We start from the raw sequence: 56,750 nt of genomic DNA, 5'->3' as shown, positions 1-56,750 counted from the left end.
GAAGTTTACCCACAAGCTGTTGCCTAAACGCATACGGTCCATGACCCGTTCGCCGAGCAGTTTATTCATTTCATCCATGGTCAGGTTGGTCAGCATACCGGTTGGCCGTTTTGAGGACGATCGACGATCGACGATCTGATTGATGATCACCTTTTCATAGCGGGATTCGGTCTGCACGCCGATTTCGTCGATCACCAGCAAATCGACATTGCTGAGATCGTTCAGCAGTTGTTCTTCGCTGGTTTCACGGTTGCTGAAGGTATCTTTCATGGCTGACATGATGTCCGCAACGGTGATAATCAGCACCGATTTACCGCGCAGCAGCAGTTCGTTGCAGATCGCCGCGGCGAGATGGTTTTTCCCTGTCCCCGGCTTGCCCGAGAAGATAAAGCTGGCAATGTTGCCATCAAACTCTTCAACGTATTGACGCGCTTTGCTGAGGGCGTTCATTTGCCCCTCGCCTTCAACGCGGTAGTTGTCGAACGAGCAGTTCTGATGCAACGGACGAATGCCGGAACGGTTAAACGTGCGCTGCATCTTCATGGCCCGGTTTTCGCGGGCCAGCGCAGCCGCCCGGACTTTCCCTTGCTCTTTCTGCCAGGCTAACAACTCTTCGCCTGTTTTAAATGCGGGCTCAATGTGCGCAGGCATCATTTTTTGCAGACGTTTCATCAGTTCGCCAACGTTTTTCATCGTTAACCTCGAAAACCCGGTGGAATATGATTGTCAGGTTCGCTGACCGTGTTCACGTCACGCTTAGGCAAACCGCCGTTGCCGGCCCGGCTGATTTGTACACTTCGCGCCAGCTTTTGCTGCCATTGAACGTGGTGAAAGACTTTGCCTTCCGCCTGCCAGTAAGCCACGAATGAGGCTAACTCTTCAGCGGTGATCGGTTCTCTTAACGCTACGCCCCATAGCGCGGCCTGACGCTGAAAATCGGCATCCGGTTGCCAGTCGGCATACATGGCGAATTTCCCCATCGGCACGACCACTGGCACGGACTGCGGTTCCTCATACAGTTGCGCATCCAGCGTCACGTCGCTACCCGGTCTTGCCAGCTTCTCTTCAAGCGCCAGCAGTTGCGCCAGGCGAGCAGGCGTCACGGCATAAAAAGCCGGTACGTTGTTGGCAAACACCGCAACCGCGCCAGTTGCCGATTTGGCCAGCACCGCGTGGTGATCGTGTAGTAAGGCGTCAATACCTATGACGTCCGGGGTTAAGATTCTGGAAGACATAACGTTACTCAATACGGCTACAATCGAGAAGGGACACTGCTTTTATAGTAACACACAGACGGAAGAGAGCGGCAGGGATAAGCCTGCCGTATCACTCAAACGCGCGGACGTTTGCGGTATAGCCAAAGCCCCGGCACGGAAAGTCCGATAGAGAGTGCGGCGACAATTGACGACGCTTTGAGGAAATTGGTCAGCAGGGTGATCATCAGCGGTTCGCTGTAGCCGAAATGGCTGATTTTTACCGCGGAGATCATGGCCGTATAGGCTGAGATGCCAGGGAACATGGGGATCACCGCGGCGACGGTAAAGACTTTTGGATGCGCCAGATACCAGCGTGACCATTGAATGCCGATACTGCCGACCAGCAGCGAAGCCATAAACGTTGACCATTCGATGTTAAATCCGGCGGTCATCATGATCGTGCGCGAACCGTGCCCCAATGCCCCCAGCAGTGCGCACCAGGGAAGCGCCCGGTGCGGAACGTTAAACACCATTGCAAATCCCATTGCGGGGATCGCGGACAGAATCATGTCCTGCATTAGCGCGAGAATAAACTCGATTACACCCATCCGCGAAGCCCCCAAAGCGTTAATGCCACGACGACCCCAACACAGGTTGCCAGCGTCAGTAAGCTGGCAATGGCCCAGCGTGCCAGGCCGGTATTGATATGACCTTTGAACATATCCGCGACGGAGTTGATGAGCGGAAAGCCGGGGACCAGCATCAGAACGCTCGCCGCCATCGCCACGGTTGGCGTCTGGCTGAAGCCAGGGAGGCGGAGCAACAGACCGGAGATGGTTGTGGCGACGAATGCCGTAATGCAAAAGTTAATCTGTGGATGAAGATGGCGGTAGGCCAGGAGCTGGCGGATATACATGGCAGCTACACTGGCGAAGAAGGTGATGCCTGCACCATCCCATCCGCCGTTGTTCAGCTTGCAGAAACAGGCGCAGGAGAGGCCAACCATCAGCGCGACCAGCCAGCGCGGATAGCGCAATGGACGAAGCTGGCTAAAGCGTTTTTCTACACCTTTGTAATCCAGCAGCCGGTGTTCCGCCAGAATGACAATATGCTGTACTTCCGTAACCATATGCATATTAATGCCGCGATCCTGATTTTTTCGCGTTGAGGTGAGACATTGCCCGTCTTTAATCGTGGTAAGAACGATCGCATTAGAGGAGATCGCGCTTTCTACGCTGTCCATGCCCAATGCCAGACCCAGACGGGTGGAGAGTTCATCAACCAGCGCGCTTTCCGCTCCGTGTTGTAATAAAAAAAGCCCGCACTGAATACATAATCGTGTCACTGTTCTTTGTAACGACTGCTCTTCTTGCATGATTCGCCCTGACTGAAAAGACGTATTGCGTGCTATCTGATGACGAAAGACTCCTTTGTATCATGAAGCACCGCCAATCTGGCTCTGGCTAAGATCAATTTTGTGATGAAAAAAACACCACAGGGCCAGGTTTCAGAATTTGAACTGCGCCACATTTTTGCCAAATCGGTGAAAAGTGCAAATTTTAGACGGATTCATCCCTTCTTTTTCCTCCCCGGCTTATCAAAAATGCAATCTGAAACTTTCATTAAACATTATTTAAACAAATAATTAACTTAAGGCGGTGAGGTAATGAAAACTCAGGTAGCGATTATTGGGGCGGGCCCGTGCGGATTGTTGTTGGGACAGTTGCTGCACAAATCGGGGATTCAGACGCTGATTATTGAGCGTCAGGCACCTGACTATGTGCTCGGCCGGATCCGCGCGGGGATCCTCGAAAGTGGAACGGTTGACCTGCTGCGTGAGGCGGGGGTGGCACAACGGCTGGATCGCGAGGGATTAATTCATCATGGGATTGAGTTTATTTTCGATGGGAAGCGCATTCCTGTGCCACTGAGTGAGTTAACCGGCGGTAAAAGCGTGGTGGTATACGGACAAACGGAAGTGACGCGGGATCTCATGCAGGCGCGCAGTGACTGCGGTGCGCCGACGATTTATGGCGTAAGTGACGTTGAAATCCACGATGCAAAAAGCGACCACCCCAGTATCACGTTTAAAAAAGAGGGGGAATCGTGCCGTATTGAGTGTGACTTTATTGCCGGATGTGATGGTTTTCATGGCGTATCCAGACAGAGCATTCCGCGGGAAGTCATACGTGAATATACGAACATCTGGCCATTTGGCTGGCTGGGATTACTTTCCGATACGCCCCCGATCAACTCTGAACTGATTTACGCGCATCATGAGCGTGGATTTGTGTTGTGTAGTCAGCGCTCACTAACAAGAAGCCGCTATTACTTACAGGTACCGTTAAGCGAGCAGGTGGATAAATGGAGCGATGAGCGCTTCTGGAATGAGCTAAAACAGCGTTTGCCTGTCGAGCTTTCAGCGAAGTTAGTGACGGGTCACTCACTTGAGAAGAGTATTGCCCCATTACGTAGCTATGTTGTGGAGCCGATGCAGTACGGCAAACTTTTTCTGCTGGGGGATGCTGCGCATATTGTGCCGCCGACCGGCGCTAAAGGGCTCAATCTTGCCGCCTCTGATGTGAATTATCTGTGGCGTATCCTGACACAATACTATCAGCACGGGCGCGCCGATCTACTGGCTGTTTATTCACAGCTGGCGCTGAATCGCGTCTGGAAAGGAGAACGCTTCAGCTGGTTTATGACGCATTTATTGCATGATTTTCAGGAGAAAAGCGATTTTGACAGAAAAATGCAGGAAGCCGACCGTCACTATTATCTGGAGTCGACGGCTGGACTGATGACCATTGCGGAAAACTATGTAGGCCTGGCGTATGAAAAGGTAGACTGAGGCGTGTTATGCAGTCAGAGAAAATGATCCCCGTTTTTAAATTGTATGGCGAACAGGAAGGGTGGCCGACGCCCGATCTGCTGCACTGTGAATCTATTCATCAGCGCAGCAGTCTGTACGAGTGGCATATTCGGGTTCATCAGCACGCAGAACTGGTGCAACTTCTCTATCTGCATCGTGGGCAAGCTTCTATTGAGATTGAGGGGCAGACGACGGTTATGCGTGAGCCCTGTATCCAAATTGTCCCTGCGTTATCGGTACACGGTTTTCGTTTTTCACCGGGGACGCAAGGCTATGTGTTATCGCTGGCGTTGCCGCTGATTGACCGCCTGGAATCACAGTTTTTTCAACCGCTTTCTGTATTAACTACGCCGCAGTGTGTACCGGTTGCGCAGTCGCGTAGCCAAATCAGTTTGTTATTTTCCGCCCTGCAGCGAGAATACGATACTGATAATGAGGCGCGCGAAATGATGCTGTTCTCATTACTGGGCACTCTACTGGTTTGGCTGCGCAGACAAGATCTTACGAATGTGGTGCAAAAAGATAAGACAGAGCGTAAGCGTAGCGTGATGCGTCTTTTCGCTCGCCAGGTGGAAAGCCACTACCGCGAGCATATTTCACTGGTTGAATATGCTCGCAGAGTGGGGATATCGGTGAATGTACTTAATCAGTTATGCCGTGAATTTCATAATTGTAGTGCATTGGTTGTGCTACATCAGCGGCTCATGCTGGAGGCGAAACGAAGCCTGCAATATACCGGGATGACAATAAGCCAGGTCTCTGATTATTTGGGGTTTAGTGATGTTACCTACTTCTCACGTTTTTTTAAAAGACATGCGGATATGTCGCCTAAAACATATCGTGAAATTATTAAACGAAGCTAAACTTTGTGCGTCGCTTTTATATGATCATTTAGTTAATTTAGATTAATATTTATATGTGATTTTTTTTGATACGGTTATCTTGCTTTATCCTGTGCAGCGCTGTAATGTAATTATAGCTATACTGATAAAGAAATTAAAGGGTAAATAATTCGTGCCGTCTATTGTTTTTCCTATTTCATTTCGTCAGGTATATATATTTATTAGTATAGGAATAAGGTAAACGGGAAGGATGGCCCGTGAATATGGAGGAAATATGTTGCCTGGATGCTGCAAAAATGGAATTGTTATTAGTAAAATACCTGTCATGCAGGCAGGACTAAAAGGTGTAATGCAGAGTCATTTCTCTGATTATGAATTAACATCTTTTTCTTCTGTAGAAGAACTCACTTTATTGCAACTTCGTCGTTCTGAATTAGTCATCGCTGATCTCACTGGGGATTGCCATCAGCCTCATCTCGTCTGTGAACAGTTCTATCGGTTAATTTCACAGTATCGCGACATTCATTGGGTGTTCCTTGTTTCTCGCGCCTACTATGCGCAGGCCGTGGAGCTACTGATGGGGCCTGCCAGCACGTTGTTGTCTGATATTGAGCCTATAGAGAGCCTGATTAGCACTATTCGCTTTGGTCACACCCGCTCGGAACGAATTAGTAAGGCGCTGTTGTCTCCGGTTCTACTCGATGAGCCTCAGGATCCTGGTATCCGTTCGATTATTTTGACGATCTCTGAGCGTAAGGTTTTGCGTTTATTGGGAAAAGGATGGGGGATTAACCAGATTGCGGCATTACTCAAGAAGAGTAATAAGACAATCAGCGCCCAAAAGAATAGCGCTATGCGTCGCCTGTCGATACATAGCAATGCTGAGATGTATGCCTGGATAAACAGTTCTCAAGGAGCAAGAGAGTTGAATTTACCTTCAGCCTATGGAGATGCCACGGAATGGAAAACAGAAACAGTAAGAGAAATGTCGCACTCTTAGAAAAATGTGTAATGAGCAGCGTGGGTATTCAGAGTTTATTTCATACCATGCCCAATAGCCCTTATCAGCTGCATATTTTTTCTACGCAAACGGCCTTTAAAAAAGCGATGCTGACAACATCATTTTCAACGGTTATTTTTTCACTCTCCACCATAAGAAAAGAGCGCAGAGTAGGACTGGCCTTTCTGACGGAAATGGCAACTGACTGGCCGCGTATGCGGCGACTGGTCATTGCAGATGATGATGTAGAAGCACGTTTAATTAACTCGCTATCGCCTTCACATCTTGATGGCGTGCTCAGTAAGACCACGCCGTTGGAAGCGCTGCAGGAAGAGTTATTTTCAGCATTAAGCAATACCCGTCGTGTAACAGAAAGCTCGGATAATCTGTGGTTTCTTAATCTGAATCGCATATTAAGCCCCACAGAGCGTGAAATACTGCGTTTTATGTCTAATGGGTATTCTATGCCCCAGATAGCCGTTCAACTGGAACGCAACATCAAGACAATTCGGGCACATAAGTTTAATGTGATGTCTAAACTGGGTGTCAGTAATGACGCCGGACTGCTGGATGCCGCAGATATCTTGCTTTACATGCGTGGCGGGGAACCCCTTCCTGCATTACATTCCGTATAGCGAGTGGGTCATACCAGCATAAAGGTTTGTCTACTGACAAACATCGACCCATTCCGCTGACGTCAATTTTGCCATTCGCTCTGGCGCTATTCGTATAGCACTATATGTAGCGCCAGCGGCGGGCAATACTTCAACATAGTTCTTCAGGGAAACATCGCAATAGACCGGAAGTGGTGTTTCTAAACCAAACGGACAGACGCCGCCAACGGGATGGCCTGTGGCGTTGACAACTTCATCACTGCTGAGCATGCGAGCTTTGGCTCCGAAGACCTCTTTGAGCTTCTTATTATCCAGACGAGCATCGCCTCTGGCGACAATCAGAATAACGTTACCCTTTACCTTAAGCGAAAGCGTCTTCGCAATTTGTCCTGGCGCCACGTTGTGTGCCTTTGCCGCCAACTCTACCGTGGCCGTACTTTGATTTAACTCGATGATTTCAATATCGGGGGCATGTTCGGCCAGAAATTGCCGTACGGATTGCAGACTCATTCATTTCTCCTGACATCATACCGTTCTTCGGAAAATTGCGTGCGTAATTTGTCATACGTCTGATGTTCCTGTAAATATTTTAATATAACAAACCCGCAACACGGAGGATTTTTCGATCCTCTTCACAATCACAGAAACCGGTTACGGTAACCGGTTGCAGTTACGGAGCAGAGGGATTAATACTGAGTTTGTCATCTCCTCTGTATCACATAAAAAGAGTCACTTATGAAATCTACTAACCATGCAGTCTTTAATGTGATTTTCCGGTTTGTTGAAAACTACGTCAGTCCGGTTGCCGGGAGAATCTCGTCCCAGCGCCATGTCATGGCTATCCGTGATGGTTTTATTTCGGCAATGCCATTTATGATCGTTGGATCGTTTCTGCTGGTTTTTGCCTATCCGCCGTTTTCGCCCGATACAACCTGGGGGTTCGCCCGCGCCTGGCTGGATTTAGCAAAACAGTTTGAAGGTCAGATCCTCACCCCTTTTGATATGACGATGGGGATCATGTCTGTCTATATCTGCGCGGCTATCGCTTATAACCTGGGTAAACATTACGTTAAGTCGTATCAGTTGGATCCGTTTATGTGTGCGATGCTTTCCATTATGGCTTTCTTACTGGTTGCCGCGCCCAAAACTAAAGGGACAATGCCGGTTGATAGCCTGGGAGGTACCGGGATTTTTACCGCGATTCTGGTGGCAATTTACTGCGTTGAGATGATGCGCTTTCTGAAGGCCCATAACATCGGTATTCGTCTGCCCGATCAGGTGCCGCCAATGATCAAAAACTCTTTTGATCTGCTGATCCCGGTCCTGGTGGTGGTGTTAACGCTGTATCCACTAAGCCTGGTGATCCAGTCGCAGTTCGACATGCTGATACCGCAGGCGATTATGGCCATCTTTAAGCCGCTGGTTTCTGCTGCCGATTCGCTTCCGGCTATCCTGCTGGCGGTGTTAATTGGGCATCTGCTCTGGTTTGCAGGGATCCACGGCGCGGCAATTGTCTCCGGAATGCTGCAAATGTTCTGGCTGACTAACCTTGGCATGAACCAGAGCGCGCTGGCGCAGGGGGCGCCATTGCCGCATATTTTTATGGAAGCTTTCTGGACTTTCTTCATCGTTGTTGGCGGCTCCGGGGCGACGATGGGGCTGGTTATTTGCTACCTGCGCAGTCGTTCCGTTCATCTGCGATCTATTGGCCGTCTGAGCGTTGTACCCAGCATCTTCAATATTAATGAACCGGTGATTTTCGGGACACCCATTGTCATGAATCCGGTGTTCTTTATTCCGTTTTTACTGGCGCCAATGGTTAACGCTGTGCTGGCATGGGCGGCGATGAAGCTGGATTTGATTGGTCGCGTGATATCCGTTGTTCCCTGGACCGCACCGGCACCGGTTGGGGCGGCGTGGGCGCTGGGTTGGGATTATCGTGCGGCAATTCTGGTGGTGCTGTTGGCGTTGGTTTCCGCGATTATCTATTTCCCGTTCTTCAAGGTCTATGAGAAGCAACTCCTGGCGCAGGAGGCTGAAGAGACCCGGCATGAAGAAGACGAAAGCGAACAGATTGCGTTATAAGATGGACCAGGGCGCTGCGGCTCCCTGGTTATTTCAGCGTGCAGTCACCGCACTGTTGCACATCCGGCAGGCGGTAGCGCTGGCAGCAGGTTCGACGTACCAGCAGGCCTTCACGCGGCACAACGGTGCGCCAGAGCGGATTATCCGCACCGTTTGAGAGTTGTTTTTCAAAGAAACAGCCGTGGCGTAAGGTGTTCAATAACTCCTCACCCAGCAGTGGCTTCATTTCCGTCAGATACCAGTGGATCAGATATCCGGTATTGCTCCAGATGAGCCTGGCGTTAATTTCTCCGGTGGCTTCCAGTGCTTCAACCACCGGAACTAACGCCTGGGTGACCAGCGTTTCCATACGTGCCTGAGGTGATTGCGCAGTCGCCAGGCTATCCTCGTGGACGTCAATCCAGAAGCAGGCGGCACGACCCGTTTCATGAAACTCCACATGGATGTGCTCTGGTGAGACATCAATTGCCGTTTCCTGTGTAAGCAGGGCGAGCATCAGCGGCGGCACCATCAGTCCGATATACCATTGCGCCCAGAGGGAGAGCAGCGGTTTATTTTCGCGCGGCAGCGTGGGCTGGTTACGATAAATATGGTCTGACCAGACCGCCAACAGAGAGGTTCGCGTTGCGGGGCTGGACCACTGCGCGAGTGTCATTGCATCATGAGGGGCTGGTTCATCCAGACGGATGAAATCAAGTAGATGTTCGCGGGTTTGGGCTATCGTTGCACGCACGGCTTCGGCCAGCCCAGGGACCTTCGGCTGGAGATGTGAACGCCAGATGACATTTTCAATGATCGATGCGGAACGGTATGGCATAACCTGGATAGAAATCTAAATGATAATGATTTCCAATCCTAGCGATAGCCATAATCGATAGCAAGATCTTTGTTGTCAGCTTATGCAGCGTCCCGCGATTGAACCGTCAGACGACACAAGGGTCGCCGCTGACCAGAATGTGGTTGCGTCCCAGATTTTTGGCTTCATACAGCGCTTTATCTGCTTTCCTTATCGCTTCTTCCACGTTGCAATCTCTCAATGGTGCAATGCCGATACTGATCGTCACGTTAGTTGCAACGCTTTCATTGAACCTGTGCGGAATTTTCAGATCGTAGACGTTTTGACGAATATGTTCAGCCGCGGTACGTGCTTGTTGTGGATCGCTGGCGGTTAACAACACCATGAATTCTTCGCCACCGAAGCGGACGACAACGTCGCGGGAACGGACGGCGTCGCGAATGGCGGCTGAGACGCGGATCAGCGCCTGGTCGCCCATCGTATGCCCGTAGTGATCGTTATAGGCCTTGAAGTGATCGATATCCAGCAGCAGCACATAGTGTTCCTGATTATCCAGCGCCTGTAGCGTATCCAGCTTATTTTGCAGCCCACGGCGATTGTACAAGCCTGTTAAAGGATCGAGCATACTCAGACCATTCAGCGTTTCTTTTTCGGCAAGCAGTTTAAACATCAGCTGTTGAGCGAAATCATCATAGCGTTTCTGGATAAGATGCTGGATGGCGATCCCCGTCATAGGCAGCGCCATTAAGTAGATGACGCGCAGCCCGTGCTCGCTGCCGTTAAGCCACAGGCACACCAGTACCGAGGGTAACGAATGGAGCGTGAACGCGATGATATTATTAGCAAAAGCGATTGAGCCAATAAACAGTACGCTGAGTAATGCAATCAGTAAAAAGGAATAATCATCATGATTAATTGCGTTATATTTCAGCGCAATATGTCCGGCCCATAAAAGTCCAAATATCGTGGATGTCAGTGGAATATTGATTCTTTTATTCGCATATTTTCCGTGCCATGCCAGCAGTAATGCGCTAATGGCGAAGATCGCGATGCCCGGTGGGGAAACGGCTTTGACCTGATAAACAGGAAACGCCAGCGCAAACAGCGCCGAAACGGCGTTGAGAAACAAAAACAGGCGTAAAGAAAGCTGATATTTCTTTGTGCGTAATGTGTGCCAGGTTTGTACTGTCATATCGGAATATCGTTATTTATCTATCTATTACACTGTACAGGCTGCCAAAATGAAAAATAACGGGCGAGAAGAAAGCTCGCTTAACGAGTGGGTTTGTCATGTTTGTGAATTAAACGCTGAACAATTTATCACCTTGTAGAATTCATGTCATCAATTGTTAATTAAAACTCATGTAAGTGACATCGATGCTTTGCTGACAAATGAGAAAATATATCATATGATATTGGTTATCATTATCGGTTTAAGAGGTGAAACCATGTTGCAGCGGGCGCTGGGTAGTGGTTGGGGAGTGTTACTGCCGGGGATTCTGATTGCCGGACTGGCATTTGCCGATCTGTCTCTTGAAGCATGGAAAGCGATGATTATATCAGGATTATTACTGACTCCGCTGATGCTTTATCACAAGCATCTCAGACACTTCGTTCTGCTGCCATCGTGCCTGGCGCTGATTAGCGGAATTGTTTTGATGATGATGAACTGGAATCAGAGCTGAAAATAAGAGAAGAGAATCAAGAAGTTAGCAAGATAATTGGTGCGAGGGGGGGGACTTGAACCCCCACGTCCGTAAGGACACTAACACCTGAAGCTAGCGCGTCTACCAATTCCGCCACCTTCGCACAGTCATCTTACTTTTTTGATATTGCCTCGTTGGTGCGAGGGGGGGGACTTGAACCCCCACGTCCGTAAGAACACTAACACCTGAAGCTAGCGCGTCTACCAATTCCGCCACCTTCGCCCAGTGCGAGCAATATCAACGTGGTTTTGGTGCGAGGGGGGGGACTTGAACCCCCACGTCCGTAAGGACACTAACACCTGAAGCTAGCGCGTCTACCAATTCCGCCACCTTCGCATACCATCGACTCTAAAAAGAATCACTACCACGGAGGCGCATTCTAGTTGTTTTCAGCTTTTCGTCAATAGTTAATTGCGTGGGCGGGTTCAATTGCTGGAAAAATGGACGTCATCCGGCAATGTGCAAAACCTTACCGGATGGCGGTGGAGAGACTTGCTCTGGCCTGTGAGTCTTATTTTTTCGCCTGGCGCGTCATGACCGTGCGATAAACTTTAAAACGTCCCGTCTGGGCGATAACGTCGTGAAAACCAAACGTTTCATCCAGCACTTTCGGGTAGGGTAAAAAGGCGTTGGCTACAATACGCAGTTCACCACCGCTATTGAGATGACGCACGGCACCGCGAATCAGCGCTTGCGCGGCATCAAGGCTGGTCTGAACGCCATCGTGGAACGGCGGGTTTGATATAATCATATCGAAACGCCCCTTCACCTCAGAGAAAACGTTGCTGGCAAAGACTTCACCTTCAATACCGTTTGCTGCAAGCGTGGCGCGGCTGGCTTCAACGGCTGCCGCACTGACATCACACAGCGTCAGGCGGACCTTAGGTGAGTGGCCGGCAAGCGCGACGGAAAGCACGCCAGCGCCGCAGCCGACGTCCAGTACCTTGCCTTTCGTGTGCGGCGTCAGGGTGGAAAGCAGCAGTTGACTACCCACATCCAGACCATCGCGGCTGAATACGCCCGGAAGGGTTTTCACGGTCAGGCCATCCGCGTGGTATTCACCCCAGAATTTTTCGGCGTCAAAAATCGGTTGTTTTTCAAGGCGACCATGATACAGCCCGCAGCGACGTGCGCTGTCGATTTTGTTCAGCGGCGCATATTCCGCCAGCATCTGCTCAGCGCTACGCACGCCGCTACGGTTTTCGCCGACGACAAAAATATCGGTGCCCACTGGCAGCAGCGAGAGAATGTTCATCAGCTGAAACTGTGCTTCCGGCTTATTTTTGGGCCAGTAGTAGATCAGCGTGTCACTGTCGGCCACATCTTCGGCCTGGGCTATCAGGCTAAAGCGCGCGTTATCCCCCATCTGACTGCTCAAAACCTGCCAGTGGTGGAGTTGTTGTGTATGTACGCGGCTGGCGGCGCTCTCTAAGCGCGCGGGCAGGTTATCCTGCAAATCTCCGGCAAACAGAATACGGCTTTGTTCGAAATCATCACTGTGGCGCAGCAAGACTTCACTTGCCGGGGTAAAAGCAGACATGGAATGCTCCTCAAATTATGCAAGGGGCGATTATATACACAAAATCATTCAAGCTGAATCAAGGCGGCAAGCGGGCGCGTCCTGGCAGCAGAGATAACGATGTGATCAGGGGCGGGAACGTGGGCAACGCCGGGTCAGCCTGGAGGATGATGTGTATCGTTGTTTGATGGCGCAGATTCGACAAATTTGCTATATTTGCGCCCCTGACCGACAGGAGCGATTCGCTATGACAACCCGACGAGACTGGCAGTTACAACAGCTGGGCATTACCCAGTGGTCGCTGCGTCGCCCCGGCGCGTTACAGGGGGAGATCGCGATTTCCATTCCTGCGCACGTTCGTCTGGTGATGGTTGCTCAGGAATTACCGGCCCTGACCGAGCCGCTGGTCAACGATATTTTACGCGCATTAACCATCAGCCCTGACCAGGTTCTACAGGTGACGCCAGATCGCGTCGCGATGTTGCCAGAGGGGAGCCGCTGTAACAGCTGGCGGCTGGGAACGGACGAGACGCTGCAACTGAAAGGCGCACAGGTTTCGACACCTGCGTATAACGAATTACTGACAAGCCCTGTGGCACGTGCCGCACTATGGCAACAAATCTGCGCATATGAACACGATTTCTTCCCTCAGCCCGACTGATTTACCTGCCGCATTTCAGATTGAAAAGCGCGCCCATGCGTTTCCATGGAGTGAACAAACATTTTCCAGCAATCAGGGCGAACGTTACCTCAACTATCAGCTGACGGTAGGCGGGAAAATGGCCGCATTCGCCATTACGCAGGTCGTACTGGATGAAGCTACGCTGTTCAATATTGCCGTCGATCCCGATTTTCAGCGCCGCGGGTTGGGAAGGGCGCTGCTGGAGCATGTGATCGATGAACTGGAAAAACGCGGCGTCCTGACGCTGTGGCTGGAAGTACGCGCCTCTAACGTTGCCGCCATCGCACTGTACGAAAGCTTAGGCTTTAACGAGGCAACGGTTCGCCGCAATTATTATCCGACCGCCGACGGTCGCGAAGACGCCATCATAATGGCATTGCCAATCAGTATGTAAGACAAGGTGGAATGATGAAGTGGGACTGGATTTTCTTTGATGCCGACGAAACGCTGTTTACATTTGACTCGTTTACCGGCTTACAGCGGATGTTTCTCGACTACAGCATTACCTTTACCGCTGAAGATTTTCAGGACTACCAGGCCGTGAATAAACCGCTATGGGTGGATTATCAGAACGGCGCCATTACTTCGTTACAGCTGCAACATGCCCGTTTTCAGAGCTGGGCCGAACGCCTGGACGTTGCGCCAGGCCAGCTCAACGATGCCTTTATTAATGCTATGGCGGAGATCTGCTCCCCGTTACCTGGGGCGGTTTCGTTGCTTAACGCTATTCGCGGTAAGAGCAAAATCGGCATCATTACTAACGGCTTTACCGCGTTACAGCAAATCCGCCTGGAGCGTACCGGTCTGCGTGACTATTTTGACCTGCTGGTGATTTCCGAGCAGGTTGGCGTCGCGAAGCCGGATCCGCAAATCTTTGATTATGCCTTGGCGCAGGCGGGTAACCCTGACCGTTCGCGGGTATTAATGGTGGGGGATACCGCCGAATCGGATATTAAGGGGGGGATTAACGCCGGACTCTCCACCTGCTGGCTGAATGTCCATCATCGGGCACAACCTGAAGGCATTGAACCCACCTGGACCGTAACGTCATTAAGCGAACTGGAGCAGCTCCTGTGTAAACACTGATTGCCTCCCCCCCGTTGATGGGTAAAATAGCCGCAATTTTTCGTATTCAACATGCGCGGTGTCATGCCGTGCCTTATCAAGAAGATTGAATTATGACGTTGTCTCCTTATTTGCAGGAGGTGGCCAAGCGCCGCACTTTTGCCATTATTTCTCACCCGGATGCCGGTAAAACGACGATTACTGAGAAAGTTCTGCTGTTCGGACAGGCGATTCAGACTGCCGGAACGGTAAAAGGCCGTGGCTCCAGCCAGCATGCGAAATCTGACTGGATGGAGATGGAAAAGCAGCGTGGTATCTCTATCACTACCTCGGTAATGCAGTTTCCGTATCACAACTGCCTGGTTAACCTGCTGGATACCCCAGGGCACGAAGACTTCTCGGAAGATACCTATCGTACCCTGACGGCGGTGGACTGCTGCCTGATGGTTATCGACGCCGCGAAGGGGGTAGAGGACCGGACCCGTAAGCTGATGGAAGTAACCCGTCTGCGCGACACGCCGATCCTGACCTTTATGAACAAACTTGACCGCGATATCCGCGATCCCATGGAACTGCTGGATGAGGTTGAGAACGAGCTGAAAATCGGCTGTGCGCCGATCACCTGGCCGATTGGCTGCGGCAAGCTCTTCAAGGGCGTCTATCACCTTTATAAAGATGAGACCTACCTGTATCAGACTGGTCTTGGTCATAAGATTCAGGAAGTACGCATTGTTAAAGGTCTGAATAACCCGGATCTCGACGCTGCGGTGGGCGAAGACCTGGCGCAGCAGCTGCGTGATGAACTGGAGCTGGTGCAGGGCGCATCGAACGAATTTGATAAAGAGCTGTTCCTGGCGGGGGAAATCACACCGGTCTTCTTTGGTACCGCGCTCGGTAACTTTGGCGTTGACCATATGCTCGACGGTCTGGTTGAGTGGGCGCCAGCGCCGATGCCGCGCAAAACCGATACCCGTACCGTGGAAGCGGCAGAAGAGAAGTTCACTGGTTTCGTCTTTAAGATTCAGGCGAACATGGATCCGAAACACCGCGACCGCGTGGCCTTTATGCGTGTCGTTTCTGGTAAGTACGAAAAAGGCATGAAAATGCGCCAGGTGCGTATTGGCAAAGATGTGGTGATCTCCGATGCGCTGACCTTTATGGCCGGAGACCGCTCGCACGTGGAAGAAGCGTATCCGGGCGATATTCTGGGTCTGCACAACCACGGCACCATTCAGATCGGCGATACCTTTACCCAGGGCGAAATGATGAAGTTCACTGGTATTCCGAACTTCGCGCCGGAGCTGTTCCGCCGCATTCGTCTGAAAGATCCGCTAAAGCAGAAACAGCTGCTGAAAGGGTTGGTCCAGCTCTCTGAGGAAGGCGCAGTCCAGGTGTTCCGTCCGATTGCCAACAACGATTTGATTGTTGGTGCGGTGGGTGTCCTGCAGTTCGACGTGGTGGTTGCTCGTCTGAAGAGTGAATACAACGTCGAAGCGATTTATGAATCCGTCAACGTGGCCACTGCCCGCTGGGTGGAATGCGCTGACGTGAAGAAATTCGAAGAGTTTAAGCGTAAGAATGAAGTTCAACTGGCGCTTGATGGCGGTGACAACCTCACTTATATCGCGCCAACCATGGTTAACCTCAACCTGACGCAAGAACGTTATCCTGACGTGCAGTTCCGCAAAACTCGCGAACACTAATCGTCCCTCCAGGGCGCAGCAACCGCTGCGCCCTGTCACTTTCCCTGCCTTTTTAGCCGCTTACGGAATGTTCTTAAATCCCTCATTTTTTCTTATGACCGCCTGTTTTTTGTTCGATTCGGCGAGCGATTTCAAAATTGTGATCTATATTTAACAAAGTGATGACATAAACACCGGCTTTAAATGCTGTTCAATGCGTGAATTTAAGCGGTTGTGGCTGGTGTTTATTGTTATCGCAATATTAATAACTGACTCAGGACGCTTTATGGCAATGTTTCTTCATAACCATTACTGAATGTGATGACTGCCATTGACTTCTGAGCTGGGAGATATTTTTCCCTATTCAGCAATGCAACCAGCGTGTTGCCTGAGCTCAAATTATGAGCAAATTATACAGGAACAAATCGATGACTATGACAAGACTGAAGATTTCTAAAACTCTGCTCGCCGTGATGTTGACCTCTGCTGTGGCTACTGGTTCTGCATTTGCAGAAAACACCACAACGGATAAAGCGCACTCCGGTGCTGAAACCGCAGGGCAGAAAGTCGATAGCTCTATGAATAAAGTCGGTAACTTCATGGATGACAGCACCATCACGGCGAAAGTAAAGGCCGCGCTGGTGGATAACGAAAATATTAAGAGCACCGATATCTCTGTTAAAACCGATCAAAAAGTTGTGACGCTGAGTGGTTTTGTCGAAAGCCAGGCTCAGGCCGAAGAAGCAGTGAAAGTAGCGAAAGGTATTGAGGGCGTCACCTCGGTAAGCGACAAACTCCATGTTCGCGACAATAAAGAAAGTTCTGTGAAAGGGTATGCCGGTGATACGGCGACAACCAGTGAAATCAAAGCGAAATTGCTGGCAGATGACATTGTCCCATCTCGTAAAGTGAAAGTTGAAACGACCGATGGCGTCGTTCAGCTCTCCGGTACCGTCGATTCTCAGGCGCAAATTGAACGCGCTGAAAGCATCGCCAAAGCTGTTGATGGCGTGAAAAGCGTCAAAAACGATCTGAAAGCTAAGTAATTCGTTGTAATTCGTCCTCCTGACATTTGTCGGGAGGCGGAATGTGCACCACACTAAAAATATCGCTAATGAGTTGCCTGAGCACTCATAGCAAGCGGTCGACATTAACTATGGTAAAGGAGAGGCTTATGTTTCGTTGGGGCATTATATTTCTGGTTATCGCGTTAATTGCCGCTGCTCTGGGATTTGGTGGACTGGCAGGTACCGCTGCATGGGCAGCAAAAATTGTCTTCGTTGTAGGGATTATCCTGTTCCTGGTAAGCCTGTTTACCGGTCGTAAACGACCCTGATACGTCATCTGTAAAGTAAAGTTGCAACTAAGCCAGTCCAGTGGACTGGCTTTTACTGTTTTAGCCGTCAGTAAATTGCGTTACTTTGTCCTCTAAAAAAATGAAAACAGGAAGGCAGAGGTGGGCCAACGAATACCCGTCACACTCGGTAATATTGCGCCGTTATCGCTGAGCAAATTCAAACCCGGTCGTATGGCGCTGGTGTGTGAGGGCGGAGGACAACGCGGGATCTTCACCGCCGGTGTGCTTGATGAATTTATGCGCGCGCAGTTCAACCCGTTTGAACTCTACTATGGCACCTCCGCAGGGGCGCAGAATCTTTCTGCCTACCTGTGCAACCAGCCAGGCTACGGCCGCAAAGTCATTATGCGCTATACCACCAGGCGTGAGTTTTTCGATCCGGTACGATTTGTGCGCGGCGGTAATCTTATCGATCTCGATTGGTTGACAGAATCGACAGCCGGGCAGATGCCGCTGGCAATGGACACCGCTGAGCGCCTGTTTCAGACGGGAAAATCTTTCTACATGTGCGCCTGCCGGGGGGATGATTATACGCCGGGCTATTTCTCACCCACGAAGCAAAACTGGCTCGATGTCATTCGCGCTTCCAGCGCAATTCCTGGGTTTTATCGTTCCGGCGTAGCGCTGGATGGCGTCAATTATCTGGATGGCGGCATCAGCGATGCTATTCCGGTTCGCGAGGCGGCAAGGCAGGGAGCGAAAACGTTGGTAGTGATCCGTACCGTTCCGTCACAAATGTACTACACCCCGCAATGGTTCAAGCGTATGGAACGCTGGCTGGGTGAAAGCAGCCTGCAACCGCTGGTTAATCTGGTGCAGCATCATGAAGCCAGCTATAGCGAAATTCAGCGGTTTATCGAAAAGCCGCCGGGCAAGCTGCGGATCTTTGAAATTTATCCGCCGAAGCCGTTGGTGAGCATGGCATTGGGCAGCCGCATTCCGGCGCTGCGTGAGGATTACAAAACCGGGCGTTTATGCGGTCGGTATTTCCTGGCGACCGTCGGCAAACTGTTGGCAGAAAAACCGCCACTTTCTCGCCATTTGCCGCAAATCGTGACCCCTGCACCGGTGGTGATCCCTCCGGCACCGGTGGCCAACGATGCGCATGTAACAACAGTGAATGACGCGCCCCAGGCGAACGACACCACTTTTGATAGTGAGGATTTGGCGTGAGCATTCGCTTTATCGACACACACTGTCATTTTGATTTTCCGCCGTTTACCGGGGACGAGGCTGACAGTCTCAGACGTGCGGCTGAGGCGGGCGTCGAAAAAATCATTATACCGGCGACAGAGGCGGCACATTTTGGGCGCGTGCTGGCACTGGCCGAACAATTTCCGCCTCTGTTTGCCGCGCTGGGGCTGCATCCAATAGTGATTGAACGCCATCAACGCGACAGTCTGGAGCGGCTGCAACAGGCATTGGAAAAGGGGGCGGGCAAAGTCGTGGCGGTCGGTGAGATAGGTCTCGATCTGTATCGGGATGATCCACAGTTTGAACGGCAGGAGTCGTTATTCGCGTTGCAGCTTAACCTGGCAAAACGCTACGATCTGCCGGTGATCCTCCACTCGCGGCGTACTCACGATAAGCTGGCGATGCATCTTAAGCGTCAGGATCTGCCGCGAACGGGGGTGGTGCATGGCTTCTCCGGTAGCTTGCAGCAAGCGGAGAGGTTTGTGCAGTTGGGGTATAAAATTGGTGTGGGCGGCACGATTACTTATCCGCGCGCCAGTAAAACGCGTGACGTGATGGCGCAACTGCCTCTGGAGGCGCTGCTGCTGGAAACCGACGCGCCGGATATGCCGCTGAATGGTTTTCAGGGGCAGCCGAACCGTCCGGAGCAGGCAGCCAGGGTGTTTTCGGTGTTATGTGAGCTGCGTCCGGAACCGGCTGACGTGATAGCCGAAGCGCTGTACCGCAATACGATGGCATTGTTCAATCTGCACACCTCATCCTTCACGTTGCCGCGTTGTTAGCGGTCCTGATACATCTGGAATTATTTTGTGTATTCAGCCGCTAAAGATACAGCGCCGGGAAGATCAGTTTATCCACGCCACGTTCCCGTAATGCTTCTGCCAGCTGCTCCACATCCTTCGGCGTGGCGCTCGGCCATTCACGGGCTTCACCGTAAACACCATGAGCATGGAAGGCATTTAGGCGTACCGGTACGTCGTCAAGTTGCCTGATAAATGCCGCCAGCGGAGCGATATGCTGCAAATAATCAACCTGACCGGGGATCACCAGCAGACGTAGTTCCGCCAGTTTTCCCTGTTCTGCCAGTAGAGTAATGCTGCGCTTGATCGGCGCATTATCCCGCCCGGTGAGCCGCCTGTGACACGCGCTGTCCCAGGCTTTGAGATCCAGCATCACGCCGTCGCAAAGCGGCAGCAGTTTTTCCCAGCCGGTTTCGCTGAGCAGACCGTTGCTGTCCACCAGGCAGCTTAACGATTGCAGCTGTGGGTTGGCCTTAATGGCAGTGAACAGCGCGACAATAAACGGCAACTGTGTTGTCGCCTCGCCGCCGCTGACGGTAATACCTTCAATAAATAGCGATGCTTTGCGGATATGACACAGCACATCGTCGACGCTCATGGTTTGCGCCATCGGCGTTGCATGATGCGGACACATCTGCAGGCAGGTGTCGCACTGCTCGCAGATATCTGCCCGCCACACAACGTTGCCCGCACTGAGGCTCAGCGCCTGATGCGGGCACTGTGGAACACACTCCCCGCAATCGTTGCAACGTCCCATTGTCCAGGGGTTGTGGCAATTTTTACAGCGAAGGTTGCATCCCTGCAAAAACAGAGCCAGGCGACTGCCTGGCCCGTCCACGCAGGAGAAGGGAATAATTTTACTTACCGAAGCGCATCTGCTGTTCATGGCTAATCACGCGGGCCTGCCGTTCCAGAATATGGGTATTACGCGCGGCTTCTTCCCCAAGCCAGGTGGTATTAGTGCGGGATCCTTCAGCGCGATACTTTTCCAGATCGGACAGGCGCACCATATAACCCGTGACGCGCACCAGATCGTTGCCACTGACGTTGGCGGTGAACTCGCGCATTCCCGCCCTGAAGGCACCGAGGCAGAGCTGTACCAACGCCTGTGGGTTACGTTTGATCGTCTCATCCAGCGTCAGAATATCGCTGATCCCGGAATGGTAATACGCATGGTGCGGCGCGACGGTTTGCAGATGGGTGATCGGATCCGGTTCATCGCCGTACGGTAAACGTGCGCCAGGCGTGATACCGATATCAGAGCTGATGCCGGACTGAGCATGCAGCATCGCGCGCTGTTTCCAGCCATATTTTACCGGTGTATTTTCGACAAATTCGGCAAGCCGGGCGCTGATGCGATAACCCAGATCGTTGGCCGTTTCCTCTTTCCCGTAACGGGCATTCATCCCCGTCTTTTCGCACAGCAGGTTTACCGCTTCCGCCAGGCCGTACATACCAAACATCGGCACAAAACGTTGCGGATCGATCAACCCTTCCTGTACCAGGAAGCTATTCTCAAAGAATTGTGATTTTTCATAGAGGAATTCACATCGCGCATTGATGATGGCGATCTGCTGCTGGCAATAGTGCGGCAGGGTCCGGCTAAAGAAGTCATCGACAGACTCGCTGCGCTCTGCGATGGCTTTCAGATTAAGCCGTACCAGCGTACTGCCGCCGCCGGCAAGCGGCAGAGAGTTGTAACAACTGACGACGCCATAGTGACCTTTTGTGAAAATTTTATCATTAACCGGGCCATTGGAAATGTGCGGTTTGCTGCATTCACAGATATTTTTAGCAACCTCCAGCAGCAGATCGTCCGGTGTGATATCGGGATCATAGATAAACGTCAGGTTAGGTGCTACCTGCTTTAGCTCAGCATCGGCGCGCAAAATGGCGCGGGTAATGGGGGTGTCCGCTGGGCCAATATTGGCATGCATAAAAGCATCTGGCAGCGTTCTGTCAAGATAACGCCAGAAACGTTTTATTCGGATATCGATCGCTTCTTGTGTTAGAATTCTAACATATGGTTGCAGCAGCGTATCAAGCTGGCCGAGATAAACCGGCATCGAGGTAACGGACGGAACATGGTGGTACAGGATGGTCAGTAAGGACAAGGCATCATCAAGATCCTGTGCGCCTTCCAGCTCCAGCCAGGCCGAACCGTTTGCCAGGAAACACGCGTAATCAGGGAGAACGTAGCGCGGTTTGAACGGCGCGTGACCTTCGAACATATCGCAGATAACACCGTCATCCAGCGCGCGGCGGGCTTCGGCAGGCAGCTGCGGATAAGGCAGGTTGTTCTCGGCCTCCAGTGCCAGAAAATGGCGTTTCTGCTCAGGGCTGAGTACCGGGCTGGTCACAATTTGCTGGCAACGTTGTTGCAGCGCTGTTTCGCTTGAAGTAGGCATCTGCGTTTCCTTTTTATGCCGAAGATGAGGCGTCATTGTAGAAAGTTGCCGCAGTGGCACCTTTGATCCTGATCCGCTTGCGAACAGAAGAATAGCGGGGCGAAGGTTAATTGTTTGAAGTTGATCTCATTACAGTAATGCAAATTTGTACGAAGTTTTCATTAACTGTGATGTATATCGAAGTGTAATGGCGAGCGAATGTTAGAATACTAACAGACTCGCAAGGTGAAATTTTATACGGCAACGCCGTTGGAGATTGAAATGACTGATTTAAAAGCAAGCAGCCTGCGTGCACTGAAACTGATGGATCTGACGACTCTGAACGACGACGACACCAATGAAAAAGTGATCGCGTTGTGCCATCAGGCGAAAACCCCGGTTGGTAACACCGCCGCAATCTGCATTTATCCGCGTTTTATCCCGATTGCGCGTAAGACTCTGCAAGCGCAGGGAACCCCGGATATCCGCATTGCAACCGTGACTAACTTCCCGCACGGTAATGATGACATCGATATCGCGCTGGCGGAAACCCGCGCGGCGATTGCTTACGGAGCGGACGAAGTTGACGTGGTATTCCCGTACCGCGCGCTGATTGCCGGTAACGAACAGGTTGGTTTTGATTTAGTGAAAGCCTGTAAAGACGCATGCGCCGCGGCAAACGTCCTGCTTAAAGTGATCATCGAAACCGGTGAGCTGAAAGAAGAAGCGCTTATTCGTAAAGCCTCTGAAATTTCCATTAAAGCCGGTGCGGATTTCATTAAAACCTCTACCGGCAAAGTTCCGGTGAACGCGACCCCGGAAAGCGCCCGTATCATGATGGAAGTGATCCGCGATATGGGTGTGGAAAAGACCGTCGGTTTTAAACCGGCTGGTGGCGTACGTACCGCAGAAGATGCACAGCAGTTCCTCGCCATTGCGGATGGGCTGTTTGGCGCTGACTGGGCGGACTCCCGTCATTATCGCTTTGGCGCATCCAGCCTGCTGGCAAGCCTGTTGAAGGCTCTGGGCCACGGCGACGGTAAGAGCGCAAGCAGCTACTAATTACTCGTCATACTTCAAGCTGCAGGTGCGCTGGCGGCACTCTCACCCCAGTCACTTACTTGTGTAAGCTCCTGGGGGCGTTCCCTTGCCGCCTTCCTGCAACTCGAATTATCTGGAGTAATATTTTTCGCGGCGGGTTAACCGCCGCATTTAACCTTGATCTCAGGGGGTTACCGTGTTTCTCGCACAAGAAATTATTCGTAAAAAACGTGATGGTCATGCGTTGAGCGACGAAGAGATTCGTTTCTTTATCAATGGTATTCGTGATAACACGATCTCCGAAGGGCAGATTGCCGCCCTGGCGATGACCATTTTCTTCCACGATATGACGATGCCGGAACGCGTTTCGTTGACCATGGCGATGCGGGATTCAGGTACCGTTCTGGACTGGAAGAGTCTGAATCTGAACGGCCCGATTGTGGATAAGCACTCCACCGGCGGGGTGGGCGACGTTACGTCGCTGATGCTTGGCCCCATGGTGGCAGCATGCGGCGGCTACGTGCCGATGATCTCCGGTCGCGGCCTCGGTCATACCGGCGGTACGCTCGACAAACTGGAAGCGATTCCGGGGTTTGACATCTTCCCGGACGACAACCGCTTCCGCGAAATTATTAAAGACGTGGGTGTGGCGATTATTGGGCAGACCAGCTCGCTCGCACCGGCGGACAAACGTTTTTACGCGACCCGCGACATTACCGCGACTGTGGACTCCATTCCGCTGATTACCGGCTCTATTCTGGCGAAAAAACTGGCGGAAGGGCTGGATGCGCTGGTGATGGACGTGAAGGTAGGCAGTGGCGCCTTTATGCCCACCTATGAGCTATCTGAAGCCCTGGCCGAAGCGATTGTCGGCGTGGCAAACGGCGCAGGCGTTCGCACGACCGCCCTGCTGACCGACATGAACCAGGTGCTGGCTTCCAGTGCGGGCAACGCCGTAGAAGTGCGCGAAGCCGTGCAGTTCCTGACTGGCGAGTACCGCAATCCACGTCTGTTTGACGTCACCATGGCACTGTGCGTTGAGATGCTGATCTCCGGTCAGCTTGCTAAAGATGATGCTGAGGCGCGCGCGAAACTGCAAGCGGTGCTGGATAACGGTAAAGCAGCGGAAATCTTTGGTCGCATGGTTGCAGCGCAGAAAGGGCCGACCGATTTCGTGGAAAATTACGCGAACTATCTGCCGACGGCGATGCTCAGCAAGGCCGTATATGCCGATACCGAAGGGTTCGTCAGCGCGATGGACACCCGTGCGCTGGGCATGGCGGTGGTCTCGATGGGGGGCGGTCGTCGCCAGGCATCGGACACCATTGATTACAGCGTCGGCTTTACCGATATGGCGCGTCTGGGCGACAGCGTTGACGGGCAGCGTCCGCTGGCAGTGATCCACGCCAAAGACGAGGCCAGCTGGCAGGAAGCGGCGAAAGCCGTCAAAGCGGCAATGATCCTTGACGATAAGGCGCCAGAAAGCACACCAACGGTCTATCGTCGTATTACCGAATAGTTATATACTGATCTGATCGATTTTTTATGAAGCACTAAGTACGGAGAAGATATGAAACGTGCATTTATTATGGTGCTGGACTCATTCGGCATCGGCGCGACTGAAGACGCGGATCGTTTTGGCGATGTAGGCTCTGACACCATGGGCCATATCGCAGAAGCCTGTGCGAAAGGTGAAGCGGACAATGGTCGTAAAGGCCCTCTGAATTTGCCGAACCTGACCCGACTGGGCCTTGTGAAAGCGCATGAAGGTTCTACCGGTAAAATTGCGGCGGGTATGGATGGCAATGCGGAAGTGATTGGTGCGTATGCGTGGGCACACGAACTCTCTTCCGGTAAAGATACGCCGTCAGGTCACTGGGAAATCGCGGGTGTTCCGGTTCTGTTTGACTGGGGCTACTTCAGCGACCATGAAAACAGCTTCCCGCAGGAGCTGCTGGATAAGCTGGTGAAACGCGCCAACCTGCCGGGTTACCTCGGTAACTGCCACTCTTCCGGTACCGTCATTCTGGATCAGCTTGGCGAAGAGCATATGAAAACCGGCAAACCGATTTTCTATACCTCCGCTGACTCTGTGTTCCAGATTGCCTGCCATGAAGAGACTTTTGGCCTCGATAAGCTTTACGAGCTGTGTGAAATTGCCCGTGAAGAGCTGACCGAAGGCGGCTATAACATTGGTCGTGTTATCGCGCGTCCGTTTATCGGCGATAAAGCCGGTAACTTCCAGCGTACCGGTAACCGTCATGACCTCGCCGTTGAACCACCGGCCCCGACCGTTCTGCAAAAGCTGGTGGACGAGAAACATGGCCAGGTGGTTTCCGTTGGTAAGATTGCGGATATCTACGCCAACTGCGGCATCACCAAAAAAGTGAAAGCTACCGGTCTGGATGCGCTGTTCGATGCCACCATTAAAGAGATGCAAGAAGCGGGTGATGAGACGATTGTCTTCACCAACTTCGTGGACTTCGACTCCTCCTGGGGCCACCGTCGCGATATCGCCGGTTATGCTGCGGGTCTGGAACTGTTCGACCGACGTCTACCGGAGCTGATGGAACGGGTGGGTGAAGATGACATCCTGATCCTCACTGCTGACCACGGCTGCGATCCAAGCTGGACCGGTACCGACCACACCCGCGAACACATTCCGGTGCTGATTTACGGCCCGAAAGTGAAACCCGGTTCGTTGGGTCACCGTGAAACCTTCGCGGATATCGGCCAGACGCTGGCTACTTACTTCGGCACATCGCCAATGGAATACGGCAAAAACATGCTGTGATACCCGTCGTCTTTCGCGCTCCAGGGACGCTGGCTTCATTCGCTGATCCCGGTCACATCGTTAATCTGTGTGACCGGGGACTCCCGAATTCGCCGCCTTCCCACAACGCGAAATCCATAGGGTATTTTCACTATTTGATAAGGAACTGAATATGGCTACCCCACATATTAACGCTGAACTGGGTGATTTCGCTGATGTTGTGCTGATGCCGGGCGATCCGCTGCGTGCAAAGCACATTGCTGAGACTTTCCTCGAAGATGTCCGTGAGGTTAATAACGTTCGCGGCATGTTAGGCTTCACCGGTACCTACAAAGGTCGTAAGATCTCCGTAATGGGTCATGGGATGGGTATCCCGTCCTGCTCCATTTACACCAAAGAACTGATCACTGATTTCGGCGTGAAGAAAATCATTCGCGTTGGCTCCTGCGGCGCAGTGCGTATGGACGTGAAGCTGCGTGATGTCGTGATTGGCATGGGTGCCTGCACCGACTCCAAAGTTAACCGTATCCGTTTTAAAGATCATGACTTTGCTGCTATCGCTGATTTCGGCATGGTGCGTAACGCGGTTGACGCGGCGAAAGCGCTGGGCGTTGACGCGCGCGTGGGCAACCTGTTCTCTGCGGATCTGTTCTACTCTCCGGACGGCGAAATGTTCGACGTGATGGAAAAATACGGCATTCTGGGCGTGGAAATGGAAGCGGCGGGTATCTACGGCGTGGCGGCTGAGTTTGGTGCGAAAGCGCTGACTATCTGCACCGTGTCCGACCATATTCGTACGCACGAGCAGACCACTGCCGCCGAGCGCCAGACCACCTTCAACGACATGATCAAAATCGCGCTGGAATCTGTTCTGCTGGGCGATAAAGAGTAAGTTGTTTTGTGCCGGGTGGCAGTGATGCCTTACCCGGCCTGAGGATCCTCAGGCCCGCCGGACATCGCCAGCGGGCTTTTTATTAGCGTATCGCGCCGGCAATCCATGCAGAAACTTCCCGCAGCTCTTTTTCCTGTTCCGGGAAATCGGCCAGCAGCGCCTCGCACTCCTGCTGCAACCGATCTGCGCGATACAGGCACCCTTGCAAACGACCCGCCAGTGCTTCCAGCGGTGCGGGATTGAGGCTGTCGGTAAAGACCTGTGTACGGGTGATATGACCTTTTTCCACGTCGAAATGCAGCTCAACGCCGCCCCAGGTGAAACGCTCGTCCAGAAGATGCGAGAAAGCAGGCGCCTGACCGAAATTCCACTCCCAGCTGCTTTGACGGGCAAAGGTTTCGGCGAAGTTCGGCAGATCTGGCGTTTTATCCGGTGAGATCACTTCGGCTTCGACGCGCTCGCCGTAGTGGGCAAAGAAGGCTTCCGTCACCGCATGACAGACCTGTTCATGGGTAATGCCCGGCAACAGTTCTGTCAGGTTTGCCACCCGCGAACGTACTGAGGTAATTCCCTTCGCGGCGAGTTTCTTTTTATCCGGGTTCAGATAGTTTGCCAGGCGGCTGAGATCGGCATTGAGCAACAGCGTGCCGTGATGGAATCCGCGATCTTTAGTTTCGCGGTAGGCTGAACCGGAAACTTTCCGATCGCCTTTATCGGTCTTCACCACCAGGTCGTTACGTCCGGACGCATCCGCCGTGACACCCAGCGAATTCAGGGCGTTGAGCACGATAGATGTTGAGATGGTTTTATCGTATTCCGGTTTCCCCGCCATAAAGGTAAAGCAGGTGTTGCCGAGATCGTGAAACACCGCGCCACCGCCGCTGCTGCGGCGCGCAAGGCGGACGTTATCCTCTTCCATGCGCCGGGTATTACACTCTTTCCATGGGTTTTGCGCACGTCCAATGACTACCGTGTCGGCATTGCGCCACAGAAACAGAACGCGCTGGGTGGCGGGCATCTGGCGAAAAATACACTCCTCAACCGCCAGGTTAAACCAGGGATCATAAGAGTCAGAGATAAGCAGGCGAAGTGTCGACATAGCGGTTTTCCTTTCCTGTAGTAAATTAGTCTTTTTTTTCGCTCTCTTCCTCTTCCGGCACCGGTTTGCTGGCGGTCAGCAGGAAGGGTGATTGTTGCCAGCGGGTACGTTTCCCCTGTAGCAGGGTACGGGTTAGCACCACGCCAATGGCTAAAGCCAAAAGCAACATCAGGCGAAGAATATTGGTGGTATTATCAACCTGCCTGGCCTCGGTCGCTAAGGTATGGGTATCGAGCGTCAGGCGCAGATAACCCAGCGGACCGTTTTTCCCCTGGATGGGTTCCACAATCTGCTGGTTGAAGTAGCTGCCCGCTTTTTTACCATCCAGCGCCAGGCGGTCGCGGACATTGACGCTCTCACCCGCGCGGGCAATCAGATCGCCCTGTTCGTCGTAAACACCGGCATCCAGAATACGGCTACTTTCCGTCAATTGGGTGATGACCCCTTTGATACGCTTTTCATCGGGTGTTTCGGTATGCATTAGCGGCGCGATGTTCAGCGTCACCTGGTGCGCCAGCGTGCGTGCCAGTTCTTCAAGCTGCGGGTTGCGCTGTCGTTGATGGTTCTGACTAAACCAGGAGGCGCCCTGCATCAGTGCGACAAGCAGTGCCAGACAGAACAATACAATTACTGCACGATGAAGCCGGAATTTGAGTTTTGCGCGAGCCATATTCCACCTGCTGAAAATTTGAGGCTTAATGTTGCCAGAAGCGCTGGTTACAGGGTAGCCTCATGCGTTATTTTCCCTGGATGATTCCCGGCCCGAACGATTTTACAGGAGCTTTAATGCCTAACATTACCTGGTGCGACCTGCCTGAAGATGTCTCTTTATGGCCCGGTTTGCCCCTTTCATTAAGTGGTGACGAGGTGATGCCTCTGGATTACCACGCTGGTCGTAGCGGCTGGCTACTGTATGGTCGTGGGCTGGATAAACAGCGCCTGACGCAGTACCAGAGCAAACTGGGGGCAGCAATGGTGATTGTGGCGGCCTGGTGTGTTGAGGACTATCAGGTGATTCGCCTGGCAGGCTCCCTGACGCCGCGGGCAACTAAACTGGCCCATGATGCGCAGCTGGATGTTGCGCCGCTGGGAAAAATTCCGCATCTGCGCACCCCAGGTCTGCTGGTGATGGATATGGACTCCACGGCGATTCAGATTGAGTGTATTGATGAAATCGCCAAACTGGCTGGTACCGGTGAAAGGGTAGCGGAAGTGACTGAGCGCGCGATGCGCGGCGAACTCGATTTTACCGCCAGCCTGCGCAGCCGCGTGGCGACGCTGAAGGGCGCAGATGCCAGTATCCTGCATCAGGTTCGCGACAATCTGCCGCTGATGCCGGGGCTGACGCAGCTGGTGCTGAAGCTGGAAACGCTCGGCTGGAAGGTGGCGATTGCCTCCGGCGGCTTCACTTTCTTTGCGGAGTATCTGCGTGACAAGCTGCGTCTGACCACGGCGGTGGCCAATGAACTGGAGATCATGGACGGTAAGTTTACCGGCAACGTCATTGGCGACATCGTTGACGCCCGCTATAAGGCGAACACGTTAACCCGGCTGGCGCAGGAGTATGAAATCCCGATGACGCAAACCGTGGCGATTGGCGATGGCGCCAACGACCTGCCGATGATCAAGACGGCGGGACTGGGCATTGCTTATCATGCGAAACCAAAAGTGAATGAAAAGACGGAGATTACTATCCGTCACGCTGACCTGATGGGGGTGTTCTGCATCCTCTCCGGCAGCATGAATCAGAAATAAAGAGGTAAACCGTGGCAAAAGCTCCAAAACGCGCCTTTGTTTGTAATGAATGCGGGGCCGATTATCCACGCTGGCAGGGGCAATGTAGCGCCTGTCATGCCTGGAACACCATCACCGAGGTGCGCCTTGCCGCATCGCCGACGGTGGCGCGTAACGAGCGGCTCAGTGGCTATGCGGGAAGTTCTGGCGTCGCAAAGGTGCAGAAACTGTCTGACATCAGTCTTGAGGAACTGCCGCGTTTTTCCACCGGCTTTAAAGAGTTTGACCGCGTGCTGGGCGGCGGCGTCGTGCCCGGCAGCGCCATCCTGATCGGCGGTAATCCCGGTGCGGGGAAATCAACGCTGCTGCTACAGACGCTCTGTATGCTCGCCGGGCAGATGAAAACCCTGTACGTCACCGGGGAAGAGTCGTTGCAGCAGGTCGCGATGCGCGCACACCGGCTCGGTCTGCCGACGGGGAATCTGAATATGCTGTCAGAAACCAGCATCGAACAGATCTGCCTGATTGCGGAAGAAGAGCAGCCGAAATTAATGGTGATCGATTCTATTCAGGTGATGCACATGGCGGATGTCCAGTCTTCACCGGGGAGCGTGGCGCAGGTGCGTGAAACGGCGGCTTATCTGACACGCTTTGCCAAAACGCGCGGGGTGGCCATCGTGATGGTCGGTCACGTCACCAAAGACGGCTCGCTGGCGGGACCAAAGGTGCTTGAACACTGTATCGACTGTTCGGTCATGCTTGATGGCGATGCCGATTCCCGATTCCGTACCCTGCGTAGCCATAAAAACCGTTTCGGTGCCGTGAACGAGCTGGGCGTCTTTGCAATGACCGAGCAGGGACTGCGTGAAGTGAGCAACCCTTCGGCTATCTTTTTAAGCCGCGGCGATGAGATGACTCCCGGCAGCTCGGTGATGGTGGTCTGGGAAGGTACCCGCCCACTGTTGGTTGAGATTCAGGCGTTAGTCGATCACTCAATGATGGCAAACCCGCGTCGTGTTGCCGTGGGGCTGGAACAGAACCGTCTGGCGATTCTGCTAGCGGTATTGCACCGGCACGGTGGTCTGCAGATGGCCGATCAGGACGTATTCGTCAACGTGGTCGGCGGCGTTAAGGTCACCGAAACCAGTGCGGATCTCGCGCTGCTGCTGGCGATGGTCTCCAGCCTGCGCGACAGGCCGCTACCGCAGGATCTGGTTGTGTTTGGTGAGGTGGGGCTGGCGGGAGAGATCCGTCCGGTGCCCAGCGGGCAGGAGCGTATTTCTGAGGCGGCCAAACACGGCTTCCGTCGGGCGATAGTGCCAGCCGCCAACGTGCCGAAAAAGCCGCCAGAAGGAATGCAGGTTTTTGGTGTTAAAAAGCTCGCGGATGCGTTAAGCGTCTTTGACGACTTATAATTAAATACCCGTCGTCTTTCTGGCGGCAGGTGTGTTGGCTGCGTTCGTTCGCCCGAATCACTGAGTTTACTCAGCTCATCGGGATTCACGCGCTTGCCGCCTTCCTGCCATCAGCAATCCATAGGGTATTTTCTTCAGTGGGTAGGCCTGATTAGCGAAGCGCCATCAGGTAAGAAACCGCGCTTTATTCGCAGGAGAATCTTGTGTCAGCATTTGACTATCTTAAAACCGCTATTCGCCAGAAAGGCTGTACCCTGCAACAGGTGGCGGATGCCAGCGGCATGACCAAGGGGTATCTGAGCCAGCTTCTGAACGCCAAAATTAAAAGCCCCAGCGCGCAAAAGCTGGAGGCGCTGCACCGCTTTCTGGGGCTGGAATTCCCTCGTCAGCAGAAAAACGTGGGCGTTGTGTTTGGTAAGTTTTATCCGCTACATACAGGGCATATCTACCTGATTCAGCGCGCCTGTAGCCAGGTGGATGAACTGCACATCATTATGGGGTACGACGATACACGTGACCGCGCTTTGTTTGACGACAGCGCCATGTCCCAGCAGCCGACCGTCCCGGATCGTCTGCGCTGGTTACTGCAGACCTTTAAATACCAGAAAAACATCCGTATTCATGCCTTCAATGAAGAAGGGATGGAGCCGTATCCGCACGGCTGGGACGTGTGGAGTAACGGTATCAAAGCGTTTATGGAAGAGAAGGGAATTCAGCCTGACTGGATCTACACCTCGGAAGAAACCGATGCTCCGCAGTTCCTCGAACATCTCGGTATTGAAACGGTGCTGGTCGATCCAAAGCGGACCTTTATGAACATCAGCGGGGCGCAGATCCGTGAAAACCCGTTCCGCTATTGGGAGTATATCCCGACGGAGGTGAAGCCCTTCTTTGTGCGTACCGTGGCGATCCTCGGCGGTGAGTCGAGTGGAAAATCGACGCTGGTAAATAAGCTCGCCAATATCTTCAATACCACCAGCGCGTGGGAATATGGGCGCGACTATGTCTTTTCGCATCTGGGCGGCGATGAGATGGCGTTACAGTATTCCGACTACGACAAGATCGCGCTGGGTCATGCGCAGTACATTGATTTTGCCGTGAAATATGCCAATAAAGTGGCATTTATTGATACCGACTTCGTGACGACTCAGGCCTTTTGCAAAAAGTATGAAGGGCGGGAACATCCGTTTGTTCAGGCGCTGATCGATGAGTATCGTTTTGATCTGGTGATCCTGCTGGAAAATAATACGCCATGGATCGCCGACGGCCTGCGGAGTCTGGGAAGCTCGGTCGATCGTAAAGAGTTCCAGACCCTGCTGGTGGAGATGCTCAAAGAGAACAATATCGAATTCGTCCATGTAGAGGAAGACAACTACGATGGCCGCTTCCTGCGCTGTGTGGAGCTGGTGAAAGAGATGATGGGCGAGCAGGGATGAGCCGCGCCGCCGAATGAACAGTATGTTTAAGCAGCTACAGGATATGGCGCTCTTTGCGCTGGTGGCGGAGAGCGGTAGCTTTACGGCGGCGGCGCTTAAAGCGGGTTTGCCGAAGTCGAGCGTCAGCCAGCGTATCAGTCTGCTTGAACAGCAGGTGGGGATTCGCCTGATTAACCGCACGACCCGTAAACTGAACCTGACCTTCGCCGGTGAGCACTATCTGGTCCACTGCCGTGAAATTCTTGCTGCCAGTGAACGCGCTGAATATGCTATCCAGCGATTACGGGATAACCCCAGTGGACGCCTGCGTATTACCTGCCCGGCGGGGATTGGTGCGACGCTGCTGGCCCGGATGAACGCGCAGTTTCAACTGCGTTATCCTGATGTGTCGCTGGACGTGTGTATCTCTGACGACGTACTGGATCTGGTAGAAAGCGGTTTTGACGTGGCCTTGCGCACCGGTAAACCCCAGGACTCCTCGTTGATTGGCCGCATGATTGGCCACTGTCCGCGCTATCTGTTGGCTGCTCCGGATTACCTTGCCCGCTTTCCACCGCTGACGCATCCGCGACAGCTGGTGGAGCATCGTTGCATCGCTCATAAGGCGTGGCCGGAGTGGATATTACAACGGGAAAGCGAGGACTACCGTCATCAACCGGATAACGCGCATCTGACTGATAACCTGGTGTATGCGCGCGAGGCGGCGATGGCCGGTGCCGGAATTACGCTTTTGCCCGCGTTTTTACTGGAAGACAAGATTAAACGCGGCGTGCTGGAACAGGTGCTGCCGGAATGGACGGTAGAAGGCAACGATCTCTATTTGGCTTATCCCAGCCGCAAGCTGAATTCACCCGCGCTGATGAGCTATATCGAGTTTGCCATCCAGTTTGATGAAGTGAAACACTTCTACGTGGGATAAAAAAACGGCCTTCGGAAGAAGGCCGCTGTCATTACTTCGTTATACGCTTGTACTTGATGCGCTTTGGCTCCAGCGCGTCAGCGCCCAGCGTGCGTTTCTTGTACTCTTCATATTCGGTAAAGTTACCTTCGAAGAACTCGACTTTCCCTTCATCCTGGTAGTCCAGAATGTGAGTCGCGATACGGTCGAGGAACCAGCGGTCGTGCGAGATAACCATCGCGCAGCCCGGGAACTCCAGCAGGGCGTTTTCCAGCGCGCGCAGGGTTTCGATATCCAGGTCGTTGGTCGGTTCATCGAGCAGCAGCATGTTACCGCCAACCTGCAGCAGCTTCGCCAGGTGCAGACGACCGCGCTCACCGCCGGACAGCTCGCCCACGCGTTTGCCCTGATCAACCCCTTTGAAGTTAAAGCGGCCAACGTAGGCGCGGCTTGGCATTTCGGTGTTGCCGATCTTCATGATATCCAGCCCGCCGGAAACCTCTTCCCACACGGTTTTGCTGTTGTCCATCGCATCACGGAACTGGTCAACGGAGGCCAGCTTCACGGTTTCACCCAACGTGATGGTGCCGCTGTCCGGCTGTTCCTGACCAGACATCATGCGGAACAGAGTCGATTTACCCGCGCCGTTCGGACCGATGATGCCGACGATGGCGCCTTTCGGGACGGAGAAGCTGAGATCGTCGATCAGAACGCGATCGCCATAGGATTTGCGCAGGTTACTGACCTCAACGACCTTGTCGCCCAGACGCGGTCCAGGTGGGATGAACAGTTCGTTGGTTTCATTACGTTTCTGGTATTCGGTGCTGTTAAGCTCTTCAAAGCGTGCCAGACGGGCTTTGCCTTTCGACTGACGGCCTTTTGCACCCTGACGAACCCACTCCAGCTCTTTCTCAATGGATTTACGGCGAGCCGCTTCCTGAGATGCTTCCTGCGCAAGGCGCTGATCTTTCTGCTCCAGCCAGGAGGAGTAGTTGCCTTCCCACGGAATACCTTCACCGCGGTCAAGTTCGAGGATCCAACCCGCAACGTTATCGAGGAAGTAACGGTCGTGGGTGATTGCCACCACGGTACCCTCGAAGTCGTGCAGGAAGCGTTCCAGCCAGGCCACGGATTCTGCATCCAGGTGGTTGGTCGGTTCGTCGAGCAGCAGCATGTCTGGTTTTTCCAGCAGCAGACGGCACAGGGCCACGCGGCGACGTTCACCACCGGACAGGTTTGCGATTTTCGCATCCCAGTCTGGCAGACGCAGGGCATCCGCCGCGCGCTCCAGCTGCACGTTCAGGTTATGCCCGTCGTGTGCCTGGATTATCTCTTCAAACTTGCCCTGTTGCGCGGCCAGCTTATCGAAGTCTGCATCCGGTTCCGCGTACTTCGCGTACACTTCATCCAGACCTTTCAGGGCGTTAACCACTTCGGCCACCGCTTCTTCAACAGATTCGCGGACGGTTTGCTCTGGGTTGAGCTGAGGTTCCTGCGGCAGGTAGCCAATCTTGATGCCAGGCTGCGGACGGGCCTCACCCTCAATGTCGGTATCAATGCCCGCCATAATGCGTAGCAGGGTAGACTTACCGGCGCCGTTCAGACCCAGAACGCCGATTTTTGCGCCGGGGAAAAAACTCAGCGAGATGTTTTTCAAAATATGACGTTTCGGCGGAACCACTTTGCCGACACGATGCATGGTATAAACGAATTGAGCCACGTTGGACTTCGCCTCTGTATATTTATTGTGATGAAAATGAGTTATCAAAGGCGAAGTGTAGCCTTTTTCCCTCCCTAATCCCAGCCAGCAGATCCCACTCGCAGCAAAAGTAAAAAAGTGTTCGCAACGTGGCGCAAATGCCCATGACTGGTTAGCATGAATGGATACGCGGCATGAAGCTGCACAGACGTATAACGATTTGAGGAAGAGCTTGTGGACAGAGCCAAACTATTTACCTGGCGTCTTATCGTCGCCAGCGTGTGCCTGCTGACGGTAAGTCAGGCAGCACGAGCCGACTCTCTGGAGGAGCAGCGCAACCGCTATGCACAAATTAAACAGGCCTGGGATAAGCGGCAAATGGATGTCGTTGAACAGATGATGCCGGGCCTGAAAGGTTACCCTTTATATCCCTACCTGGAATATCGCCAGATAACTGACGATCTGATGAACCAGCCAGCGGTCACTGTCACCAACTTTGTTCGCGCCAATCCAACGTTACCTCCTGCTCGTACGTTACAGTCGCGCTTTGTCAATGAACTGGCGCGCCGTGAAGACTGGCGTGGATTATTGGCCTTTAGTCCGGAAAAACCGGGTACGACCGAAGCGCAATGTAACTATTACTATGCGAAGTGGAATACCGGACAAGCGGAAGAAGCCTGGCAGGGAGCAAAAGAGCTTTGGCTGACCGGGAAAAGCCAGCCCAATGCCTGTGACAAACTGTTCAGCGTCTGGCGTGCTTCCGGCACCCAGGATCCGCTGGCGTACCTGGAACGCATCCGCCTGGCGATGAAAGCGGGAAATACCGGACTGGTGACAGTGCTGGCCGGACAGATGCCAGCACAATACCAGACCATCGCCTCAGCGATTATTGCACTGGCGAACGACCCCAACAGCGTGATGACCTTCGCGCGTGGTACCGGAGCAACCGATTTTACCCGCCAGATGGCGGCAGTGGCTTTTGCCAGCGTTGCGCGTCAGGATGCGGAGAACGCGCGGCTGATGATTCCGTCACTGGTGCAGGCGCAGCAGCTGAACGAAGATCAAACCCAGGAGCTACGCGATATTGTCGCCTGGCGGTTGATGGGGAACGATGTTACCGATGAACAGGCAAAATGGCGCGACGATGCCATCATGCGCTCAAATTCCATCTCGCTTGTGGAGCGCCGCGTGCGAATGGCGCTGGGAACGGGCGATCGTCGTGGTCTGAACACCTGGCTGGCGCGTCTGCCGATGGAGGCCAAAGAGAAAGATGAATGGCGCTACTGGCAGGCGGATCTGCTGCTGGAGCGTGGGCGTGAGGCCGAAGCAAAAGAGATCCTGCATGCATTGATGCAGCAGCGCGGTTTCTATCCGATGGTGGCCGCCCAGCGTCTGGGTGAAGAGTATGTGCTGAAAATTGATAAAGCACCGGCTACCGTTGACAGTGCGCTGACCCAGGGACCTGAAATGGCACGGGTTCGCGAACTGATGTACTGGAATATGGATAACACAGCACGCAGCGAATGGGCGAACCTCGTCACCAGCCGGACGAAGTCAGAGCAGGTGCAGCTGGCGCGTTATGCGTTCAATAATCACTGGTGGGATCTGAGCGTGCAGGCGACGATCGCCGGTAAGTTGTGGGATCATCTGGAAGAACGTTTTCCACTGGCTTACAAGGATCTTTTTGAACAATACACCCGCGGCAAAGATATCCAACCAGCTTATGCAATGGCGATAGCGCGCCAGGAAAGCGCATGGAATCCGAAGGTAAAATCGCCGGTTGGCGCCAGCGGCCTGATGCAGATTATGCCGGGAACGGCGACGCATACGGTGAAGATGTTCTCCATTCCTGGCTACAGCAGCCCTGGCCAGTTACTGGATCCGGAAACCAATATCAATATCGGCACCAGCTATCTTCAGTACGTATATCAGCAATTTGGCAACAACCGCATCTTCTCTTCTGCGGCTTATAACGCCGGACCCGGACGCGTGAGAACGTGGTTAAGCAACAGCGCCGGGCGCATTGACGCCGTTGCGTTTGTCGAGAGCATACCGTTCTCTGAAACACGTGGCTATGTGAAGAATGTGCTGGCGTATGATGCCTATTATCGCTACTTCATGGGAGATACACCGAGCTTGATGAACGACACAGAATGGAAGCGTCGTTACTGATTAGCCGCGGTATGTTATGCTATCGTACTCATTAACGAGTACAGCAGGGGGCCGCACTGCGCTTCCCCCGTAACGATGGCGACAGATTATGACTCAGCAATCACCCTATTCAGCAGCGATGGCAGAACAGCGTCACCAGGAGTGGTTACGTTTTGTCGACCTGCTTAAACACGCTTACGATCAAGATTTACACCTGGCGTTACTGAATCTGATGATGACGGCGGATGAGCGCGAAGCGCTGGGAACGCGCGTGCGCATCGTTGAAGAGCTGTTACGCGGCGAGATGAGCCAGCGCGAGTTGAAAAACGAACTGGGGGCGGGAATTGCGACAATTACCCGCGGTTCAAACAGTCTGAAGTCCGCGCCGGTGGAGCTGCGTCATTGGCTGGAGCAGGTACTGCTGAAAAATGCCTGATGGCGCTGCGCTTATCTGGCCTGCAAATGACGCTGAGTCATAGACCAGGTAAGTCGAAGCCGCCATCTGGCACAACGTCATCAATAAACCGCATTATGGAACGGGCTGAGCGCCAGAATCACCGCCTGATGATAGACACTCGCACGGGTTAGCTTCCCGGCAGTAAACACCCCAATAGCTCCTTCTTTGCGCCCGATCTCATCGATACCGGTATATTGCGACATCACCGGACCAAGGGCTTCACCCCGGCGGACCTTTTCAAGAATAACCGCCGGTAGGGGCAGCGTGGCGGAACGCGCTTCCCCCCGCTGAGTGCCATCATCAATCACCACCCAACTGAACGTCGCGTCATCATCAATTCCTGCTTCAATGGCCACCCAGAAGTCGGCTTGAGGGCGCAAACGACGGGCGTTTTCTACGCGATTTCGTGCGCCAGTGCGCGTTTCATGACTTCCAAAGGGTTGTTCCGGCACGCCGCTCTCGACGGCAACGGACTCAATATGGCAGGATCCTTCGCCGAAGATCTCTTCAAATGCCTTTAGAATTGCCTGAATTTTGGCAGGATTGGTTGTTGCAGAGATAACCTGGTGCATAATTAAGCTCAGTTTAAAAAAATTCATCGCAGTATAACGGATAAAAAGCATGTTACAGGTATACCTTGTTCGCCACGGTGAAACGCAGTGGAACGCCGAGCGACGCATTCAAGGCCAGTCAGATAGTCCGCTGACCGCTAAAGGTGAGCAGCAAGCTATGCAGGTGGGGGAGCGCGCAAAAACGCTCGGTATCACTCATGTCATCAGCAGCGATTTAGGTCGTACCCGCCGCACCGCTGAGATCATCGCCCAGGCCTGCGGGTGTGATATCACCTTCGACGCGCGCCTGCGCGAGCTGGATATGGGGGTGCTGGAAAAGAGGCATATCGACTCCCTTACCGAAGAAGAAGAGGGGTGGCGTCGCCAGTTGGTTAACGGCACCGTTGATGGCCGTATTCCGGACGGCGAATCGATGCAGGAATTGAGCGATCGCGTCAATGCCGCGCTGGCTTCATGCCTGGCGTTGCCGCGGGGGAGCCGTCCACTGCTGGTAAGTCACGGTATTGCGCTGGGTTGCCTTGTGAGTACGATTCTGGGACTTCCGGCGTGGGCCGAACGTCGTCTTCGTCTGCGTAACTGCTCAATTTCACGCGTGGATTATCAGGAAAGCCTGTGGCTGGCGCCGGGATGGGTGGTTGAAACCGCAGGGGACGTATCGCATCTGGATGCCCCTGCGTTGGATGAGCTACAGCGTTAACGACGTACCGGGATCAGGAATTCGCAGCGCAGGTTTATAGGGCGGTCGCCCGCTTTGGTATCTTCCGCCGGGAAGTACCGCTCTATATCTTGTCCCTTACGGCGAGTCAGATTCAGCATCGGCATACAGGTGCCGTATACCGTCAGGATAAACTCCTGTACGCCGGTTCCCAGACCGTTATAGGTAAACATGATGTACTCCCCGCCCTGCAATACCACCGGGTGTCCTGACTGCACATAGCCGTCGGCCTGCTCCAGAGGTAGCGCGGTGGTGTAGAAAACTTCCTGCTCGTCATCTTTCTCAAGGCTGGGATGCGTTTCGTTAAGCCCGTACAGTACCGGCGGAATCGCAGGCGCCTTGCCGAGGAAGTCGTGCCAGAATTGAACGCGCATCTCGTGTCGGAAATCCGAGATTTGCTCCAGCGAGCAGGAATAACTCTGGGTAACGCCGATCAGTTGAGTCTCTTCCAGCGTCACAAACTTATGCTCAGGCATGGTGAACTCGCCCAAACGCAGAGGAGGGCGGATGCCAAAGGCGCTCCATTCGGGAGAGCGGCGGTACAACGCCGGCGTTTGGGTAAACTGTTTTTTAAAGGCGCGCGTAAAGGTCTGTTGAGAATCGAAGCGATATTGCAGGGCAATATCCAGAATCGGGCGCGCTGTCAGGCGTAACGCCACTGCGGATTTAGACAAACGACGCGCGCGAATGTATGAGCCAATGGCATGGCCTGTTACATCCTTAAACATTCGCTGTAAGTGCCACTTGGAATAACCCGCTTTCGCCGCCACATTGTCAAGCGACAGGGGCTGATCCAGGTGACCTTCCAGCCAGACTAAGAGGTCGCGAATAATGCCGGCCTGATCCATAAAATATCCTCATCCTTTCAACAACGAGCACCTGACATCAGGTAATCGGATAATAGCATTTTTTGTTGTTTTAGCATTCAGTGTTTTTTTTGCTCAGAAATGCTTTTTTTGCATTACAGGAGGCATAATTATTGTAATCCTGTGATCTCTAAACACTTTATTTTAGAATATCGAATAATTGCTCATGGCAACATTAAAGAATGGTAACAATATGAAATACAAGAGTTTAGTACTTTCCTCAATCCTGCTGATGTTGGGGCCGGTTGCGCATGCTGAACAGATCGGCTCTGTCGATACTGTATTTAAAATGCTGGGGCCCGATCATAAAATCGTGGTGGAAGCGTTTGACGATCCTGATGTTAAAAATGTGACCTGCTATGTCAGCCGGGCGAAGACTGGCGGCATTAAAGGTGGGCTGGGACTGGCGGAAGATACCTCCGACGCGGCTATCTCTTGTCAGCAGGTTGGGCCGGTGGAGCTGAGCGACAGAATCAAAAACGGCAAAGCGCAGGGGGAAGTCGTCTTTAAGAAACGAACCTCGCTGGTCTTTAAATCATTGCAGGTCGTGCGTTTCTACGACGCGAAACGCAACGCGCTGGCTTATCTGGCCTACTCCGACAAGTTCGTCGATGGATCGCCGAAAAACGCCATCAGCGCGGTGCCTATTATTCCATGGCGTCAATAACAGGGAAGCACTATGCAGCAGGTACTGGTCTGGCTGGTTGAGGATGAACAAGGGATTGCCGACACGCTGATCTACATGCTCCAGCAGGAAGGGTTTAGCGTTGAGGCGTTTGAGCGTGGGCTGCCCGCCCTCGAAAAAGCGCGCCACCGTCTTCCGGATGTGGCAATTCTGGATGTGGGATTGCCGGATATCAGCGGCTTTGAGCTGTGCCGACAATTGCTGGAACGCCATCCGGCCTTACCTGTTTTGTTTCTGACCGCCCGTAGCGATGAAGTCGATCGCCTGCTTGGCCTGGAAATTGGCGCTGATGACTACGTCGCCAAGCCTTTTTCACCTCGTGAAGTGTGCGCCAGAGTGCGCACCCTGCTGCGACGGGTGAAGAAGTTTTCTACGCCTTCATCCGTGGTTCGCACCGGTCATTTTGAACTTAATGAACCCGCGGCGCAGGTGAGCTGGTTTGGTACCCCGCTACAGTTGACGCGCTATGAGTTTTTATTGCTGAAAACGCTGCTGATGTCGCCTGGGCGCGTGTATTCCCGACAGCAGCTGATGGATATCGTCTGGGCCGATGCGCAGGAGACGTTTGACCGGACGGTGGATACGCATATTAAAACGCTGCGTGCCAAACTGCGCGCCATTAACGCTGAACTCTCGCCAATTAACACTCATCGCGGAATGGGATACAGCCTGAGGAGCGTCTGATGCGCATTGGTATGCGGCTGCTGCTCGGCTATTTCCTGATTGTCGCCGTCGCTGGCTGGTTTGTTTTGTCGATCTTTGTTCAGGAGATTAAACCGGGCGTTCGTCGCGCGACTGAAGGAACTCTGATTGATACCGCCACGCTGCTTGCGGCGCTCGCTCGCGATGATCTTCTCTCCGGTGACCCTGCCCACGGCCAGTTAGCGCGGGCGTTTCAGCAACTGCAAAATCGTCCCTTTCGCGCCAACATCAGTGGTATCAATAAAGTACGCAACGAATATCATGTTTACATGACGGATGCGCAGGGCAAGGTACTGTTTGATTCCGCTAACCAGTCCGTCGGGAAAGATTACTCTCGCTGGAACGATGTCTGGTTAACGCTGCGCGGGCAGTACGGCGCACGCAGTACGCCGCAGGATCCCGCCGATCCGGAAAGTTCGGTAATGTATGTGGCGGCTCCCATCCTGGACAGCGGGCGTATTATTGGCGTTTTAAGCGTTGGTAAACCGAATGCGGCAATGGCGCCGGTGATCAAGCGTAGCGAAAGACGAATCCTTTGGGCCAGCGCCGTGCTGCTGGGGATTGCGCTGGTGATTGGTGCGGGTATGGTCTGGTGGATCAACCGCTCTATTGCCCGGCTGGCGCGCTATGCGGACTCTGTTACTGAAAACAAACCGGTTCCTCTGCCGGAGTTAGGCAGCAGCGAATTGCGCAAGCTGGCGCAGGCGCTTGAAAGTATGCGTCTGAAGCTGGAAGGAAAGAACTACATTGAACAGTATGTGTACGCGTTGACCCATGAGCTGAAAAGCCCCCTGGCGGCGATTCGTGGTGCGGCGGAAATATTGCGTGAGGGACCTCCACCGGATATCGCGGCGCGCTTCACCGATAACATTTTGACGCAGAACGCGCGTATGCAGGTGCTGGTTGAAACCCTGCTTCGCCAGGCCAGGCTGGAAAATCGGCAGGATATTGATCTTAAGCCAGTCTCTGTTGATGCGTTGTTTGCACAAATCAGCGAGGCGCGCAGTGTTCAACTGGCGGCAAAAAATATCACGCTTAACGTAAGCCCGTCATCGCTCACCGTTGCCGCAGACTTTGCTCTGCTTGAGCAAGCCATAGGGAATTTGCTGGATAACGCCATCGACTTTACACCTGTTAGCGGAGAGATCGCGCTCAGCGCACAGTTGCTGGAAGATAAAGTGGCGTTGCAGGTTATCGATAATGGCAGCGGGATCCCCGACTTCGCGCTGTCGCGTATCTTTGAGCGCTTCTATTCGCTACCGCGTGAGAACGGACACAAAAGTAGTGGCCTTGGCCTGGCTTTTGTCAGCGAAGTTGCCCGGTTGCTCAAAGGGGAGGTCACGCTGTGTAATCGCCCGGAAGGGGGCGTACAGGCCACTCTGACGCTTCACCGTCACTTCACATAACTTCAAATTCTCCCCACATAGCCCTCTTACTCTGGCGTCATTGCAAAGGAGAAGGCTATGTTGAAATCCCCCCTGTTCTGGAAAATTATCACCTTAGGTGGTGCGATGTTGCTGCTGTTAATCCCATTGATGATGGTGCGGCAGATTATTGTGGAGCGTGCGGATTACCGCAGCGATGTTGAAGATGCTATTCGTCAGAGCACCAGCGGCCCGCAAAAGGTGGTGGGGCCGCTGATCGCGGTGCCAGTTACCGAACTGTATACCGTACTGGAAAATGATAAAGAGGTGCAGCGTAAGCGCAGTTTTATCCATTTCTGGCTGCCTGAGTCATTGATGGTTGAAGGTAATCAGAACGTTGAAGCGCGAAAAATTGGTATTTATCAAGGGCAGGTGTGGCACACGGATGTCGCGATGAAAGCGGAATTTGATGTAGCCAGGCTGAGTGAACTGGACAAGCCTGATATCACCCTGGGTAAACCGTTTATCGTCGTTGGCGTTGGTGATGCGCGAGGGATAGGTGTAGTCAAAGCGCCACAGGTCAATGGAACGTCTCTCGCCGTAGAGCCGGGGACCGGTTTATCCGCAAGCGGAGAGGGGATCCATATTCCGCTTGCGGACAACCAGTGGACGAAGCGTAATCTGAGCCTGGCAATGTCGCTCAATCTCAGCGGAACGGGCAATTTTTCCGTGGTGCCTGTCGGGCGTAACAGTGAAATGACGCTGACCAGCAACTGGCCGCACCCCAGTTTTCTCGGTGATTTCCTCCCCGGCGTACGTGAAATCAGTGAATCCGGTTTTCAGGCGCAGTGGCAGAGCAGCTGGTTTGCTAATAACCTTGGCGACCGGTTTATTGACGCGCAGAAAGTCAACTGGCACAGCCTGCCCTCTTTCAGCGTTGCGGTGGCGACGCCAGCCGATCAGTATCAGCTGACGGACAGAGCGACGAAATATGCCATCTTGCTGATTGCGCTGACTTTTATGGCTTTCTTTGTTTTCGAGACGCTGACAGGCCAGCGACTGCACCCAATGCAGTATCTATTGGTTGGCTTATCGCTGGTGATGTTCTACCTGCTGCTGTTGGCGCTTTCAGAACATATTGGCTTCACTCTGGCGTGGATTACGGCAAGCCTGGTGGGGGCGTTAATGAACGGCGTCTATCTGCAGGCGGTGCTGAAAGGGTGGCGTAACAGCGTGCTGTTTACGCTGGCACTGTTGCTGCTGGATGGTGTGATGTGGGGGCTGCTGCGCTCGGAAGATAGCTCATTGCTTCTGGGGACGGGCGTTCTGCTGCTGGCGCTGGGCGGCGTGATGTTCCTGACGCGCAATCTGGACTGGTATGCGTTTTCCCGGACAAAACCAACATCGCAGCCAGCGGGTGAACCAGAGGATGACGCGCTCCGTTTGTGGAAGTGATCGGAAGTCATTGAGTGAATTGAGACAATAAAAAACGGCGCGAAGAGCGCCGTTTTTGTTTATGGAGGTAAAACCATTATTCCTGCAGATCGCCACAGAAACGGTAACCTTCGCCGTGGATAGTCGCGATGATTTCCGGGGTATCCGGCGTGGATTCGAAATGTTTACGAATACGACGAATGGTCACGTCAACCGTACGGTCATGCGGCTTCAGCTCGCGACCGGTCATTTTCTTCAGCAGCTCTGCGCGGGACTGGATCTTGCCCGGATTTTCGCAGAAGTGAAGCATGGCACGGAACTCGCTGCGCGGCAGTTTGTACTGCTCGCCATCAGGACCGATCAGAGAACGGCTGTTGATATCGAGTTCCCAACCGTTGAACTTGTAGCTTTCAACGCTACGGCGTTCTTCACTGACGGTACCCAGATTCATGGTACGGGACAGCAGGTTGCGTGCACGGATGGTCAATTCACGTGGGTTAAACGGTTTGGTGATGTAGTCGTCTGCCCCGATTTCGAGGCCGAGAATTTTGTCGACTTCGTTATCACGGCCAGTCAGGAACATCAGCGCAACGTTAGCCTGTTCACGCAGTTCACGCGCGAGCAGAAGACCGTTTTTCCCTGGCAGATTGATATCCATGATCACCAGGTTGATGTCATATTCAGAGAGGATCTGATGCATTTCCGCGCCATCTGTCGCTTCGAATACATCATAGCCTTCCGCTTCGAAAATACTTTTCAACGTGTTGCGTGTTACCAACTCGTCTTCAACGATAAGAATGTGCGGGGTCTGCATGTTTGCTACCTAAATTGCCAACTAAATCGAAACAGGAAGTACAAAAGTCCCTGACCTGCCTGATGCATGTCGCAAATTAACATGATCGGCGTAACATGACTAAAGTACGTAATTGCGTTCTTGATGCACTTTCCATCAACGTCAACAACATCATTAGCTTGGTCGTGGGTACTTTCCCTCTGGACCCGACAGTGTCAAAAACGGCTGTCATCCTAACCATTTTAACAGCAACATAACAGGCTAAGACATGCCGGACACCCAATAAAACTACGCTTCGTTGACATATATCAAGTTCAATTGTAGCACGTTAACAGTTTGATGAAATCATCGTATCTAAATGCTAGCTTTCGTCACAAAATTTCAATAATCCAACTAGTTGCAAGTGCTAACTAATAAACGTAATGAATCCAATGTGTGAGAACCATTTTAAATTAAATTACCCTAAATAAACAGAGGGATATGCAGTTTTTATTAACATTTTTCCTGTTAATTAACACATGAAATAGTTTAGCGTCTTTTATTGAATGTGGAATGCTTTTTCAGTGATTTTCGTTAAAATTTTGTAAATTCGCGCTGCGTAATATGTTGACGTTCGTCACATTATTGCCAGTGGGCCGATCAAAAAGAGGGGCAAAATGCGTCTGACAATTATCCTGGTGGCTCCCGCCAGAGCGGAAAATATTGGTGCTGCGGCACGGGCAATGAAGACCATGGGGTTCACGACTCTGCGCATTGTGGACAGCCTGGCCCATCTTGAACCCGCCACGCGCCGGGTGGCTCATGGCTCTGGCGATATTATTGAAAATATTGCTGTTTTTTCAACGCTGGCCGAAGCGCTGCACGATGTTGATTTTACCGTCGCGACGACTGCACGCAGTCGCGCTAAGTTTCATTACTACGCAACGCCCGCGGAATTGCTGCCGTTGTTAGAAGAAAAATCGGCGTGGATGAATCATGCGGCGTTAGTTTTTGGCCGTGAAGATTCCGGACTGACAAATGACGAGCTGGCGCTTGCGGATATTCTTACCGGGGTGCCGATGGTATCAGATTACCCTTCACTCAATCTGGGTCAGGCCGTCATGGTGTATTGCTATCAATTAGCAGGCTTAATGCAACAACCCATTAAGCCTGATAACACATCTGATGAATTTCAGTTACAGGCATTACGTGCACGGGTGATGTCGTTGCTCTCGTCGCTGGATGTTGCCGATGACGTCAAACTGGTGGATTGGTTACAGCAACGCCTGGGGGTATTAGAACAAAGGGACACGGCGATGTTGCACCGTTTGGTGCACGATGTTGAAAAAAAACTAACAAGATAAAAAGTTTAATTAGGTGGTTTTTTCAGAGATTAATTTTGGTTTCAAGGGGGCTGGACAGGTGGCATTGGTTGAAAGTAAATACGCCAGTAGCAGCACATGAACAAGTTTCGTAATGTGATCAATTTAAAAATTTATTGACTTAGGTCACCAGATACTTTAACCCTTTAAAGGATACAGGACAGACAGATAATAATTACAGAGTACACAACATCCATGAAACGCATCAGCACTACCATTACCACAACCATCACCATTACCACAGGTAACGGTGCGGGCTGACGCGTACAGGAAACACAGAAAAAAGCCCGCACCTGAACAGTGCGGGCTTTTTTTTCGACCAAAGGTAACGAGGTAACAACCATGCGAGTGTTGAAGTTCGGCGGTACATCAGTGGCAAATGCAGAGCGTTTTCTGCGTGTTGCCGATATTCTGGAGAGTAATGCCAGGCAGGGGCAGGTAGCGACCGTACTTTCTGCTCCGGCTAAGATTACCAACCACCTGGTGGCCATGATTGAAAAAACCATCGGGGGTCAGGACGCGTTACCCAATATCAGTGATGCCGAACGAATTTTTGCTGAGCTTCTGACCGGGCTCGCAGCGGCCCAACCGGGCTTTCCGCTCGCACAGCTGAAAGTTTTCGTCGAACAGGAATTTGCGCAAATCAAACATGTCCTGCACGGTATCAGCCTGCTGGGACAGTGTCCGGACAGCATCAATGCCGCGCTTATTTGCCGTGGTGAAAAGATGTCTATCGCCATCATGGCTGGCCTGCTGGAAGCGCGTGGGCATAAGGTCACGGTGATCGACCCGGTTGAAAAACTGCTGGCCGTGGGCCATTACCTCGAATCGACCGTTGATATCGCCGAATCCACTCGTCGCATTGCGGCTGGACGCATTCCTGCTGATCATATGGTGCTGATGGCGGGCTTTACTGCGGGTAACGAAAAAGGTGAGCTGGTTGTGCTGGGACGTAACGGCTCCGACTACTCCGCCGCGGTGCTGGCGGCTTGTTTGCGTGCAGACTGTTGTGAAATCTGGACTGACGTCGACGGCGTGTATACCTGCGATCCGCGTCAGGTGCCGGATGCCCGGCTGCTTAAGTCGATGTCCTACCAGGAGGCGATGGAACTCTCTTACTTCGGCGCCAAAGTTCTCCATCCTCGTACCATCACCCCTATCGCTCAGTTCCAGATCCCTTGCCTGATTAAAAATACTGGAAATCCGCAAGCGCCGGGTACGCTTATTGGCGCCAGCGTGGATGAAGATGATTTGCCGGTGAAAGGCATTTCGAATCTCAATAACATGGCGATGTTCAGCGTCTCTGGCCCGGGCATGAAAGGGATGGTGGGGATGGCGGCGCGCGTATTTGCCGCGATGTCGCGTGCCGGGATTTCGGTTGTGCTGATTACCCAGTCCTCTTCTGAGTACAGCATTAGCTTCTGCGTTCCGCAGGCGGACTGCGCCCGTGCGCAGCGAGCAATGCAGGATGAATTCTATCTGGAGCTGAAAGAAGGTCTGCTGGAGCCGCTGGCGGTAACTGAGCGTCTGGCGATCATTTCCGTCGTTGGTGATGGTATGCGCACGCTGCGTGGTATCTCGGCGAAATTCTTTGCCGCCCTGGCGCGCGCCAATATCAATATTGTCGCCATTGCGCAGGGCTCTTCCGAGCGTTCTATTTCGGTGGTGGTCAACAATGATGATGCCACCACTGGCGTGCGCGTTACCCATCAGATGCTGTTTAACACCGATCAGGTGATTGAAGTATTCGTTATCGGTGTGGGTGGCGTCGGCGGCGCGCTGCTGGAGCAGCTTAAACGTCAGCAAACCTGGCTGAAAAACAAACATATCGATCTGCGCGTCTGCGGTGTGGCGAATTCGAAGGCATTGCTGACCCATGTGCACGGCCTGAACCTGGAAAACTGGCAGGCCGAACTGGCAGAGGCGAAAGAGCCTTTCAACCTGGGACGCTTGATTCGCCTGGTGAAAGAGTACCATCTGCTTAATCCGGTTATTGTCGACTGCACTTCCAGTCAAACCGTTGCGGATCAGTATGCCGACTTCCTGCGTGAAGGTTTCCACGTCGTGACGCCGAACAAGAAAGCGAACACCTCTTCGATGGATTACTACCATCAGTTGCGTTTCGCCGCCGCGAAATCACGCCGTAAATTCCTGTACGACACTAACGTCGGCGCAGGCTTGCCGGTAATTGAAAACCTGCAAAACCTGCTCAATGCAGGGGATGAACTGCAAAAATTCTCCGGGATCCTTTCCGGTTCGCTCTCTTTTATCTTTGGGAAGCTGGATGAGGGGATGAGCCTGTCGCAGGCCACCACGCTGGCCCGTGAAATGGGCTACACCGAGCCGGATCCGCGTGACGATCTTTCAGGTATGGATGTGGCGCGTAAGCTGTTGATCCTCGCCCGTGAAACCGGACGTGAGCTGGAGCTTTCAGATATCGTTATTGAACCGGTGCTGCCAGAGGGATTTGATGATTCTGGTGACGTCGCCACGTTTATGGCGAATCTGCCGCAGCTTGACGAAACCTTTGCCGCGCGGGTGGCGAAAGCCCGTGATGAGGGCAAAGTACTGCGCTATGTTGGCAACATTGAAGACGACGGCGTTTGTCGCGTGAAGATTACCGAAGTGGATGGCAACGATCCGCTGTTTAAAGTGAAAAATGGTGAAAATGCGTTGGCTTTCTACAGTCATTATTATCAGCCGCTACCGCTGGTTCTGCGCGGTTATGGTGCGGGTAACGACGTGACGGCGGCCGGCGTTTTTGCCGACCTGTTGCGTACCCTCTCATGGAAGTTAGGAGTCTGAAATGGTTAAAGTTTATGCCCCGGCTTCCAGTGCCAATATGAGCGTCGGGTTCGATGTGCTCGGGGCGGCAGTGACGCCGGTTGATGGCTCGTTACTGGGCGACGTCGTGACGGTGGAAGCGGCGGACAGCTTCAGCCTGAATAATCTGGGGCGTTTTGCCGACAAGCTGCCGCCAGAGCCGCGTGAAAATATCGTGTATCAGTGCTGGGAGCGTTTTTGTCAGGAGCTGGGTAAGCAAATTCCGGTGGCGATGACGCTGGAAAAAAATATGCCGATTGGTTCCGGGCTGGGCTCCAGCGCCTGCTCTGTTGTTGCTGCGCTGGTGGCAATGAATGAGCACTGCGGAAAACCGCTGAACGATACCCGCCTGTTGGCGATTATGGGAGAGCTGGAAGGTCGTATCTCTGGCAGTATCCATTATGATAACGTCGCGCCGTGCTTCCTTGGCGGCATGCAGTTGATGATCGAAGAAAACGGCATTATCAGCCAACAGGTGCCAGGCTTTGATGAGTGGCTATGGGTGCTGGCGTATCCGGGAATTAAAGTCTCTACGGCGGAAGCAAGGGCTATTTTACCGGCGCAGTATCGTCGTCAGGATTGCATCGCCCACGGACGTCATCTGGCCGGTTTTATCCACGCCTGCTATTCCCGTCAGCCAGGGCTTGCAGCAAAACTGATGAAAGATGTGATTGCTGAGCCGTATCGTGCCAGATTGTTACCGGGCTTCAGCCAGGCGCGCCAGGCTGTTGCGGAAATCGGGGCGCTGGCCAGCGGTATTTCCGGATCCGGACCTACGCTGTTTGCACTGTGTGATAAGCCGGACACGGCGCAGCGGGTTGCGGACTGGCTGGGTAAAAACTATCTGCAAAATCAGGAAGGCTTTGTTCATATTTGCCAGCTGGATACGGCGGGCGCACGCGTACTGGGATAATTAATGAAACTCTATAATCTGAAAGATCACAATGAGCAGGTCAGCTTTGCGCAGGCCGTCACGCAGGGACTCGGCAAGAACCAGGGATTGTTTTTTCCGCACGAACTGCCGGAATTTAACCTCTCAGAAGTGGATGAGATGCTGAGTCTGGACTTCGTGAGCCGCAGCGCAAAGATCCTCTCTGCCTTTATTGGTGATGAAATCCCGCAGGAGATCCTGGAAGAGCGCGTGCGTGCGGCGTTTGCTTTCCCGGCACCTGTCGCCCAGGTGGAAAGCGATATTGGCTGCCTGGAGCTGTTCCACGGTCCGACGCTGGCGTTTAAAGACTTCGGCGGTCGTTTTATGGCGCAAATGCTCACCCATATCAGCGGCGATAAACCGGTTACTATCTTAACGGCGACCTCTGGAGATACCGGCGCCGCCGTGGCGCATGCATTTTATGGACTGAAGAATGTTCGGGTGGTGATCCTCTACCCACGCGGTAAGATCAGCCCGTTGCAGGAGAAGCTGTTCTGTACTCTGGGGGGCAACATTGAAACCGTGGCGATCGACGGCGACTTCGACGCTTGCCAGGCGCTGGTGAAACAGGCTTTTGACGATGAAGAGCTGAAAGTCGCGCTGGGGCTGAACTCTGCCAACTCCATCAACATCAGCCGTCTGCTGGCACAGATCTGTTACTACTTCGAAGCTGTTGCGCAACTGCCGCAGGAAGCGCGTAACCAACTGGTCATCTCCGTGCCGAGCGGTAACTTTGGCGACCTGACGGCAGGGCTGCTGGCGAAGTCGTTGGGGTTACCCGTGAAACGCTTTATTGCTGCTACCAACGTCAATGATACGGTGCCGCGTTTTCTGCAGGAGGGTCAGTGGGCACCGAAGGCGACGCAGGCAACCTTGTCGAATGCCATGGACGTTAGCCAGCCGAACAACTGGCCGCGGGTGGAAGAGTTGTTCCGCCGCAAAATCTGGCGGCTTAACGAGCTGGGCTATGCGGCAGTGGATGATGCAACCACGCAAGAGACGATGCGCGAGCTACAGGCGAAGGGATACCTCTCTGAGCCGCATGCCGCCGTGGCGTATCGCGCACTGCGCGATCGGCTTAATCCGGGCGAATACGGCCTGTTCCTTGGAACGGCACATCCGGCGAAGTTTAAAGAGAGTGTGGAAGCCATCCTTGGTGAAGCGTTGGATCTGCCAAAAGAGCTGGCGGATCGTGCCGATCTGCCGTTGCTTTCACATAATCTGCCAGCCGATTTTGCGGCGTTGCGTCAGTTTATGATGACTCGTCGATAATCGGTATGCCGCTGTTAGCCGGATAAGACGCGTGCGTCGCCATCCGGCAATGCCTGTACTGCCCGGCGGCGCTTTCGCTTACCGGGCCTACAGTCAATGGCATTACTGTTCCTGACGCTTAAACACCAGCTCGCCATTTCCTGACGTTTCTTCATCAAAGAAATAGCCTTCGCTGTTAAACGCGGTAAGCTGCTCCGGCCTGGTCAGACGATTTTCAATAATGTAACGACTCATTAGTCCGCGTGCTTTTTTGGCGTAAAAGCTGATGACTTTAAACTTGCCGTTCTTCTCGTCGAGGAAAACTGGCTTAATCAACTCGCCTTTCAGTTTTGGCGGCTTCACGGATCTGAAGTATTCATCTGAAGCAAGGTTGATCACCACCTGGTCGCCTTGTGCTGCCAGTGCTTCATTGAGTTTATCGGTAATGATATCGCCCCAGAACTGGTAGAGATCCTTTCCTTTGGCGTTCTCAAGACGAATGCCCATCTCCAGACGGTAGGGCTGCATGAGATCCAGCGGGCGAAGAACACCATACAGTCCGGAAAGCATGCGCAGATGCTGTTGGGCAAAATCAAAATCTGCTTCGCTGAAGGTCTCCGCCTGTAATCCGGTGTATACATCGCCTTTGAATGCGAGGATCGCCTGACGCGCATTTTCTGGGGTAAAGTCGGGCTGCCAGTCGTGAAAGCGGGTAGCATTCAGGTCGGCGAGCTTATCACTGATCCCCATCAATTTTTTGATCTGCGGAGCTGATAGCTTGCGCGCCTCGTGGATAAGCTGCCGGGAGTAATCCAGCAGCTCTGGTTGCGTATAATGTGTGGTGGCCAGTGGGCTTTGGTAGTCGAGCGTTTTCGCCGGTGAAATCAGAATCAGCATATCCAGTCCTTGCAGGAAATTTACTGCGACTTTAGCAAAAAACACGACCGGGTTGATCGATAGTTGCGATTAGTTCCGTGTCAGATCATCCCAGGTATCCGGTGCTAGCTGTTGTTCAATATCCGGATAACGTAACGGGTCGAAGACAGGCGATACGCCGAGTTTTCGTTGACGCAGATAGTCGCTGGCAATGGTATGCACCACCGGCGAAAGCAGTAAAATCGCCGTCAGGTTAGTGATCGCCATGCAGGCCATAATAATATCGGCCAGCTGCCAGAGCAGAGGGAAGCTGAGTAATGTTCCCGCAATCACGGTACTACAGGTTATTATCCGCAAAGTCCAAATGATTCTGATGTTGTTCAGTCGCAGGAAATAGAGATTATTTTCTGCGTAAATATAGTTAGCAACTATCGAGCTGAAGCCGAACAAAACCATGATAATGGCGACAAACCCGGCTCCCCAGCTTCCTGCCAGCGTATTCATTGCTCTCTGAACTAACTGAATGCCCTCCATGGGGGCGTAGGCCGTGCCGTTGCCCGCCAGCAGAACAAGCATGGCGGTGGCGCTACAGACAATTAGCGTGTCGATAAAAATGCCGATCATCTGCACGATCCCTTGTGCGGCAGGGTGTGGGGGCCAGGATGCCGCCGCCGCTGCCGCATTCGGTGTTGAGCCCATACCGGCTTCGTTGGAAAACATGCTGCGCTGAAAGCCGCTGGTAATGGCCTGACTGAGCGTATAGCCAGCCGCGCCGCCGACGGCCTCCTGCCAGCCGAACGCGCTTTTCACAATAGATACAATGATGCCAGGAAGTTCACTGATGTGCAGCAGACAAATAATCAGGCTGGTGGCAACCCACAGCAGAGTCATCATGGGCACAAACCACCGCATTATTCGCGCAACGCCTTTGATCCCGCGCATAATGACCAGCAGGGTAAAAAACGCCAATGCAATACCCGACACGATCGGTGGGAAATCGAAGGCGAAATGAAATGCGCGGGAAATCGAGTTCGCCTGCACGCTGTTGAACACCAGCCCATAGGCGATAAGCAGGAAAATGGCGAAAAGCACGCCCATCCAGCGCATACCCAATCCGCGAGTCATGTACCATGCCGGGCCGCCGCGAAACTGGCCGCTGGCATCACGTTCTTTATAAAGTTGTGCCAGTGAGCATTCGGCAAACGACGTCGCCATCCCGATCAGCGCCGCTACCCACATCCAGAAAATGGCACCGGGGCCACCCGCGGTAATCGCCAACGCCACACCGGCAAGGTTGCCGCTACCAATTCGCGCCGCCAGGCTGGTACACAGTGCCTGAAACGACGTTAATCCCCCAGGCTGCGGGCTAATGCTATTTTTCAAACTTTTGCTGAAATGACGGATGTAGCGAAACTGCACGAACCCTGTGCGGTAAGTAAACCAACAACCTGCGCCAAAAAGCAGGTAGATCATCACCGATCCCCAGAGCACGTCGCTGATAAAGGTGAAGAAATCAGGCATTAACATCCCTCTTGTTGTTGCCGGTACGCCTGACAATCCTGTGTAAGCGTTACCAAATCATGAACAGTATAAACGTTATTAGGCGATTGATAGCTGAGCGCTATCATACACGAGAGCATTCTGCGTAATGCCGTGTGGGGTCAAGGTGGAGCGAAAAACCGCGTTGCGCAATAACCGCGTTGTCTGCGGTTGCGCTGTCACTGCGTCGTGTTATCATCAGGGCAGACCGGTTACATCCCCCTAACAAGCTGTTTAACGAGAAATACTATCATGACGGACAAATTGACCTCCCTTCGTCAGTTCACCACCGTGGTGGCCGACACCGGAGACATCGCGGCAATGAAGCTGTACCAGCCGCAGGATGCCACAACCAACCCTTCTCTTATTCTTAACGCCGCCCAGATCCCGGAATATCGCAAGCTGATTGACGATGCTGTTGCCTGGGCTAAGCAGCAGAGCAGTGACCGTGCGCAGCAGGTTGTTGACGCAACGGACAAGCTGGCGGTGAACATTGGTCTGGAGATCCTTAAACTGGTTCCAGGTCGTATCTCCACTGAAGTGGATGCTCGCCTGTCTTACGACACCGAAGCGTCTATTGCAAAAGCAAAACGCATCATCAAGCTCTACAACGATGCCGGTATCAGCAACGATCGTATCCTGATCAAACTGGCTTCCACCTGGCAGGGGATTCGTGCCGCTGAGCAGCTGGAAAAAGAGGGCATCAACTGTAACCTGACGCTGCTGTTCTCTTTCGCGCAGGCGCGTGCATGTGCCGAAGCGGGCGTTTACCTGATCTCTCCGTTTGTGGGTCGTATTCTGGACTGGTACAAAGCCAATACCGACAAGAAAGATTACGCACCGGCTGAAGATCCAGGCGTGGTTTCCGTAACTGAAATCTACGAGTACTACAAACAGCACGGTTACGAAACTGTCGTTATGGGCGCAAGCTTCCGTAACATGGGCGAAATCCTTGAGCTGGCAGGCTGCGATCGTCTGACTATCGCCCCGGCGCTGTTGAAAGAGCTGGCAGAAAGCGAAGGCGCTATCGAACGCAAACTCTCTTTCTCCGGCGAAGTAAAAGCACGTCCGGAACGCATCACTGAGTCTGAGTTCCTGTGGCAGCACAACCAGGATCCGATGGCAGTGGATAAACTGGCTGACGGCATCCGTAAGTTTGCTGTAGACCAGGAAAAACTGGAAAAAATGATCGGCGATCTGCTGTAATCATTGCGGCGTGGCCGATACACCGGTCACGCTACCTCTTCTGAAACCTGTCTGTCCTTCCTCTCGCAGTGTATCATTCTGTTTAACGAGACTGTTTAAACGGATTAATCATGAACACCTTACGTATTGGTTTAGTTTCTGTTTCTGACCGCGCCTCCAGCGGTGTTTATCAGGATAAAGGTATTCCGGCGCTGGAAGAGTGGCTGGCAGCGGCGCTGACGACGCCTTTTGAAGTCCAAACCCGTCTTATTCCAGACGAGCAGGCGATTATCGAGCAAACGCTGTGCGAGCTGGTGGATGAGATGAGTTGTCATCTGGTGCTGACAACCGGCGGTACCGGACCCGCGCGTCGTGATGTGACACCCGACGCCACGCTGGCGGTGGCCGACAGGCAGATGCCCGGATTTGGTGAACAGATGCGCCAGATCAGCCTGCACTTTGTGCCGACGGCGATCCTCTCACGTCAGGTTGGCGTGATCCGCAAGCAGGCGCTGATCCTCAATTTACCCGGACAGCCAAAATCCATTAAAGAGACCCTTGAAGGGGTGAAGGATGCTGAGGGGAAAGTCCTTGTGCCAGGGATTTTTGCCAGTGTACCGTATTGTATACAGTTGCTCGATGGGCCTTATGTGGAGACTTCGCCCGGCGTGGTAGCATCTTTCCGTCCTAAAAGCGCAATGCGCGACACAAACACCTGAATTTGACCTTTTTGTGAGATAAGTGATGGCACAGGTGGAGTGTTGAATTGTTTACGATATAGTAATTTTTAATTTACAGTCATCGTAAACACCTTCTTTACTCCACTGACTCATGGATTGCTATGTCACAACACTCACGACTTCTGAATCGTCAGGATTATAAGACGCTCACTCTGGCTGCGCTGGGTGGCGCGCTTGAGTTTTATGACTTCATTATCTTTGTCTTCTTTGCCGCCGTGGTGGGGGAACTGTTCTTCCCGCCTGACATCCCCGAATGGCTCCGCCAGGTGCAAACCTTCGGTATTTTTGCCGCTGGCTATCTGGCGCGCCCGCTGGGTGGCATCGTTATGGCCCATTTTGGCGACCTGGTCGGACGTAAAAAGATGTTCACCCTGAGCATCTTATTAATGGCGGTTCCCACCCTGGCAATTGGTTTGTTGCCCACCTATGCCTCCATCGGTATTGTCGCACCACTCTTACTGCTGCTGATGCGCGTTTTGCAGGGGGCAGCAATTGGCGGAGAAGTCCCGGGGGCATGGGTGTTTGTGGCGGAGCATGTTCCTGAACGTCGTATTGGTATCGCTTGCGGCACGTTGACTGCCGGGCTGACGATTGGGATCCTGCTTGGCTCAGTGGTGGCGACGCTGGTTAACACCAGTTTGACCCAACAGGCAGTACATGATTACGGCTGGCGAATTCCGTTCCTGCTCGGCGGTATTTTTGGCCTGGTGGCAATGTATCTGCGGCGCTGGTTGCAGGAGACGCCGATCTTCCTGGAGATGCAACAGCGTAAGGCGCTGGCGCAGGAACTCCCGGTGAAGGCGGTGGTCATCAACCATAAAAAAGCGGTCATTATTTCAATGTTGCTGACCTGGCTACTCTCGGCTGGCATTGTGGTGGTGATTCTGATGTCACCCGTTTGGCTGCAAAAACAGTATGGATTTGCTCCGGCCCTGACCCTGCAGGCCAACAGCGTGGCGACCATCATGTTGTGTCTCGGCTGTCTGCTAGCGGGATTTGTGGTGGATCGTTTTGGCGCCAGCAAGACCTTTATTGTCGGCAGTATTTTGCTGGCCTGCTCAAGCTGGTTTTTCTATCACCTGGTGGGAGCGCATCCGCAGCAGTTGTTCCTTTTATATGGGCTGGTGGGGTTGTGCGTTGGCGTGGTGGGGGCCGTACCTTATGTGATGGTGCGTGCCTTCCCGGCAGAAGTCCGCTTCACCGGTATCTCTTTTTCTTATAACGTCTCTTATGCCATTTTTGGCGGTCTGACGCCCATTGCGGTCACGATGTTGATGGGGATATCGCCAATGGCTCCGGCGTGGTACGTATTGGCGCTATCGCTGATGGGACTGGGGTTAGGGATTTGGCTGCGCCAGGATATTTATTACCGAGATACGCAGATGCAAGCGGACTTACAGCGTCTGTAAATTTTATCCCCCCTTGCGGGGGGATAAAAGATTAGTGCGTTTCACCGATTGGCAGGATAGTACGACCAAACTGTTCGTTCAGCACTTCACCCATCGCCAGGTAGATGGCGCT

General features: G+C 53.0%; 58 protein-coding genes, 3 tRNA genes and 1 other annotated feature (2 of these 62 only partly in view). Of the genes, 38 read left to right on the top strand and 23 right to left on the bottom strand.

Going from position 1 to position 56,750, the window contains the following annotated elements:
• The 4 genes from dnaC to C3432_RS19095 form a co-directional block, all read right to left on the bottom strand.
• Positions 1–693, bottom strand: partial view of a DNA replication protein DnaC gene (dnaC, locus tag C3432_RS19110; RefSeq protein ID WP_103778133.1) — the 5' portion only. It extends 45 nt beyond the left edge of the window; only the first 693 of its 738 coding nucleotides appear in the window; the start codon lies at positions 691–693; its stop codon lies off the left edge, out of view.
• Positions 694–695: 2 nt separating this feature from the next.
• Positions 696–1,235: a primosomal protein DnaT gene (dnaT, locus tag C3432_RS19105; protein WP_103778132.1), complete on the bottom strand. Its 540-nt coding sequence runs from the start codon at positions 1,233–1,235 to the stop codon at positions 696–698.
• Between the two features lie 95 nt (positions 1,236–1,330).
• Positions 1,331–1,804, bottom strand: coding sequence for a threonine/serine exporter (locus C3432_RS19100; RefSeq protein WP_103778131.1), 474 nt, complete (start codon positions 1,802–1,804; stop codon positions 1,331–1,333).
• On the bottom strand, positions 1,795–2,571 hold the full coding sequence (locus C3432_RS19095; RefSeq protein WP_103778130.1) for a threonine/serine exporter family protein: 777 nt from the start codon (positions 2,569–2,571) through the stop codon (positions 1,795–1,797). The genes C3432_RS19100 and C3432_RS19095 overlap by 10 nt, the downstream gene beginning before the upstream one ends.
• 291 nt (positions 2,572–2,862) lie before the next feature.
• Between C3432_RS19095 and pobA the strand changes: the two genes are divergently transcribed.
• From pobA to bglJ, 4 genes are all read left to right on the top strand, one after another.
• Positions 2,863–4,047 carry a 4-hydroxybenzoate 3-monooxygenase gene (pobA, locus tag C3432_RS19090; RefSeq protein WP_103778129.1) on the top strand — a complete coding sequence of 395 codons (1,185 nt, stop codon included), beginning with the start codon at positions 2,863–2,865 and terminating at the stop codon, positions 4,045–4,047.
• Between the two features lie 8 nt (positions 4,048–4,055).
• On the top strand, positions 4,056–4,931 hold the full coding sequence (locus C3432_RS19085; protein ID WP_103778128.1) for a helix-turn-helix domain-containing protein: 876 nt from the start codon (positions 4,056–4,058) through the stop codon (positions 4,929–4,931).
• 253 nt (positions 4,932–5,184) lie between these two features.
• Positions 5,185–5,910 (top strand): helix-turn-helix transcriptional regulator, encoded by a 726-nt coding sequence (locus C3432_RS19080; RefSeq protein WP_103778127.1) that lies wholly within the window; start codon positions 5,185–5,187, stop codon positions 5,908–5,910.
• On the top strand, positions 5,871–6,545 hold the full coding sequence (gene bglJ, locus C3432_RS19075; protein ID WP_103778126.1) for a DNA-binding transcriptional activator BglJ: 675 nt from the start codon (positions 5,871–5,873) through the stop codon (positions 6,543–6,545). The genes C3432_RS19080 and bglJ overlap by 40 nt, the downstream gene beginning before the upstream one ends.
• Positions 6,546–6,575: 30 nt before the next feature.
• Here bglJ and C3432_RS19070 read toward each other — a convergent pair whose 3' ends face one another.
• Complete coding sequence (locus C3432_RS19070; protein WP_103778125.1) at positions 6,576–7,034, bottom strand: YbaK/EbsC family protein; 459 nt, start codon at positions 7,032–7,034, stop codon at positions 6,576–6,578.
• Between the two features lie 225 nt (positions 7,035–7,259).
• Between C3432_RS19070 and C3432_RS19065 the strand changes: the two genes are divergently transcribed.
• Positions 7,260–8,609: a PTS sugar transporter subunit IIC gene (locus C3432_RS19065; RefSeq protein WP_103778124.1), complete on the top strand. Its 1,350-nt coding sequence runs from the start codon at positions 7,260–7,262 to the stop codon at positions 8,607–8,609.
• Positions 8,610–8,637: 28 nt separating this feature from the next.
• On the opposite strand, the gene fhuF is transcribed toward C3432_RS19065, so the two are convergent.
• Positions 8,638–9,426: a siderophore-iron reductase FhuF gene (gene fhuF, locus C3432_RS19060; protein WP_103778123.1), complete on the bottom strand. Its 789-nt coding sequence runs from the start codon at positions 9,424–9,426 to the stop codon at positions 8,638–8,640.
• Between the two features lie 106 nt (positions 9,427–9,532).
• The gene (locus tag C3432_RS19055; RefSeq protein ID WP_103778122.1) at positions 9,533–10,597 is read right to left on the bottom strand and encodes a GGDEF domain-containing protein; all 1,065 of its coding nucleotides are present in this window, start codon (positions 10,595–10,597) and stop codon (positions 9,533–9,535) included.
• 217 nt (positions 10,598–10,814) lie between these two features.
• On the opposite strand from C3432_RS19055, the gene C3432_RS19050 reads away from it, so the two are divergent.
• Positions 10,815–11,090: a DUF1435 domain-containing protein gene (locus C3432_RS19050; RefSeq protein WP_103778121.1), complete on the top strand. Its 276-nt coding sequence runs from the start codon at positions 10,815–10,817 to the stop codon at positions 11,088–11,090.
• A 37-nt stretch (positions 11,091–11,127) separates the two neighbouring features.
• Here the strand turns inward: C3432_RS19050 and C3432_RS19045 are convergent.
• From C3432_RS19045 to rsmC, 4 genes are all read right to left on the bottom strand, one after another.
• Positions 11,128–11,214 (bottom strand) — tRNA-Leu (locus C3432_RS19045).
• 32 nt (positions 11,215–11,246) lie between these two features.
• A tRNA-Leu gene (locus C3432_RS19040) sits at positions 11,247–11,333 on the bottom strand.
• Positions 11,334–11,360: 27 nt separating this feature from the next.
• A tRNA-Leu gene (locus tag C3432_RS19035) sits at positions 11,361–11,447 on the bottom strand.
• A gap of 175 nt (positions 11,448–11,622) precedes the next feature.
• The gene (gene rsmC, locus C3432_RS19030; RefSeq protein ID WP_103778120.1) at positions 11,623–12,651 is read right to left on the bottom strand and encodes a 16S rRNA (guanine(1207)-N(2))-methyltransferase RsmC; all 1,029 of its coding nucleotides are present in this window, start codon (positions 12,649–12,651) and stop codon (positions 11,623–11,625) included.
• Between the two features lie 226 nt (positions 12,652–12,877).
• Here rsmC and C3432_RS19025 point away from each other — a divergent pair, with 226 nt between their 5' ends.
• From C3432_RS19025 to C3432_RS18990, 8 genes are all read left to right on the top strand, one after another.
• Positions 12,878–13,291, top strand: a complete 414-nt coding sequence (locus C3432_RS19025) for a DNA polymerase III subunit psi (protein WP_103778119.1) — start codon at positions 12,878–12,880, stop codon at positions 13,289–13,291.
• Positions 13,260–13,706, top strand: coding sequence for a ribosomal protein S18-alanine N-acetyltransferase (rimI, locus tag C3432_RS19020; RefSeq protein ID WP_103778118.1), 447 nt, complete (start codon positions 13,260–13,262; stop codon positions 13,704–13,706). Before C3432_RS19025 ends, rimI begins: the two co-directional genes overlap by 32 nt.
• Before the next feature lie 14 nt (positions 13,707–13,720).
• Positions 13,721–14,398, top strand: coding sequence for a pyrimidine 5'-nucleotidase (gene yjjG, locus C3432_RS19015; protein WP_103778117.1), 678 nt, complete (start codon positions 13,721–13,723; stop codon positions 14,396–14,398).
• Between the two features lie 92 nt (positions 14,399–14,490).
• A complete protein-coding gene (gene prfC, locus C3432_RS19010) occupies positions 14,491–16,080 on the top strand; it encodes a peptide chain release factor 3 (RefSeq protein WP_103778116.1) in 1,590 nt (529 codons plus the stop codon).
• Positions 16,081–16,487: 407 nt separating this feature from the next.
• Complete coding sequence (gene osmY, locus C3432_RS19005; RefSeq protein WP_103778115.1) at positions 16,488–17,105, top strand: molecular chaperone OsmY; 618 nt, start codon at positions 16,488–16,490, stop codon at positions 17,103–17,105.
• A 128-nt stretch (positions 17,106–17,233) separates the two neighbouring features.
• Positions 17,234–17,395, top strand: a complete 162-nt coding sequence (locus C3432_RS19000) for a DUF1328 domain-containing protein (protein ID WP_071883711.1) — start codon at positions 17,234–17,236, stop codon at positions 17,393–17,395.
• Between the two features lie 120 nt (positions 17,396–17,515).
• On the top strand, positions 17,516–18,589 hold the full coding sequence (locus C3432_RS18995) for a patatin-like phospholipase family protein (RefSeq protein ID WP_103778114.1): 1,074 nt from the start codon (positions 17,516–17,518) through the stop codon (positions 18,587–18,589).
• Positions 18,586–19,392, top strand: a complete 807-nt coding sequence (locus tag C3432_RS18990) for a metal-dependent hydrolase (protein ID WP_103778113.1) — start codon at positions 18,586–18,588, stop codon at positions 19,390–19,392. The genes C3432_RS18995 and C3432_RS18990 overlap by 4 nt, the downstream gene beginning before the upstream one ends.
• Positions 19,393–19,432: 40 nt before the next feature.
• Here C3432_RS18990 and C3432_RS18985 read toward each other — a convergent pair whose 3' ends face one another.
• Positions 19,433–20,296: a YjjW family glycine radical enzyme activase gene (locus C3432_RS18985; protein WP_103778112.1), complete on the bottom strand. Its 864-nt coding sequence runs from the start codon at positions 20,294–20,296 to the stop codon at positions 19,433–19,435.
• On the bottom strand, positions 20,268–21,818 hold the full coding sequence (locus tag C3432_RS18980; protein ID WP_103778111.1) for a YjjI family glycine radical enzyme: 1,551 nt from the start codon (positions 21,816–21,818) through the stop codon (positions 20,268–20,270). The genes C3432_RS18985 and C3432_RS18980 overlap by 29 nt, the downstream gene beginning before the upstream one ends.
• Positions 21,819–22,079: 261 nt before the next feature.
• Here C3432_RS18980 and deoC point away from each other — a divergent pair, with 261 nt between their 5' ends.
• From deoC to deoD, 4 genes are all read left to right on the top strand, one after another.
• Positions 22,080–22,859, top strand: coding sequence for a deoxyribose-phosphate aldolase (gene deoC, locus C3432_RS18975; RefSeq protein WP_103778282.1), 780 nt, complete (start codon positions 22,080–22,082; stop codon positions 22,857–22,859).
• Between the two features lie 175 nt (positions 22,860–23,034).
• The gene (gene deoA, locus C3432_RS18970) at positions 23,035–24,357 is read left to right on the top strand and encodes a thymidine phosphorylase (RefSeq protein ID WP_103778110.1); all 1,323 of its coding nucleotides are present in this window, start codon (positions 23,035–23,037) and stop codon (positions 24,355–24,357) included.
• Positions 24,358–24,408: 51 nt separating this feature from the next.
• Entirely contained in the window at positions 24,409–25,632 is a 1,224-nt protein-coding gene (gene deoB, locus C3432_RS18965; protein ID WP_103778109.1) for a phosphopentomutase, read from the top strand.
• A gap of 151 nt (positions 25,633–25,783) precedes the next feature.
• Complete coding sequence (gene deoD / locus C3432_RS18960; protein WP_103778108.1) at positions 25,784–26,503, top strand: purine-nucleoside phosphorylase; 720 nt, start codon at positions 25,784–25,786, stop codon at positions 26,501–26,503.
• Between the two features lie 82 nt (positions 26,504–26,585).
• Here the strand turns inward: deoD and lplA are convergent, their stop codons facing one another.
• Entirely contained in the window at positions 26,586–27,602 is a 1,017-nt protein-coding gene (lplA, locus tag C3432_RS18955) for a lipoate--protein ligase LplA (protein ID WP_103778107.1), read from the bottom strand.
• A gap of 25 nt (positions 27,603–27,627) precedes the next feature.
• Positions 27,628–28,272, bottom strand: coding sequence for a YtjB family periplasmic protein (locus C3432_RS18950; protein WP_103778106.1), 645 nt, complete (start codon positions 28,270–28,272; stop codon positions 27,628–27,630).
• Positions 28,273–28,388: 116 nt separating this feature from the next.
• Between C3432_RS18950 and serB the strand changes: the two genes are divergently transcribed.
• The 4 genes from serB (at position 28,389) to C3432_RS18925 (ending at position 33,106) form a co-directional block, all read left to right on the top strand.
• Positions 28,389–29,357, top strand: coding sequence for a phosphoserine phosphatase (gene serB, locus C3432_RS18940; RefSeq protein WP_103778104.1), 969 nt, complete (start codon positions 28,389–28,391; stop codon positions 29,355–29,357).
• 11 nt (positions 29,358–29,368) lie between these two features.
• Entirely contained in the window at positions 29,369–30,751 is a 1,383-nt protein-coding gene (radA, locus tag C3432_RS18935; RefSeq protein WP_103778103.1) for a DNA repair protein RadA, read from the top strand.
• Between the two features lie 203 nt (positions 30,752–30,954).
• Positions 30,955–32,187: a multifunctional transcriptional regulator/nicotinamide-nucleotide adenylyltransferase/ribosylnicotinamide kinase NadR gene (gene nadR, locus C3432_RS18930; RefSeq protein ID WP_103778102.1), complete on the top strand. Its 1,233-nt coding sequence runs from the start codon at positions 30,955–30,957 to the stop codon at positions 32,185–32,187.
• Positions 32,188–32,209: 22 nt separating this feature from the next.
• Positions 32,210–33,106 (top strand): LysR family transcriptional regulator, encoded by an 897-nt coding sequence (locus C3432_RS18925; protein WP_103778281.1) that lies wholly within the window; start codon positions 32,210–32,212, stop codon positions 33,104–33,106.
• A 31-nt stretch (positions 33,107–33,137) separates the two neighbouring features.
• Here the strand turns inward: C3432_RS18925 and ettA are convergent, their stop codons facing one another.
• Positions 33,138–34,805 carry an energy-dependent translational throttle protein EttA gene (ettA, locus tag C3432_RS18920; protein WP_103778101.1) on the bottom strand — a complete coding sequence of 556 codons (1,668 nt, stop codon included), beginning with the start codon at positions 34,803–34,805 and terminating at the stop codon, positions 33,138–33,140.
• A gap of 213 nt (positions 34,806–35,018) precedes the next feature.
• Here ettA and sltY point away from each other — a divergent pair, with 213 nt between their 5' ends.
• On the top strand, positions 35,019–36,956 hold the full coding sequence (gene sltY / locus C3432_RS18910; protein ID WP_103778100.1) for a murein transglycosylase: 1,938 nt from the start codon (positions 35,019–35,021) through the stop codon (positions 36,954–36,956).
• 88 nt (positions 36,957–37,044) lie between these two features.
• A complete protein-coding gene (trpR, locus tag C3432_RS18905) occupies positions 37,045–37,371 on the top strand; it encodes a trp operon repressor (RefSeq protein WP_103778099.1) in 327 nt (108 codons plus the stop codon).
• Positions 37,372–37,451: 80 nt separating this feature from the next.
• On the opposite strand, the gene yjjX is transcribed toward trpR, so the two are convergent.
• Positions 37,452–37,964: an inosine/xanthosine triphosphatase gene (gene yjjX / locus C3432_RS18900; RefSeq protein WP_103778280.1), complete on the bottom strand. Its 513-nt coding sequence runs from the start codon at positions 37,962–37,964 to the stop codon at positions 37,452–37,454.
• 49 nt (positions 37,965–38,013) lie between these two features.
• Between yjjX and gpmB the strand changes: the two genes are divergently transcribed.
• Positions 38,014–38,661, top strand: a complete 648-nt coding sequence (gene gpmB, locus C3432_RS18895; protein WP_103778098.1) for a 2,3-diphosphoglycerate-dependent phosphoglycerate mutase GpmB — start codon at positions 38,014–38,016, stop codon at positions 38,659–38,661.
• Here the strand turns inward: gpmB and robA are convergent.
• Complete coding sequence (gene robA, locus C3432_RS18890) at positions 38,658–39,527, bottom strand: MDR efflux pump AcrAB transcriptional activator RobA (protein ID WP_103778097.1); 870 nt, start codon at positions 39,525–39,527, stop codon at positions 38,658–38,660. The genes gpmB and robA overlap by 4 nt on opposite strands.
• 211 nt (positions 39,528–39,738) lie before the next feature.
• Here robA and creA point away from each other — a divergent pair, with 211 nt between their 5' ends.
• From creA to creD, 4 genes are read left to right on the top strand one after another with little or no spacing between them, the layout of a single operon-like run.
• On the top strand, positions 39,739–40,212 hold the full coding sequence (gene creA, locus C3432_RS18885) for a protein CreA (protein WP_103778096.1): 474 nt from the start codon (positions 39,739–39,741) through the stop codon (positions 40,210–40,212).
• A 12-nt stretch (positions 40,213–40,224) separates the two neighbouring features.
• The gene (gene creB / locus C3432_RS18880; protein WP_103778095.1) at positions 40,225–40,914 is read left to right on the top strand and encodes a two-component system response regulator CreB; all 690 of its coding nucleotides are present in this window, start codon (positions 40,225–40,227) and stop codon (positions 40,912–40,914) included.
• Positions 40,914–42,338, top strand: a complete 1,425-nt coding sequence (gene creC / locus C3432_RS18875) for a two-component system sensor histidine kinase CreC (protein ID WP_103778094.1) — start codon at positions 40,914–40,916, stop codon at positions 42,336–42,338. Before creB ends, creC begins: the two co-directional genes overlap by 1 nt.
• Positions 42,339–42,395: 57 nt before the next feature.
• Positions 42,396–43,751, top strand: coding sequence for a cell envelope integrity protein CreD (creD, locus tag C3432_RS18870; protein WP_103778093.1), 1,356 nt, complete (start codon positions 42,396–42,398; stop codon positions 43,749–43,751).
• Between the two features lie 76 nt (positions 43,752–43,827).
• Here the strand turns inward: creD and arcA are convergent, their stop codons facing one another.
• Complete coding sequence (gene arcA, locus C3432_RS18865) at positions 43,828–44,544, bottom strand: two-component system response regulator ArcA (RefSeq protein WP_103778092.1); 717 nt, start codon at positions 44,542–44,544, stop codon at positions 43,828–43,830.
• 95 nt (positions 44,545–44,639) lie between these two features.
• On the opposite strand from arcA, the gene yjjY reads away from it, so the two are divergent.
• The 6 genes from yjjY to thrC all read left to right on the top strand — a co-directional run bounded on the left by yjjY (position 44,640) and on the right by thrC (position 50,910).
• A complete protein-coding gene (gene yjjY, locus C3432_RS18860) occupies positions 44,640–44,780 on the top strand; it encodes a YjjY family protein (protein WP_001541509.1) in 141 nt (46 codons plus the stop codon).
• A 399-nt stretch (positions 44,781–45,179) separates the two neighbouring features.
• Positions 45,180–45,866: a tRNA/rRNA methyltransferase gene (locus C3432_RS18850; RefSeq protein WP_103778091.1), complete on the top strand. Its 687-nt coding sequence runs from the start codon at positions 45,180–45,182 to the stop codon at positions 45,864–45,866.
• Positions 45,867–46,079: 213 nt separating this feature from the next.
• A complete protein-coding gene (thrL, locus tag C3432_RS18845; RefSeq protein WP_001386572.1) occupies positions 46,080–46,145 on the top strand; it encodes a thr operon leader peptide in 66 nt (21 codons plus the stop codon).
• Positions 46,081–46,201: a sequence feature (Thr leader region), on the top strand. It overlaps the preceding gene by 65 nt.
• A gap of 25 nt (positions 46,202–46,226) precedes the next feature.
• Positions 46,227–48,689, top strand: coding sequence for a bifunctional aspartate kinase/homoserine dehydrogenase I (gene thrA, locus C3432_RS18840; RefSeq protein WP_103778090.1), 2,463 nt, complete (start codon positions 46,227–46,229; stop codon positions 48,687–48,689).
• A 1-nt stretch (position 48,690) separates the two neighbouring features.
• On the top strand, positions 48,691–49,620 hold the full coding sequence (thrB, locus tag C3432_RS18835) for a homoserine kinase (RefSeq protein WP_103778089.1): 930 nt from the start codon (positions 48,691–48,693) through the stop codon (positions 49,618–49,620).
• A 3-nt stretch (positions 49,621–49,623) separates the two neighbouring features.
• Entirely contained in the window at positions 49,624–50,910 is a 1,287-nt protein-coding gene (thrC, locus tag C3432_RS18830; protein WP_103778088.1) for a threonine synthase, read from the top strand.
• On the opposite strand, the gene C3432_RS28060 is transcribed toward thrC, so the two are convergent.
• The 3 genes from C3432_RS28060 to C3432_RS18820 all read right to left on the bottom strand — a co-directional run bounded on the left by C3432_RS28060 (position 50,891) and on the right by C3432_RS18820 (position 53,286).
• Entirely contained in the window at positions 50,891–51,013 is a 123-nt protein-coding gene (locus C3432_RS28060) for a hypothetical protein (RefSeq protein ID WP_258041628.1), read from the bottom strand. The two genes, thrC and C3432_RS28060, sit on opposite strands and share 20 nt — an antisense overlap.
• Entirely contained in the window at positions 51,013–51,786 is a 774-nt protein-coding gene (gene yaaA / locus C3432_RS18825) for a peroxide stress protein YaaA (RefSeq protein WP_103778087.1), read from the bottom strand. The genes C3432_RS28060 and yaaA overlap by 1 nt, the downstream gene beginning before the upstream one ends.
• Positions 51,787–51,855: 69 nt before the next feature.
• On the bottom strand, positions 51,856–53,286 hold the full coding sequence (locus C3432_RS18820; protein WP_103778279.1) for an alanine/glycine:cation symporter family protein: 1,431 nt from the start codon (positions 53,284–53,286) through the stop codon (positions 51,856–51,858).
• A gap of 270 nt (positions 53,287–53,556) precedes the next feature.
• On the opposite strand from C3432_RS18820, the gene tal reads away from it, so the two are divergent.
• The 3 genes from tal (at position 53,557) to C3432_RS18805 (ending at position 56,638) form a co-directional block, all read left to right on the top strand.
• The gene (gene tal / locus C3432_RS18815; protein ID WP_103778086.1) at positions 53,557–54,510 is read left to right on the top strand and encodes a transaldolase; all 954 of its coding nucleotides are present in this window, start codon (positions 53,557–53,559) and stop codon (positions 54,508–54,510) included.
• A gap of 110 nt (positions 54,511–54,620) precedes the next feature.
• Positions 54,621–55,208 (top strand): molybdopterin adenylyltransferase, encoded by a 588-nt coding sequence (gene mog / locus C3432_RS18810; protein ID WP_103778085.1) that lies wholly within the window; start codon positions 54,621–54,623, stop codon positions 55,206–55,208.
• A 122-nt stretch (positions 55,209–55,330) separates the two neighbouring features.
• Positions 55,331–56,638: an MFS transporter gene (locus C3432_RS18805; protein ID WP_103778084.1), complete on the top strand. Its 1,308-nt coding sequence runs from the start codon at positions 55,331–55,333 to the stop codon at positions 56,636–56,638.
• 31 nt (positions 56,639–56,669) lie between these two features.
• On the opposite strand, the gene satP is transcribed toward C3432_RS18805, so the two are convergent.
• Positions 56,670–56,750 carry the final stretch of an acetate uptake transporter gene (gene satP / locus C3432_RS18800; protein ID WP_103778083.1) on the bottom strand. The gene runs 486 nt beyond the window's last position, so the window shows 81 of its 567 coding nt (coding positions 487–567); its start codon lies beyond the right edge, outside the window — the gene reads right to left on this strand; its stop codon occupies positions 56,670–56,672.

Source organism: Citrobacter amalonaticus, from assembly GCF_002918555.1.
GTDB classification, from domain to species: domain Bacteria; phylum Pseudomonadota; class Gammaproteobacteria; order Enterobacterales; family Enterobacteriaceae; genus Citrobacter_C; species Citrobacter_C amalonaticus_A.
Note: the sequence above shows the minus strand (reverse complement) of the source record. Positions and strands in the feature narration are given on the sequence as shown.

Bases quoted from the DNA above. Each gene is read 5' to 3' on its own strand.
- C3432_RS19070 (WP_103778125.1), bottom strand. From the start codon at position 7,034: ATGAGTCTGCAATCCGTACGGCAATTTCTGGCCGAACATGCCCCCGAT.
- thrC (WP_103778088.1), top strand. From the start codon at position 49,624: ATGAAACTCTATAATCTGAAAGATCACAATGAGCAGGTCAGCTTTGCG.
- C3432_RS19055 (WP_103778122.1), bottom strand. From the start codon at position 10,597: ATGACAGTACAAACCTGGCACACATTACGCACAAAGAAATATCAGCTT.
- C3432_RS18985 (WP_103778112.1), bottom strand. From the start codon at position 20,296: ATGAACAGCAGATGCGCTTCGGTAAGTAAAATTATTCCCTTCTCCTGC.
- deoD (WP_103778108.1), top strand. From the start codon at position 25,784: ATGGCTACCCCACATATTAACGCTGAACTGGGTGATTTCGCTGATGTT.
- thrB (WP_103778089.1), top strand. From the start codon at position 48,691: ATGGTTAAAGTTTATGCCCCGGCTTCCAGTGCCAATATGAGCGTCGGG.
- creA (WP_103778096.1), top strand. From the start codon at position 39,739: ATGAAATACAAGAGTTTAGTACTTTCCTCAATCCTGCTGATGTTGGGG.
- mog (WP_103778085.1), top strand. From the start codon at position 54,621: ATGAACACCTTACGTATTGGTTTAGTTTCTGTTTCTGACCGCGCCTCC.
- C3432_RS19000 (WP_071883711.1), top strand. From the start codon at position 17,234: ATGTTTCGTTGGGGCATTATATTTCTGGTTATCGCGTTAATTGCCGCT.
- yjjX (WP_103778280.1), bottom strand. From the start codon at position 37,964: ATGCACCAGGTTATCTCTGCAACAACCAATCCTGCCAAAATTCAGGCA.
- prfC (WP_103778116.1), top strand. From the start codon at position 14,491: ATGACGTTGTCTCCTTATTTGCAGGAGGTGGCCAAGCGCCGCACTTTT.
- yaaA (WP_103778087.1), bottom strand. From the start codon at position 51,786: ATGCTGATTCTGATTTCACCGGCGAAAACGCTCGACTACCAAAGCCCA.
- C3432_RS18820 (WP_103778279.1), bottom strand. From the start codon at position 53,286: ATGCCTGATTTCTTCACCTTTATCAGCGACGTGCTCTGGGGATCGGTG.
- C3432_RS19025 (WP_103778119.1), top strand. From the start codon at position 12,878: ATGACAACCCGACGAGACTGGCAGTTACAACAGCTGGGCATTACCCAG.
- C3432_RS19085 (WP_103778128.1), top strand. From the start codon at position 4,056: ATGCAGTCAGAGAAAATGATCCCCGTTTTTAAATTGTATGGCGAACAG.
- lplA (WP_103778107.1), bottom strand. From the start codon at position 27,602: ATGTCGACACTTCGCCTGCTTATCTCTGACTCTTATGATCCCTGGTTT.
- C3432_RS18805 (WP_103778084.1), top strand. From the start codon at position 55,331: ATGTCACAACACTCACGACTTCTGAATCGTCAGGATTATAAGACGCTC.
- C3432_RS18925 (WP_103778281.1), top strand. From the start codon at position 32,210: ATGTTTAAGCAGCTACAGGATATGGCGCTCTTTGCGCTGGTGGCGGAG.
- thrA (WP_103778090.1), top strand. From the start codon at position 46,227: ATGCGAGTGTTGAAGTTCGGCGGTACATCAGTGGCAAATGCAGAGCGT.
- trpR (WP_103778099.1), top strand. From the start codon at position 37,045: ATGACTCAGCAATCACCCTATTCAGCAGCGATGGCAGAACAGCGTCAC.
- C3432_RS18950 (WP_103778106.1), bottom strand. From the start codon at position 28,272: ATGGCTCGCGCAAAACTCAAATTCCGGCTTCATCGTGCAGTAATTGTA.
- osmY (WP_103778115.1), top strand. From the start codon at position 16,488: ATGACTATGACAAGACTGAAGATTTCTAAAACTCTGCTCGCCGTGATG.
- rsmC (WP_103778120.1), bottom strand. From the start codon at position 12,651: ATGTCTGCTTTTACCCCGGCAAGTGAAGTCTTGCTGCGCCACAGTGAT.
- tal (WP_103778086.1), top strand. From the start codon at position 53,557: ATGACGGACAAATTGACCTCCCTTCGTCAGTTCACCACCGTGGTGGCC.
- C3432_RS19095 (WP_103778130.1), bottom strand. From the start codon at position 2,571: ATGCAAGAAGAGCAGTCGTTACAAAGAACAGTGACACGATTATGTATT.
- C3432_RS19080 (WP_103778127.1), top strand. From the start codon at position 5,185: ATGTTGCCTGGATGCTGCAAAAATGGAATTGTTATTAGTAAAATACCT.
- pobA (WP_103778129.1), top strand. From the start codon at position 2,863: ATGAAAACTCAGGTAGCGATTATTGGGGCGGGCCCGTGCGGATTGTTG.
- creC (WP_103778094.1), top strand. From the start codon at position 40,914: ATGCGCATTGGTATGCGGCTGCTGCTCGGCTATTTCCTGATTGTCGCC.
- C3432_RS18980 (WP_103778111.1), bottom strand. From the start codon at position 21,818: ATGCCTACTTCAAGCGAAACAGCGCTGCAACAACGTTGCCAGCAAATT.
- yjjG (WP_103778117.1), top strand. From the start codon at position 13,721: ATGAAGTGGGACTGGATTTTCTTTGATGCCGACGAAACGCTGTTTACA.
- deoB (WP_103778109.1), top strand. From the start codon at position 24,409: ATGAAACGTGCATTTATTATGGTGCTGGACTCATTCGGCATCGGCGCG.
- serB (WP_103778104.1), top strand. From the start codon at position 28,389: ATGCCTAACATTACCTGGTGCGACCTGCCTGAAGATGTCTCTTTATGG.
- creB (WP_103778095.1), top strand. From the start codon at position 40,225: ATGCAGCAGGTACTGGTCTGGCTGGTTGAGGATGAACAAGGGATTGCC.
- yjjY (WP_001541509.1), top strand. From the start codon at position 44,640: ATGACTAAAGTACGTAATTGCGTTCTTGATGCACTTTCCATCAACGTC.
- robA (WP_103778097.1), bottom strand. From the start codon at position 39,527: ATGGATCAGGCCGGCATTATTCGCGACCTCTTAGTCTGGCTGGAAGGT.
- C3432_RS19065 (WP_103778124.1), top strand. From the start codon at position 7,260: ATGAAATCTACTAACCATGCAGTCTTTAATGTGATTTTCCGGTTTGTT.
- gpmB (WP_103778098.1), top strand. From the start codon at position 38,014: ATGTTACAGGTATACCTTGTTCGCCACGGTGAAACGCAGTGGAACGCC.
- rimI (WP_103778118.1), top strand. From the start codon at position 13,260: ATGAACACGATTTCTTCCCTCAGCCCGACTGATTTACCTGCCGCATTT.
- creD (WP_103778093.1), top strand. From the start codon at position 42,396: ATGTTGAAATCCCCCCTGTTCTGGAAAATTATCACCTTAGGTGGTGCG.
- C3432_RS19100 (WP_103778131.1), bottom strand. From the start codon at position 1,804: ATGGGTGTAATCGAGTTTATTCTCGCGCTAATGCAGGACATGATTCTG.
- dnaT (WP_103778132.1), bottom strand. From the start codon at position 1,235: ATGTCTTCCAGAATCTTAACCCCGGACGTCATAGGTATTGACGCCTTA.
- C3432_RS28060 (WP_258041628.1), bottom strand. From the start codon at position 51,013: ATGCCATTGACTGTAGGCCCGGTAAGCGAAAGCGCCGCCGGGCAGTAC.
- bglJ (WP_103778126.1), top strand. From the start codon at position 5,871: ATGGAAAACAGAAACAGTAAGAGAAATGTCGCACTCTTAGAAAAATGT.
- fhuF (WP_103778123.1), bottom strand. From the start codon at position 9,426: ATGCCATACCGTTCCGCATCGATCATTGAAAATGTCATCTGGCGTTCA.
- C3432_RS18850 (WP_103778091.1), top strand. From the start codon at position 45,180: ATGCGTCTGACAATTATCCTGGTGGCTCCCGCCAGAGCGGAAAATATT.
- deoC (WP_103778282.1), top strand. From the start codon at position 22,080: ATGACTGATTTAAAAGCAAGCAGCCTGCGTGCACTGAAACTGATGGAT.
- arcA (WP_103778092.1), bottom strand. From the start codon at position 44,544: ATGCAGACCCCGCACATTCTTATCGTTGAAGACGAGTTGGTAACACGC.
- C3432_RS19050 (WP_103778121.1), top strand. From the start codon at position 10,815: ATGATATTGGTTATCATTATCGGTTTAAGAGGTGAAACCATGTTGCAG.